The following is a 57,076-nucleotide window of genomic DNA, read 5'->3' as shown; positions in this document are numbered from 1 at the left end:
CACGCGGATGAGCTTCGACATCACGCCAGGCCCGAACGGAACGACGCTGCGCTTCACGCACCACGGCTTCACTCCGGACCAGACCTGCTACCGCGAGTGCTCGCGCGGTTGGACGAGTTGCGTCACCACGAGCCTGCACGCGTTGCTGACGACTGGCGTCGGCGAGCCGATCCCGGAATCCGCCGCCCCGGCCAAGTAGTCCCCTCAGGGGAGCTGGAAATCGGAAGTGTCGCGCTTGGCGTGCATCTCCCACAGCGTCTCCGCGATGTCGGCCGGATCGATCTCCGGGAACTCCGAATTGGGTCCGATAGCACCCGACAGCAATGCGGCGTGGACGCCGCTGCCCCGGATCATGGCTCCGATTTGAAGCGTCGCCGCGTGCACCCCGTCGGGCGAGATTTCGGCCGCCAGGCTCTGGATGTAGTTGCGGGTCGCGGCCATCGCCGGACCGATGCCGCTGAGGACGGGCGCTGGCTGGGTGGCCGAGACGCTCTGGCTGATCAAAATGCTGCCCTCGCCGCGGTCGCGCAGCTCCCCCAACACGGCCTGAACCAAGGCGATCGGGGTGAGGAAATACAGGTCGAGGAGCTGCTGCGCGGTCGCGGGCGTCAGCTCGGCAGCGGGCGTGAATCCGTTCAGATCCAAGGGCGCGTACGACACCACGTCGATCCGCGCGAAGCGGTTCCGAATCGCGTCGACCAACGCCGGGATCTCCGCTGGGCGCGCTAGATCCGCCGGAAACACCGCGGCTTCGATGCCCTCCGCACCCAGTTGACCGGCCAGTGCGGCGAGCCGTTCGCGATTGCGCGCGACGAGCGCGACGCGGAATCCCTCACCGCCGAAGCACCGGGCGATCGCGGGGCCAAGGCCGGTGCCGGCACCGAGGAGAACGAGAGTCTTGGACACGGAACCTCCATAAGTTGATGACAGCCTCAACTTTGACGCCAAGTTGAGGCTGTTGTCAACTTCCTCGCCCGGACCTACGATGACCCGGTGAAAACGGAGGGGAAGCCCACGCTGCGCCGAGACGCCCGCCGCAACCAGGAACGGCTCCTCACCGCGGCGGCGGAAGCCTTCCGGGAGAAGGGTTTGACGGTGCCGCTGGAGGAGATCGCGCAGCGAGCGGGTGTCAGCGCCGGAACTCTCTACAACCGCTTCGGCGGGCGGGAAGCGCTGATCGACGCGGTGATGCCCGAACTGGTCGCCGCGCGGATGGACGAGGCGATGCGCCAGGCGGAGGCGGTCGACGATCCGTGGGAATCGTTCGTCACCTACGTGACGGTGCTGTGCGAACAGCAAGCCGACGACCCCGCGTTCCGGGACGCGATCAGCCGGCAACTCCAGGACGCGCCTGAACTGACCGCGCGGTGCACGGCCGAACTCGCCAAATCGGTCCGGCTGCTCGAACGCGCGCAACGGTCCGGGACGCTGCGCGCGGATGTCACCTCCGACGATCTGATGCTGCTGATCTTCACGAACGCGCTGATCGTGCGCGAGACCGTCGAGGCAACCCCGGACGCATGGCGGCGCACACTGTCGTTCAGCCTCGCCGGACTGCGCGAAGACCCTTCAAGGAAAGCCTAGCGGCCGACCAGAAGTTCATCGCCAAGAATTTCCGGAAAGCCCAGTGCAGCTACAGCTTCACCCGGCCAGGTCCCGGTGAATGGGACCGCGCCCTCGCCGAAGCCCGCACTGCCATGGCCGAGCCGCGGAAAAGCGCCGAGGAGATACTGCCGATCCTCTGGAGCGCGTCCTCGCCACGCACCGGGCTGCTCGACGCACTCCCGCACCGCCCACTCGTGCCCGGCAAATTGTCGGTCGCGCTCGCGGTGGTGTCGCGGACTCCCGAGGCAAAATCGGGATGGAGCACATCACCCGGCACCAGCGGGAGGAGCTGGACGCACCGCTCGACGTCGGATTCGGCTGCCTGGTCCGCGGGCTGAAGTTCGAGGTCCGCAGTTCGGGCGGGGACGTGCTGGTCTCGCTTGCCAAGGCGGGTTCCGGCATGGCGGACACCGTACGGGAGCAAGTGCTTACTTCACCGTACGAGACGACGGAACTGGTCCCGTCCGTCCTCCGGCTCGGGCCCGGCGGGCTGGAGTTGCTCGCTGAACCGAGCGGCTCCCCTAACGGGTGAATTCAGGGAAGCCGAGCAGGCTGCCCCCGAAACGACTCAGGCCCCATCCGAACTGCTTCGGATAGGGCCTGACCTGGGAGCCGCCTGGGGGAATCGAACCCCCGACCTATTCATTACGAGTGAATCGCTCTGGCCGACTGAGCTAAGGCGGCATGCCGCTGTGCGACGGTCACCAGTGTAGCGGAGGCGTGGTGCGTCACCTTGCGGGGGCCGCGTCGTTAGGCTCCTATGACTTCGGTCTCACCCCCCCCCGACCCGGCGATCCACTGGAGGACCCGGCACATGCAGCGAAGACTGCCCCGTGCGCTGGCGGTACCCGCAACTGCCGCGTTGCTGCTGCTTCTGGCTGCGCCGGCCGGTGCGCAGGAGATTCCGACGACGCCGATCCCGCAGCCGAACAACCCCTCGCAGCCGCCCGCGTCCGCGCCCATCGGGCCGCAGCCGCTCGGGCACGCGGTGGGCGACGCGGGTACTGCGCTCGGCGTCCTGCGGTTGCTGCCGAACTCGGTCACCACGAGCACGATCCTTCCGGGCTTCGGCCAGACCCTGCCTAAGCAGTCCGCGCTCGAAGCGGGGATGGGACTGTCCAGCGCGTCGGCGAACTCGGAGGCCTACCTGGCCTACGAGAAGTCGATCGCGCAGTCGTCTCCGTTCGGGCTGGCCGTCGGGGGCCAGGCTCCGCAGACGCCGGGCAGCCTCGTGCAGACCGCGCTGCCGGACAACCCGAAGGAGATCAGCGGAGGCCTGAACGCGCCGTCGAACCCGCTGCTCAACGTCGGGCTGCTCAACGGCACCGCGCACGCCCGCTGGAGCGAATCGCTCGGCCCGTGCGTGGACACGATCGCCGACTCCAGCACGTCCGTCGCCAGCCTGTCGCTGCTGAACGTCATCCCGACGCTGCCGCAGGTCCCGCTGCTCGGCAACGGCGGGCTGAAACTGCCGGACAACACCCAGCTCGCGCAGGGTTTCGACCCGAAGAGCGGCCTGCAGAGCCTCGGCGGCCTGCTTCCCGGCAGCGGCCAGACGCCCACCGCGGGCACCGGTTCGCTGCTGAGCCTGCCGAACACGCTGTCGTCGCGGTCGCAGGTCAAGCTCGTCGACATCCCCGGTTCGAAGAACAAGGCGGTGCAGTCGAAGTCCACGCTGCAGGCGGCGGACATCAACATCCTCAAGGGCACCCCGCTCGAACTGAACCTCAAGGTGGCCAGCCAGCCGACGCTCACCGTCACCTCCACCGGCGACGCGAAGACGTCCAAGGTGGACTACCAGGCTCCGGTGATCACCATCGCGGCCGGCGGCAAGACGCTGTACACGCTCGACGCGGCGCACCCGACCAAGGACATCCCGATCGGCCTGCCGCTCTCGCCGCTGAGCGACCAGTTCGGCGCGCTGGACAACGTGCCGGTGGTCGGCGGCCTCGTCGCCACCGCGACGAAGGGCCTCCAGCAGCTCGGCGACACCACTAACAAGGTGCTCGACCTCGGTGTGCTGCGGCTGAGCATCGCGAACCTCGACCAGAAGCAGTCCGAGGCGACCACGCCGTTCAAGGGCTACCAGATCGGCGCGGCCGCGCGGCTGCTCGACCTCCAGGTGCTGCCGACGCAGAAGCTGAAGTCGCTGCTGCCGAAGCAGGCTGGCGACAACCTGCCGTCGTCGCTGGCGCAGCTGTCGCTTGGCGAGCAGGTCGCCCGCTCCTACGCCCCGACCGGCGGCGTCGTATGCGGTTCGACGACGACTCCGCCTGCCCCGCCCCAGGGTGGTGCCGCACCGGCTGGTCCGGTGAAGCACCTGGCCTACACGAACGGCGCGTACGACACGGTGCCGCTGTTCTGGACGGGTACGGCGATGCTGCTGCTCGGCGTCGTGCTGGTCGCGGCGTTCCCGCACCGGCGGCGTCCCGCGCTGGTGCTGAACCGGCCGACCGGCGGTCCGGACACCCCGTTCAAGCCGTCGCCGCATCCGCGCGACTGACGTTAGGCAGGGAAACGGCTCTCTCGCTGGCTGGCGAGGGGGCCGTTTTCTGGTGAGTGTTGATCACGGTTCTCACTGTGATCAACACTCACGAGTCAGCCTTGGCGCAGCGTGGTAACCATCGCTTCCACCGCGATCCGCGGCTTCACGTTCAACCCGATCGCGTCACGACACTCCAGCACCGCCTCCAAGCGGCGCAGCGTCGACTCCGGCGACCAGGAAGCCGCAGCCGAGTTGATCTGCTCGGAGTGGTCTGGATGCGTCAGCGTCGCACCGGAACGGGTGGTCGTCACCAGGACGTCGCGGTAGAAGCCCGCCAAGTCGACCAAGGCGAGGTCGAGCGTGTCGCGCTGGGTCCGCGTCGCGCGAGACTTCTGGCGCTTCTCCAGCTGCTTCACCGCGGCCTCAGCGGCACGTTTCGCTCCGGCGACGCCCTTGCCGGTGCCGTCGCCGCCCATCGCGGTGCGCAGCTCGGAGCGTTCCTGCTCGTCGCGGCCCTTGCTTTCCTCGCCCGCGTCCGCTTCCGCCGCGCTGATCAACTGGTCAGCGCTGGTGAAAACGTCGTCCGGACGGCGCAGTCCGAGCGGAATCCGCAACACGGTAGCGCGACGCTGCCGAGCGGCTTCATCAGTGGCGAGGCGACGCGCGCGGCCGACGTGACCGTTGCACACCGCCGCGGCCCAGTTGGCGCGCTCGGGCTCGACGCCGTCCCGGGAGATCAGCACCTGCGCGATCGCCTCGGCGGGCGGAGTGCGCAGCGGAACCAGCCGGCACCGCGAACGGATGGTGACCGAGACGTCCTCCGGGTGATCCGACGGCGCGCACAGCAGGAAGACGGTGCGGGCGGGTGGCTCTTCCACAGCCTTGAGCAGCGCGTTCGAAGCGCCCTCGGTGAGCCGGTCGGCATCCTCGATGATCACGACCTGCCACTCGCCGGTCGTCGGCCGTCGCGCCGCGGCCTGCACGAGCGCGCGCATCTCGGCGACCGAAATGGACAGTCCTTCCGGGACGACCAGCCGCACGTCCGCGTGGGTGCCGGCCATCGTCGTCCGGCAGCCGGGGCAAGCGCCGCAACCGGTTCCGGTGCTGCACTGCAGGGCCGCGGCGAACGCGCGCGCGGCGACCGAACGGCCGGAGCCCGGCGGTCCAGTCAGGAGCCAGGCGTGGGTCATCGCCGCTGGCGCGACAGCTTCGCCAGCAACGATCTTGGCTGCCGCGGCCGCCGCGGTGGACAGCGTTTCCACGGCAGGCTCCTGGCCGACAAGCTCTGTCCAGACGCCGATCGGGGTCGTCACCGATCCTCCACTTTGGACATTGCGGACAGCGCGTCCGCGCCGTTCTCCGGCGGTTCCGCTTCGGCGGCCGCCGCCTCTGCGACGTCCGCGCCAGCCGCGTCCTCGGGCTCGTCCTCCGGCGGTTCCGCGGGGGCGAGCCCGGCGAAGACCGACTGGACGGCGCTGCGGACGCGGCCCGCCACCTCGTCGTCGGAGGCCTCGGCGTCGACCACCACGTACCGGTCCGGGTCGGCGGCGGCCATCTCGGCGAGCAGCTTCTGCACCCACAGCTGGTCCTTCAGCGACGGCTGCGGGTCATCCGGGTGCGCGGAGTCGAGAAGCACGGTGAGGTCCGGGCGGAGCCGTCCGGTGGCCCAGTCGACCAGGCCTTCCAGCTCGGCGCGGTCCAGCTCGCCCGCCGCGGACAGCGACGCGAGCGGGGAGTCGACAAAGCGTTCCATGACGACGACGGACCCGCCGTCGAGCGCGGGCTGGATCTGGCGTTCCACCAGCTCGGCGCGCACGGCCGCGGCGACGAGCGCCTGCGCCCGCACCCCGGTGAGGGCAGCGTCCGAAACAAGCGTGCGGAAGCGTTGTTCGCCGAGCGCCGGGTCGGCGCTGAGCACGACCGGCCGGGTGCCGGTGCCGAGCCAGCGCGCGAGGCGAGCGGCCTGCTCGGCGGTGTTGACCGCGGTGGTGCCCTCGACGGCGATCAGGAAGCCGTTGACGCGGCGCGGGTTGCGGCGCAGCGCGTTGCGCAGGTCGCTGAAGATCTTCTCGGTGCGCCGCTCGTCCATCTGCCGGTAGGCGATGATGCCGAGCAGCACGGCGAGCAGGCCGCCGCCGAGGATGACCGGGCGCGTGCCGTCGACGATGATCGGCGTGCCGAACAGGGTGACGTTGCGCTGCCGGACCAGGCCGATCAACACCGGCGTGACCACCGTCGCGCCGAACAGCACGATCTTGAGCATCGCCTGGTAGATCGCGTTGATCCGGCCGCGGATCGCGTCCTCGACCCGGGAGCCGATGATCGTGACGCCGGTGAGGAAGGCGGTGCCGGCGCAGATGCCGACGAAGGCGACCGCGCCGACCGAGATCGCCAGGTGCGGCGACAACGCGACGACGCCGAGCGCGAGCCCGGCGAGGACGATCGAGATGCCGAACAGCCGGTCGTGCGGGAGCCGGTGCGCGAGCTTCGGGGCCAGCGCCATCCCGAGAGCGAGGCCGATGAACACGGCCAGCATCAGCAGGTTGAACGCCGCGTCTCCACCGAGCAGCGACGACGAGTACGGCTTGGCCGCGCCGATGACCGCGCCACCGGCCGCGAACGCGCCGAAGGCACCGATCAGCAGGCCGCGGACGATCGGCGTGCTGCGGACGAACTTCAGCCCGTCGCGCATCATCGCGCCGAAGCCGAACTTCTCCTCGTCAGCCCGCTTGACTTTCTGCTGCGGCAGCGAGTGAACGTCGCGCAGGGACAGTTCGGGGATGCGGGTGGCGACGAGAATGCCGCTGATCAGGTACAGCAGGCCGGTGATGACGACGACGACCTTGGCGATGTAGAGGTCGACCCCGGGGCCCTGGAAGAGCTGGAACGTGGAGTTCGCGCCCTGGATCAGCGCGTTCGCCCCGGCGGCGGTGATGACGGCGAGGCCGTAGGTCATCACCATGCCCAGCTGGTTGGCGGTCTCGACCTGCTCGGGGCGGCGCAGCAGGTTCGGCACCGCCGCGTCCTTGGACGGGATCCACATGATCGAACAGCAGCCGACCAGGAAGTTCGCCACGAACAGCCACCACGGTGCCCCGATGATGGCGATCGAGAGCAGGAACCCGCAGCGCAGCAGGTCGCAGATGACCATGATCTTGCGCCGGTCGAACCGGTCCGCGAGCAGGCCGCCGACCGGCGCGAACAACAGGCCGGGCAGCAGCGCGGTGACGACGACGCCGACGAACGCGTAGTTCTGCGCGGAGTAGTTGTCGAGGAGTTTGGTGCTCAGGCTGGTCAGGTTCAGCAGGTTCAGCCAGTCGGCGACACTGCACAGATACGTGACGCCCCACAGCCGACGGAACGGCTTGATCGCCAGCACTCGGCGGGCCCGGTGAATCGTGGACGTCCCGCCCGATCCGCCCGGGCCGGTGCCGGGCACCGACCGTACGCCCTCGCTGATACGCCCACCCCACTTGTCACGGCGGAGTCAGGCGACCCCTGCGGATCCCCCGACCGTGTAGCCGCCAGGGTAGTCCCGCCGCGGACGGGAGGAGGGCACGCCCCGTGATATACGAGGTCAGCGGGCGTCAGCCGAACAGCCCCTTCACACTGCTCACCAGGCTAGCGATGAGCTCGATCGCGACAATTCCGAACACGATGAGCAACACCACAGCGAGCACCACGCCCGCCGTGCTGCTGGAGGGACGCCCGAAGCTGGGCATGCTGATCGAGGGCAGCCCACGCCGGCTCTGCCGTTCGGCGAGCTCCTCCTCGATGTCGTCGTCAGCGATCTCGGTGACCCGCTTCGGCCGCGGCCGGGGCACCTTCTTCAGCAGCTGCGGAGCCTTGGTCGGCCACGTCCGCTGCCGCGGCAGCAACCCGAGCGGAACCAGATCCGGCCGGTCGGACGGCGGAACCGGATTCGGCGTCTTGACGACTTCCTTCTTCTTGGCTTCCTCTTTCAGCGCGGCCTCGACCATCCGCTTGACCTCTTCGGGATCATGCTGAACCGGCTTGGCGGTCGGCAACGGCCGGGGCGCGCGGCCGGACGCCATCTCGAACCCGGACAACGGATCGGAGAACCGCTCGCCCCCGACCTCGCCGACCTCGCCGGCCAACGTCCCGTCCCGGTCCGGCCCGGAGGCGGGAAAAAACGGAGTCCCGTCGCTCGTGCTCATGGCGACCACCTCACTACGGAATGTCCGGCGAGTCCAGTGTCGGCGAGAGTACCGGTCCCCGCATCCACCCAATGGCCGCAGAACCACTACTGCCCGCGCCCGGGGGAAGGCGCGCCACCCGGACCAGTGACCGCCGACAGACGGCCGGGCGGAGGGGTTTTGGCACGGGGAACCCTGGGCCGGGCCGAGGGGGCGGGGTTGGACTTCAGGGGCAGGACTGGCTGGCTGCAGGAGCTGGGGTGACCGGGCTTGGCTGATGAGCGCACAGGACCGACAGGTCGGCAGGGCTGACTTCGGCCGACGGGCGGGCGGGACCGACAGACCGGCCCGGGCTGTCCCGGCTGGCCCGAGCTGGCCCGGCTGACAGATCGATCGAGCTGGCGGGTCAGCCGGTTGGCGGACCGGTTGCGGCGTGGACGAACCGACCGGGTCCGCCCGGAGAGGCACTGAGCGCGACTGAGCCAGGCTCGCCCCAGCCGGAACGCAGCCGGAGCACAACCCGGCACAACCAGCCCCAGCCAGCACACAGCCCAGCACAGCCCGGGACAGCCAGCCGCAGCCGGAACACAGCCCGGCACAACCCGGACCAGCCAGCACACAGCCCGGCACAACCCGGACCAGCCCGGACCAGCCCGGACCAACCCGGCACAACCCGGCACAACCCGGACCAGCGCGGCTCAGCCCGGACCAGCGCGGCTCAGCCGGACTGTCCCACGCTCGGCCGGGCCGCCCCGCGCTCAGCCAGGAACGTCCCAGACTCCAGCTGGACTGTCCCGCGCTCGGTCCGACACCCCGGACTCGACCGACCAGATCCGGTCCGGCCGCCAGCACCTCCGGTCAAGCATGACCGCGCACCGCCTCCACGATCCACGCCTCCGCGGTCCCCCGGGTAGCCGGAGACCACGTCACCACCCATCCGCCGCCTCCGCCTCGTGGCGCGGCCCGGAACTGGTACCTCCCCTGATCGTTGTCCACCAGCCCGAACGCTCCGTGCGGGTACTCCGCCAGCACCGCGTCCCGTACTGCCAGGTCCACCAGCACCGTTCCCTGCCGGGGCCGGGCCACCGCTTGCCGGATGACGTCCAGGTCTCCCCACGCCGCCCGCGGGATCAGGCCGCTGTCGTCGGTCTCTATGCGCACTGCGGGGCCAGGGCCGGGCGGGCGGTCCGGCAGGCCGTCGAACACCCATCCGGGCAGCGCGCTCAGCATCCCGGACCGCAGCCGCGCCCGGCGGCCCAGTTTGCTCATCACCGTGGTGAAGTCCTCGTCTCCGAAGAACCGCACCTCCCACGGCTCCTCGCTCGCCGGGAACACCCCGGTGACCACTCCTCGGATGAACCCGCCGCGCAGCACTCGGTACAGCTCGACCGCTTCGGCGGTCACCTCTCCCTCAGCGGCGAGCCCGAGCGCGGTCATCCCGGCGACGAATCGCGTGTACTGCTCCACCTCCTCGGCCAGCCCGGCGCCGAGCATCGGCCCGAACGACTGCCGGACCTCCTCTGCCAAGCTCAGTCCCGAAGCCGCTCCGGCGGGCTCCTCCTCGGCCAGCACGGGCGGCACCTGGAAATGCGGGTCGTAGAACTCCATCACCGAAGGCCGCTGCGGCATCTCGGCCCGCAGCGGTCCGATGACCTCGTCGATGACGTCGAAGACGACGGGTGCTGAACTGCTCACCCCGTCATTGAACACCCTGGTACCGACAATTTCTCGAACTTTTGTTCGAGTCGACCCATCCGTGCGCCGAGCGGTCGGTCAGCGCCGCGACACCGGGTCGCCGACACGCATCGTGGGCGCGAGGAAGCCGACCGTCACCACAAGAGCGCCGACCACGGCGAGCGTCCAGTGCAGGCCGATTCCGCCGCTCAGGCCGCTGACCAGCACCGGACCGGCGAGAAACCCGAGGTATCCGCACGCCGCGACGGCCGCGATCGCGCGCCCCGGTGCCTCCGGTTGCTTGCGTCCGGCCGCGCTCCACGCGAGCGGCACGATCCCGGACACGCCGAGTCCGACCACCGCGAACCCGATCACCGCGACCATCGGTGCCGGCACCGCGACCACCAGCAGGAATCCGGCGACCGTCACCGCGGTCGCGACCCGCAGGAACAGCACCGCGCCGACGCGCTCGACGACCCGGTCGGCCACCGTGCGCACCCCGATCATCGTGATCGAGAACGCGAAGTAGCCCAGCGACGCGACGGCCGCGCTCGCCGTAGTGACCTCCCGGAGGTAGACCGCGCTCCAGTCGTTCACCGTGCCTTCCGCGACGAAACCGCAGAACGCGATCACGCCCAGCGGGATCAATGCCTTGCTGGGCAAGGCGAACGCCGCCTCGCCCTGTCCGCGATCGGCACCCGGCAAGAACTGCGAAGCGGCGAAAATCCCGAGCACCAGCAGCACCACGCCAGCACCGGCGAAGTGCGCTTCGATCGGCACCCGCCAGACCTCCATCAGCGCCGCGGCACCCGATCCCGCCAATCCGCCGATGTTCCAGAAGGCGTGGAACCCAGCGAAAATCGGCCGCCCGTACGCCTCTTCGACGCGCGCGGCGTGCGCGTTCATCGAGACGTCCAGCAGGCTGTTGCCCACTCCGAGCACCACGAGCGCGGCAACGAACAACGGCAGGTCCGGCGCGAAGGCGACGAGCGGCAATCCACCGCACAACACCGCGGCTCCGCAAAGAACCCCGCGCCTGCTGCCGATCTTCGTGATCAACGGCCCCGCGGCCAGCAAGGCGACCACCGAACCGGCGGCCAGCCCGAACACCCCGATCCCGAGTTCTCCGGTGCTGAGGCCGAGTTTCGCTTGCACCGCAGGCACTCGAGCCGCCCATGAAGCGAATGCCGCACCACAAACCGCGAAAACCACGGAAACCGCGGCACGAGCGCGCTGCGTCTCCCCCATCCATCCCCCTGATCCGAGAAAGGGCCACCCGGAGTTTTCCAGGTGGCCCTTCGGATCCTCGTTACTTCGACTTCGTCGCGGTACTGCTTCGCTTAGCCGGTGCCTTCTTCGCCGTGGTCGACTTCGCCGCCGCGGACTTCGTCGTGGTCGACTTGGTCGCGGTGGACTTCGCCGGTGCCTTGCGCGTCGTCCGCTTTTTCGGCGCCGGACCCTTCGCGCGCTTCTCCGCCAGCAGCTCAGCGGCGCGCTCCGCGGTGAGTTCCTCGATGCTGTCGGACTTTCGCAGCGTCGCGTTGTACTCGCCGTCGGTCACGTACGGGCCGAAGCGGCCATCCTTGACCACCATCGGCTTGCCCGACACCGGGTCGTCGCCGAGTTCCTTCAGCGGCGGACGCGCGGTGGCCGACCGGCCGCGCTGCTTCGGCTCCGAATAGATCTTCAGCGCCTCTTCCAGCGTGATCGAGAACAGCTGATCCTCGGTCTGAATCGACCGCGAGTCCGTGCCCTTCTTCAGGTACGGCCCGTAGCGCCCGTTCTGCGCGGTGATCTCGTCGCCCGACTCCGGGTCCTTACCCACGACGCGCGGCAGCGAAAGCAGCTTCAGCGCGTCGTCGAGCGTGATCGTCTCGATCGACATCGACTTGAACAGCGAGCCTGTACGCGGCTTCGGCAGCTTCGCCTTCGCGGCCTTCTTCTGCGCCGCGGTGGCGTCCTCGGGCAGCTCCGGCTCAGGCAGCAGCTCGGTGACGTACGGGCCGAAGCGGCCTTCCTTCGCCACGATCTCGTGTCCGCTGACCGGGTCGGTGCCCAGCACGCGGCCCTCCTGCGGCGTCGCGAAGAGCTTCTCCGCAATCTCCGGCGACAGCTCGTCCGGCGGCAGGTCCTCGGGCAGATTCGCGCGCTGCGACTCGCCGTTGACCTCACGCTCCAGATACGGCCCGTAGCGGCCGACGCGCACCACGACCTGGTGCCCTTCGGCGTCGCTGAACATCGGGATCGAGTTGATCTCGCGCGCGTCGATGCCCTCGACACTGCCGTCGACGAGCTTCTTCAGCCCGCCGAGACGGCCGACCGAACCCTCGACGCCGAAGTCGCCGCCGAAGTAGAACTTCGACAGCCATTCGACGCGATGCTCGTCGCCGCTGGCGATGCGGTCCAGCTCGTCTTCGAGCCCGGCGGTGAAGTTGTAGTCCACCAGCCGTTCGAAGTGCCGCTCCAGCAAGCCGATCACCGCGAACGCGACCCACGACGGAACCAGGGCGGAGCCCTTCTTCCAGACGTAGCCGCGGTCCTGGATGGTCTTGATGATCGACGCGTACGTCGACGGGCGGCCAATGCCCAGCTCTTCCAGCTTGCTGACCAGGCTCGGCTCGGAGTAGCGCGCGGGCGGCGACGTGGAGTGGCCGTCTGCGGACAGCTCGGGCGCGGTCAGACCCTGGTCCTTGACCAGCACCGGAAGCCGGCTCTGCTTGTCATCGGCCTCGCCACCGGCCTCGGAGTCGACTGCCTCGACGTACGCCTTCAAGAAGCCGGCGAAGGTGATCGTGCGACCCGAAGCGGCGAAGGTGCACTCCTCGCCGGTCGTGGCGGTGCCGATGATGCGCACCGACATCGTGGTGCCCTTCGCGTCCGCCATCTGCGACGCGATGGTGCGCTGCCAGATCATCTCGTAGAGCCGGAACTCGTCGGTGTCCAGCTCTTTCGCGACCTGGCCCGGCGTACGGAAGACCTCACCCGAGGGACGGATCGCCTCGTGCGCTTCCTGCGCGTTCTTCACCTTGCGCGTGTACTGGCGCGGCGACGGCGAGACGTACTCCTTGCCGTACAGCTGCGTTGCCTGGTTTCGCGCGGCCGTGATCGCCGACTCCGACAGCGTCGTGGAGTCGGTACGCATATAGGTGATGTAACCGTTCTCGTACAGCTTCTGCGCGACCCGCATCGTGCGCTCGGAGGTGAAGCGCAGCTTGCGGCCCGCCTCCTGCTGCAGCGTCGAGGTCATGAACGGCGCGTACGGCTTGCGCGTGTACGGCTTCTCTTCGACGCTCGCGACCTTGAAGTCGCGGTCCTGCAGCCCCTGGGCCAGCGCCCGGGCGTCGGACTCGCCAAGCACGCGGATGTCCGCCGTGTTGCCCTTGAGCTGACCGTTCGAGTCGAAGTCACGACCGGTCGCGAGGCGCGCACCGTCGACCGCGACCAGCCGCGACGGGAACGTACGCGGCGAAGCGTCCTCGCCGGCGTCCATGGTCGCCGAGATGTCCCAGTACGACGCCGAGGTGAAGCGCATCCGCTCACGCTCGCGCTCCACGACGATCCGCGTCGCCACGGACTGCACGCGGCCCGCCGAAAGCTTCGGCATGACCTTCTTCCACAGCACCGGCGAGACCTCGTAGCCGTAAAGCCGGTCGAGGATGCGGCGGGTTTCCTGCGCGTCGACGAGGTCGGCGTCCAGCTCGCGGGTGGCCGCGGCGGCGGCCTGGATGGCCTGCTCGGTGACCTCGTGGAAGACCATCCGGCGCACCGGGACCTTGGGCTTCAAGGTCTCCAGCAGATGCCAGGCGATGGCCTCGCCCTCGCGGTCGGGGTCCGTCGCGAGGTAGAGCTCGTCGACGTCCTTCAGCAGCCCCTTCAGCTCGGTGACCTTGGACTTCTTGTCCGGGGTGACGATGTAGAGCGGCTTGAAGTCGTTGTCGATGTCGACGCCGAGCCGGGCCCACGATTCGCCCTTGTACTGCGCGGGGACGTCGGCGGCGCCGCGGGGCAGGTCCCGGATGTGCCCGACGGAGGACTCGACGACGTAGTTGCCGCCGAGATAGGGGGCGATCTTGCGGGCCTTGGTTGGCGACTCGACGATCACCAGCCGCCGTCGATCGGCACCGTTGCCCCCGGTACCGCTCTTCTTGGTCCGTGTTCCTGCCACGCTGCCCTGCTCTCCACTCATCTCCGCGCCGCCGCAGCGGCGCTCTCACCCCTGCACCAGAGGGGTACTGCGCCCGCGTCTCGACCTGTCAGTGTGCACGTCCCCGGTGTCCGCGCAGCGCCGAGGTGCCCTGACGAGCCGCCGGGGCCTTGCCCGTCGGATCGCCGCTGACCTCGACGATGTTTCTCCTCCACACCTAGCACGTGATGTCGGACACGTGCCGTGCAGGGTAACCGGTCATAGCACCGATACCCTCCGTTAGACGGTGGCGGGTCCCAGGACGTCGACGGTTCACTTATTCCTCCCCCCAGCCGAAAGGAACCCACCATGATCCGCCGACTGGTTGGCGCCGCGATCGCCGTCACGGCGACATTCGCGCTGGTCACCGCCCCCGAAGCAAGCGCGGCGACCACCACGTTCACCGGTGCCGTGGCGCTGTCCAACTGCTCTGGTTCGGTCGTGAAACCGGCCGCCACGCCGATGGACGCGCCCGCGATGGTGCTGTCGAACGGGCACTGTCTCGAAGATGGCATGCCCGATCCGGGGCAGGTGATCGTCGGGCAGTCCTCGAACCGTTCGTTCGACCTGCTGTCGCCGGACGGGCAGAGCTCGGTGGGCACCGTGACCGCGACCAAGGTCGTCTACGCGACGATGACCGACACCGACATCTCGCTGTACCAGCTGAGCGACACCTACGCCGACATCGAGCAGAAGTACAACGTGCCGCCGCTCGAACTGGTCAACACCCATCCGCAGGCAGGCACGCCGATCGACGTGGTGTCCGGGTACTGGAAGCAGATCTACTCCTGCTCGATCGACGGTTTCGTGCACGAACTGCACGAGAACAACTGGGTCTGGAAGGACTCGATCCGCTACGTGCCGGGCTGCGCGACCATCGGCGGCACGTCCGGTTCGCCGGTCGTCGACCGCAACACCGGCAAGGTCATCGGCGTGAACAACACGTCCAACGACGACGGCCAGCGCTGCACGCTGAACAACCCGTGCGAGGTCGACGAAGCAGGCAACGTGACCGTGCGGCCGAACTACAAGTACGGCGAAGAGACCTACGGAATCCCGGCCTGCCTGACCCCGGCCAACGAGATCGACCTCAACCAGCAGGGCTGCACCCTGCCGAAACCGTAGGACACTTCATCGGTCCCCCATCGCTTGGCGGTGGGGGACTTTTTCTGCGCGGCTACCCCACAGCCTCCAGTAAATACTGCGCGGGACTCTCCGCCGGAGCGCCTCGGCGCGGCTCTCCCGGCGTCCGTTCGCGGCGCTCCCCGGCCGGCGGCAACTCCGGCCACGCCGCCTCCGCCCCGGCCGGAGGTTCGCCGATCAGCTCCAGCAGACCGGCCAGCTTCCGCCGTCCGCTGACACGCACCGCGGGCTGCTCCGCCTTCGGCCCGAGCAGCCGGGCCTGGACGCCCAGCGATGCGAGCACAGCCAGCAGTTCCTCATGCATTCCTGGGGCCAGCGGATCGACGCCCAGCAGGTAGCCGCCCGGTTCGGGACGGCCCGCCGCGAGCGCCCACATCCGCAGCATCGCGCCGCTCAGCCGGAAGCCGCCCGGCACCGCCTTGCCCGAATCGTCCTCCGCCGGACCGGTGTGTCCCGGCCGCAGCCACTGTTCGGCGAGCCCGAGCAGATCGACCCGGAACGACGTGCGCACCTGCGGACTGCCGCATTCGGCCGCCGCGACCTGTGCGTCCGCGCCCCGGCTGCGGCATTCGCGCGCCAGCGCCCGAGCCCGCCACGACTCCTCGACCAGCACCGACAGCCGCGCCGCCGTACGGCCGAACCCGGTGATCTGCCCCTGGCAGCACAGCAGCCCGGCCAGGTCGGGCAGGCCCGGGCCGGTCGCCTCCGCCGAGAACAGCGAGATCGTCCGATCCACGCCGCGATGATAGAACACAAGTTCGATTGAAGGCGAGCGTCACGCCGAGGTTTTTCCCGCGCACTCAGCGTTGTCGGTATAATAATACCGGTACCGACCCTGGGAGCCCAGTTGTTCGAAGTCGCCGAACGCGTCCGGGTGCGTGCCGAGCTGATCGCCGCGGCCCGCCAGGACGTGGACATCACAGGTGCCGCTCTGGTCGGATCGGCCGCTCGCGGTGCCGAGGACCGCTGGTCAGACATCGATCTCGTGCTTCAGCTCGCGGAGGACGCGGACGAGTCCGCAATCGTCGCACGCTGGACTCGGTCGCTCGACGAGAAGTTCGGCGTCGCCGACACCCTCGACGTGACCTCGCGCGAGGGAGTTCGCTATCGGGTCTTCCTCCTCGGCTCCTCGCTCCAGGTCGACTTGTCGTTCTGGCCCCACGATCTGTTCCGGGCCACCGAGGACGGCTTTCAGCTCGTGTTCGGCCAGGCCAACGAGCCGGCCAGCGCCGCGGAACCGGACAGCGCGCAGGTGATCGGCATGGCCTGGCTATACGCGGTGCACGCCCGCTCGGCCATCGCCCGCGGCCGGACCTGGCAGGCCCTCCTGATGCTCGACGACCTTCGCGACCAGATCATCGCCCTGGAATGCCTGCGGCACGGCTTGAATCCTGGGCACGGGCGCGAAGTCGACCGACTGCCCGAACCAGTGCTGGCGACGCTGCGAGACGGCCGGGCGGCGTCGGTCAGCTTGACCGAACTCGAACGGTCTCGGCAGGCGCTGCTTCAGCACTACCTCGCCGCCGTCGCCCACCATGATGCGGAGCGCGCGGTCGCCCTTCGGCGGGCACTCGATCAGCGTGGCGCGGGCGGGACCACCAGTTCCTGACAGCCCGCCGCGCGCTTGCCCGCCGCGGACAGGGCTGGCGTCGCTTCCAGGCCCTTGAGGACGTCGAGCCGGGAAATCTGGTCGATAGCCGATTTGGCGTCGTCCAGCGCCGCTTTCACCGCTTCGGGACCCTCGGCCGCGTCGAGTTTGCCGCGCACCTGGTCAGTCTGGTGCCGCACCGAAGCGAACTGGTCGAGCAAAGCCGTGCGCGCCGGTTCGCCACCGGGCAGCGGCGCTGGGCCGACCTGGTGCAGCCCGGACACGGTCCGGTCGATGCCGGTGGCGACCGACGCCAGCAGATCGCTCGACGTGCGAGCGGCCTGCGCTGACGAACTCGGATCGATCGAGGGCAGATTCGCCAGCGCACGAACCAGATGCGTGACCGCGCCGCAGTACCCGTCGGCCCATTTCGCGGCCGGATCGGATGGGCCCGCCGCCTCCGCGTGCCCGCCGGACACGACCTGCTCGCTCGGCGGCGGCGGTTGCCCGCAGCCCGTGAGCCCAAGGCCGATTCCTGTTGCCAGCGCGGCTAAACCGGTCCACCGCGGCCGCACCCGCACCACTCCTGTCCATCGAAATCCGTGTCCTCCGCACGGTACCGACCCGCCAGTAGACCGCAACTCGCCCCGGGTCGTGGACGCGAACGGGCCCGGCACGCACAAGGCGTACCGGGCCCGAATGGAGCAACGCGTCAGGCTTTCGCCTCCGCCGGAGTCTCCGCCATGACGCTGCCGCGCCGCTTGGACACGACGATCGCCGCCACGATCACCGCGACCGCGACGACCGCGATCACGATCCGCCACGTGGTGTCCGCGCCGCCGCCGAGCGTCAGCGTGACCACCGCGGGCGCGATCAGCACCGAGACCAGGTTCATGACCTTGATCAGCGGGTTGATCGCGGGACCGGCGGTGTCCTTGAACGGGTCGCCGACGGTGTCGCCGATGATCGTCGCCTCGTGCGCGTCGGAACCCTTGCCGCCGTGGTTGCCGTCCTCGACGAGCTTCTTCGCGTTGTCCCAGGCACCACCGGAGTTGGCGAGGAAGATCGCCATCAGCGTGCCGGTCGCGATCGCACCCGCCAGGTACCCGGCGAGCGCACCGGTGCCGAGACCGAACCCGACCGCGATCGGCGCGAAAACGGCCAGCAGACCCGGCGTCGCCAGCTCCCGCAGCGAATCGCGGGTGACGATGTCGACGACCCGGCCGTACTCGGGCCGCGTAGTGCCCTCCATGATCCCGGGGATGTCGCGGAACTGGCGGCGCACCTCGTACACCACCGCGCCGGCGGCACGCGAAACCGCGTTGACCGCGAGACCGGAGAAGAGGAACACAACCGCCGCGCCGACGATCACGCCGACCAGCGTGTTCGGGCTGACCACCTGGTTGACGAACGAGTTCACCGCAGTGACCGCGCCCTCGCCGCGTTCGGCGACGGTCTTCGCGATCGCGTCCGAATAGGAGCCGAACAGCGCAGTCGCCGCCAGCACCGCGGTAGCGATCGCGATGCCCTTGGTGATGGCCTTGGTGGTGTTGCCGACCGCGTCCAGTTCGGTGAGGATCTGCGCGGCCTTCTCGTCGACGTCGCCGGACATCTCGGCGATGCCCTGCGCGTTGTCCGAGACCGGGCCGAAGGTGTCCATCGCGACGATGACGCCGACGGTGGTCAGCAGGCCGGTGCCGGCCAGCGCCACCGCGAACAGCGCGACGCCGCCGCCGAGCAGGTAAGCGCCGAACACGGCCGCAGCGATCACCAGCGCGGTGTACACGGCGGACTCGAAGCCGACCGAGATGCCGGACAGGATTACCGTCGCCGCACCGGTTTCCGACGTCTTGCCGACGTCCTGCACCGGCTTGTGCTCGGTGCCGGTGTAGTAGCCGGTGATGCGCAGGATCAGTGCGGCGAGCACGATGCCGATGATCACCGCGACCGTCGCGATCACCGCCGGGTTACCGGTGTTGTGCGCGTAGCCCTCGCCGAATTCAGCGAAGCTGTTCGGCAGGTACACGAACGCGGCGATCGCCGACAGCACCGCGGAAATAACCGCGGAGATGTAGAACGAGCGGTTGATCGTGACCAGGCCGCCCTCGCCCGCGCGTGCCTTCGTGATGTAGACGCCGATCACCGCGGTGATCACGCCGATGGCGGGCACGATCAGCGGGAAGATCAGGCCGGACGCACCGAACGCGGAGCTGCCGAGAATCAGCGCGGCGACGAGCATCACCGCGTAGGACTCGAAGAGGTCCGCGGCCATGCCGGCGCAGTCGCCCACGTTGTCGCCGACGTTGTCGGCGATCGTCGCGGCGTTGCGCGGGTCGTCCTCAGGGATACCCTGCTCAACCTTGCCGACCAGGTCAGCACCGACGTCGGCGGCCTTGGTGAAGATGCCGCCGCCGACACGCATGAACATGGCGATCAGAGCCGCGCCGAAACCGAAGCCCTCCAACACCTTCGGCGCCTGACCGGTGTAGACGAGCACCACGATCGCCGCGCCCAGAAGGCCGAGCCCGACGGTGATCATGCCGACCACGCCGCCGGTGCGGAACGCCACGCGCATCGCCTTCTCACGGCCGCCCTCCTCGCGCGACGCGGCGGCCACGCGCAGGTTCGCCTGCGTGGCCAGCCACATGCCGAGGTAGCCGATGGCGAACGAGAACGCCGCCCCGATAAGGAAGAAGATCGACCGGCCGATCCTCTCGTTCCAGTCGTCCGCGGGGAGCGCGAACAGGAGCAGGAACACGATCACGCCGAAGATGCCGAGGGTGTTGCGCTGCCGCTTCAGGTATGCGGCCGCACCTTCTTGCACTGCCTTCGCGATGTCCTGCATCTTGGCGGTGCCCTGGCCCGCGGCCAGCACCTCCTTGAGCAGCACGTAACCGATGGCCAGTGCGACAAGGGCGACCACGGCGACCACACCGACGATGGTGTAGCCACCCCCGGAGAGCGTGATACCGCCCTCCGCGAGGAACTGCCGGGACATTCGTCCTCCTGGGAACGCCGTTTGGCCAGCGCGGGCCCGTCGTACCCGGCGCGCCTGCACTGGCGTGGATCTGTGCCGAAGGACACGCTAGCCGTGCAAGCAATGCACGTCTCGCATGACGCTCGCCACAGTGGGTGTGGATCGAGGGAGTGTATTGGTAGTGATCTGCGCGTCCGCAATGCGTCCCGGCGACAGTACGTTCGGTGACCTTGTGTGATTGGTCACTGGATCGATCTCGGCCAGGTTTTGTCGGTGCCCTGTGCGAAGCTTCGGCACGTGGTGGGAGAGCGAGGACGGAGGCTGCTGGACCGGGTCACGGCAGGGATCCCGGCGCACGAGAATCCGGTGACGCACGTGTCCCGGCTGCCGGAACGCGCGGCCCGGCACGAGCCGTGGCCGGAGTGGGCGGAGCCGTCGGTGGTGGCCGCGTTCGGTGCGGCCGGAGTCGAAAAACCGTGGCGGCACCAGGTCGATGCGGCTTCGCTGGCGCACGCGGGCACGCACGTCGTGGTGTCCACCGGCACCGCGTCGGGGAAGTCGCTGGCGTATCAGCTGCCGGTGCTCACCGCATTGGCCACGGACCCGCGGGCGACCGCGCTGTACCTCTCTCCGACGAAGGCACTCGGCGCTGATCAGCTGCGCGCGGTGTCCTCTTTGGACGTCACAGGCGTGCGCGCGGCGGCGTTCGACGGAGACACTCCGATGACAGAGCGCGACTGGGTCCGCGCGCACGCGAACTGGGTGTTCAGCAATCCCGACATGCTGCACCGCGGCATCCTTTCGACGCACTCCCGATGGACGCAGTTCTTCCGCCGGTTGCGATACGTCGTGGTCGATGAATGCCACAGCTATCGCGGCGTCTTCGGCTCGCACGTCGCGCTGTTGCTGCGCCGCCTGCGCCGGGTGGCGGAGCATTACGGAGCCTCCCCGGTGTTCGTGCTGGCTTCGGCGACTACTGCTTCGCCAGCTTCCTTCGCCACCCGGCTCACCGGCGTGCAGTGCTCCGCGGTCACCGACGACGCGTCGCCCCGCGGAGCACGGACGGTCGCTCTGTGGGAGCCGCCGTTGCTCGACGAACTGACTGGCGAGAACGGCGCGCCCGTCCGCCGCCCGGCTGGCGTCGAGACCGCGCGGATTCTCACCGAACTGGTCGTCGAAGGCGCTAGATCGCTGGCTTTCGTCCGCTCCCGCCGCAGTGCGGAGCTGACCGCGCTGGGAGCACGCCGCCTTCTGTCCGAAGTGGACCCCCGGTTGGCGGATACCGTTGCCGCGTACCGGTCCGGCTATCTCCCTGAAGAGCGTCGTGCTCTGGAGCAAGCCCTGCTTTCGGGTCGGCTGCTGGGCGTCGCGACCACGAACGCCTTGGAGCTGGGCGTCGACATCGCTGGCCTGGACGCCGTGGTGCTGGCTGGCTACCCCGGCACTCTCGCGTCGTTCTGGCAGCAATCCGGCCGCGCCGGGCGTTCGGGCGATGAGGCGCTCGTGGTGTTCGTCGCTCGGGACGATCCGCTCGACACCTACCTGGTGCACCACCCGGCCGCTTTGCTGGAGCGCCCGGTGGAAACCGCGGTCCTGGACCCGACGAACCCGTACGTGCTGGGCCCGCAGCTCGCGTGCGCGGTCGCGGAGCTGCCGCTCACCGAACCGGAGTTGGAAACCTTCGGCGGCGAGGCGGCCCGCGCGGTACTGGCGGATCTGGCCGAGGAGAAGCTGCTACGCCGACGTTCCAGCGGCTGGTACTGGACTTCGCGCGACCGCCCGCACGGAGAGGTCGGCATCCGCGGCTCAGGCGGCGACCAGATCGCGGTGGTGGAAGCGGACTCCGGCCGAATGCTGGGCACCGTCGACCCCGGATCGGCTTGCTACTCCGTCCATCCCGGCGCGGTGTATCTGCATCAGGGGTCGTCGTATGTCGTCGATGAGCTGGATCTGGAGACAGGTCTGGCGCTGGTGCACGCGGAGGACCCGGACTGGACGACTTCGCCGCGCGAGATCGTGGACATCTCGGTGCTGTCGACAGAAGAACAATGCCGCCACGGCGGGGTGACAGTGTGCCTTGGCGAGGTCGCGGTGACATCGCAGGTGGTGGGGTATCTACGGAGGCGGCCGTCGGGGGAAGTGCTGGACCATACGCCGCTTGACCTGCCGGAACAGAGCCTGCACACGAGAGCGGTTTGGTACACGGTTTCGGGTGGGCTGCTGGAATCTCCGGCTGGCGGTGGCGTCGGCGAAACCGCTGCCGGGTCGGCGAACAACGAGGCTGTCGACGGGGCGAGCCGTGCTGAAACCACGTCGCCAGCCACGGCGGAGAAGGACGGGACCGCTGCGGGATCGGTAGCGAGCCACGGGGTTGGCGGGCAGACGGGGTCCGAGGGCGCGTCCCCAGCTGCCGGGAATCCCGGCCGAATGGGCGCGGTGTCGGCGAGCGGCCAGACGGCGGGGGCCGGGAGTGCATCGCCAGCCGCCGGGGGAATCGACGGGACCGCTGCGGGGGCGGCGGACCGTCGTGCGGCCGGAGAACCGGTGGGGACCGGGGGTGCCTCGTCGGCTGTCGGGGTAACCGGCGAAGTTTCGGGCGATCCGGCGGCTGGGCGGGGCCCCGGTGCCGGGGTCGAGATCGGTGTTGCGGTGGGACCGGTGGGGACCGGGGGTGCTGGCAGAGCACCGGGGGGCGCCGGTTTGCTTCCGGCGCGCGTCCCCGGTGCCCTGCATGCCGCCGAGCACGCGGCGATCGGCCTGCTACCGCTGTTCGCTACGTGCGACCGCTGGGACATCGGCGGGGTGTCTACCGCGTGGCACGAGGACACCGGGGAGGCGACGGTGTTCGTGCACGATGGGCATCCCGGGGGTGCGGGGTTTGCCGACCGCGGTTATGCCGCGATTGTCCCGTGGCTGGCCGCTACGCGGGAGGCGATCGTCTCCTGCGAGTGCCCGACGGGCTGCCCGTCCTGCGTCCAGTCGCCGAAGTGCGGGAACGGCAACGATCCGCTGGACAAGGCAGGGGCGGTGGCCGTACTGGGAGCCGTGCTCGGGGCGTTGCGTCAGCACGGGGAACAGTGCGGCCACGATGGAACGTGAAGACTTTTTTCGGTTGTCGCGTGCTGCCTGCCGGGATGGAACCGGAAATCAGGCGGCGGTGCTCTCGACCAGCATCGAGGCGTGCTCGTCGGCGAGGGCGCGAACCAGCACGTCCTGCACCTCGGCGGCGGGCGGCAGCTGCCAGCCGCACACCTCGGGCTTCACGCGCCAGTGCACGACACCGTGCTGGAACGGCGACGGCGGCAGCGGGATGTAGCTGTCCTTGCCGTGCCATTGCAGGGAAATCTGCTCGGCGAGTTCGGCGGGAAGGTGCTCGGAGGGCAAGGTGAGGAACAGCCACCGGCCGTTCGGCATGGCGACGATCGGGGCCGGGTGCCCGATGGCGCGCAGCAGTCGCGCGGCGCGCTTGCCCAGTTCCTGGTCCACCTCGACCGCGTCGAGCACGGTGCCGGTCGCCACCAGCAGGCTGTGCGTGCGGTCGCTGAACCAGCTGGCGACCTCGTGGGCGTGCGAACCGACCAGCTCACGCCAGTCGTCGCGCACCGGCACCGGCCGGCGCCAGGTCAGGTCGTCCCCCTCCGCGGTGATCGGCTCCGGGGTCGCCCCCGGAAGCACCGGCCAGCCGCGCCAGGCGAGGCCGATCGCCTCCGCACGCAGTTCGATGCGGAAGGCGTTCCGCCAGCTGTCCGGCCAATTCGCGTCCAACATTGCTTTCCTGCCTTCGAGGTCCGGTTTTCGCGCCGTCCGGGTCGGGGCCGTGGTGGCGCACGTCTCACTAAACGGCAAGTTGCACATTGCGGGGAAGACTCCGCGCGACAACCGGCCGTTACCGATCGATGAACGCCCAGTAGCCCACTGTCCGGCCGATAACAAGGAGCCGATCACCGGCCGCTGACCCCGCCGTCCCGCCCGCGAGAACGGGTCTACCACGGGATTCGACACTTTCCCGCCTTTTCGCACACGCACTGAGGCATGCCCTTGGACCACCCGTTGACCTGGGGAATTGACCGTTCGGCGTGCGTCAGCGACCGCTGCTCGTGTTCTTCGCCACTCGTCGCCGATGCCGGAAAGGTCCGGACGCACCGTGGGTTCCGGGGACTGGTCACCGGTCCGGCTCGTCGCCGATGAACGGTTCCGGCTGGTGGCCCGGAACGCCGCTGAGGGCGGCCCATGGTGCCTGGACGAGCGAGGGTGTGTGGAGGCGGTCGGCGGGTTGCAACTCCCTTCGGTTGGATCGGGCGACGCCGGTCTCCGCGACAAACCGCGCGCTGGACTGCGGCGGGTGAACCGGCGGCCTAGGCCCGGGCAGATCTGTCTAGCTCAGGCGGTCCCGTGCCCGAGGGGCAGCTCAAGCGGTCCCGTGCCCGACGGGCAGCTCGGGCGGTCGGTCCCGTGCACGAGGCGCAGCTCAGGCGGTCCCGTGCCCGACGGGCAGCTCGGGCGGTCGGTCCCGTGCACGAGGCGCAGCTCAGGCGGTCCCGTGCCCGACGGGCAGCTCGGGCGGTCGGTCCCGTGCACGAGGCGCAGCTCAGGCGGTCCCGTGCCCGACGGGCAGCTCGGGCGGTCGCAGGGGAACACCGATGGCGGGCGCAAGGAGTCAGCAGTCCGTCGCGGAGCCGCAGCGACCCGCCCGGACACCGCTCCACCTGAGACACGGCTACCGGACGCGCGGGGAGTCAGCGGCCGACTGCGGAGCACGGCTACTGGATCGGGCCCTGCCTCTCAACACCACCAATGGGCCAGCACCGATGTCCACGCAAGCGGCCGGTCGCGGAGCACGGCTACCGGACTGGTCCGCGCGTCGCCGCCGTTGAACGCGGCTGCCGAGGCCAGCGTCGGTCGAGGCGTTCCGGTCAGGGAGGCAGGTCGACTGGACCGGCGCGGGATTTTGCGGTGGGGGCCGGCATGCCGGGGATCGGGGTGGTCGTGGCGCGGACCTCGACAAAGGCGTCGCGGTTGTGCCAGCGGCAACTGGTCAGCACTGCGCGTTCGTGGTCGGCGACCTCCTTGGCTCGGGCGCAGGCGATGGTCGGTCCGGCGGCGGCGTGGGCTGCTGCGGCCAACGCGCCCAGGTCGGCGGCAGCTTCGGTGCGGTGGCGGGCGGTGATGGCCGCGGCTAACCACCACACCAGGACTGTCACGGAGATCAGGGTTGCGGCAGCCAGGGCCGTCCAGATCGTGGCTACGCCGGCGTCGGCTGGTTGTTTCTGGGTCATGAGGCTGGGCCTGGTTCGAAGATGGCGTAGGCGGTTGCGCTCAAGTGAAGAGCGGACAGGGCGTCGGTGGTTACTTCTGCGGTGAGGCCGTCGCCGGTGCGGTGGATGGTGAGGTGTGCGCCGTGCGGGGCAATGGTTTGGACCACTGCGTCGGCGGCTCCTGGCTGCCCGGCCGCGGTCAGGCGGGCGGCTTCGCGGGCGGCGTCCAGGCAGCGGAGGTGCCCGGCGATCGCGCTGGTGCCCGCGAGCAGGATCGCCAGCACGGCGGTCAGCGCGCCCAAGGACAGGGCGGCTTCTACCGTGACGAATCCGCCGTCCCGGCGACGGCTGGCCATCAGGTGGCCACCGTCAGGGCCTTGTGCACCAGGCCGGCCAAAGTCGCGGAGACCGAGTCTCCGCTGAGCAGCACGTAGAGCGCCACGGCGAACGCTGCCGCGGCTACCGTGCCGATGGCGTATTCGGCGGTGGTGGTGCCCTCGTCTCCGGGCAAGAACCACATGGTCGGATTCCCTTTCTGTCGTGGATGGGTTCACAGCAGACCGCCGATTCGCCCGGCCAGGCCGAGCACTACCGGCAGTACGCCGAGGGCGAAGAACGCGGGCAGGAAGCACAACCCGACCGGCAGGGCCAGGGCGACTCCGGCGCGTTCGGCGCGTTCTTCGGCCTCGACGCCCAGTCCGTCGCGAATGCGGTGGGCCAGGTCGTCCGCGGTCGAGGCGAGGGCCGCCCCGGACCGCGTGGTTCGGGTGGCTGCGACCGCCAGCTCGGCGAAGTCCCGGCGGGCTCGGAGCGGGGTCCAAGCGGGAGTCGGTTCCGCGCCCAGTGCTAGCAGGTTCGCTGTTGCGCGCAGGGCGGTTTCGGTGTCCGGTGGCGCGCCGGGCGCTACGGCTTCCAAGGCGGTCGGGACTGGCATTCCGGCGCGCAGGCAGGCGGCAAGCAGGTCCAGGACTGACGCGGAACGGAGTCGTTCCGAGACGTCGCTTGGGTTTTTGGGATGGCGGGATCGGCGCAGGAGCCACCAGGAGCCTGCGCAGGCGGCCAGTCCGATGGGGATTCCGGTGAGGACGGTTGCGGATACGCCTACGACGATTGCGGCGGCGGGGTGCCAGACCTCTGGTCGCAGAGTGCGGGGTGGGCGCTTGGGCCGGGCTAGGTGCCGGGGCGGGACGGTGTTTGGCCAGAGCAGCAGCGCGGTGGCGGTGAGGGCGAGGCTCAGGGCGGTCATGGGGCGGACCTGCGGCTGGTGAGGGCTCTGGACCAGGCGGTGCCTGCCCATAGCAGGGCTGCGCCGGTGACCAGGAATGCTTGTCCGATCAGGGTTTCGGTGAGGACGGCGAGCGGGTTGGCCCCGATGAGCTGGCCCATTGCCAGGCAACCGACCGGCAGCACGGTCAGGACTATCGCGCTCATGCGTGGCCCGGCCATTTTTGCGCGCAGGCGGCGGGCGAAGGCGACTTCGGCGTCGACGTCTCGGCGGGCGGCTTCGAGGGCGTCGGCGATGGGCAGGCCGTGGCAGCGGGCCAGGTTCCAGGATTGGACGACGGCGGGGAGTGCTGGCGATTCCAGGGTTCCGTCGAGGCGGGCGGCGGTGGCGAGGTTGTGGAGCTCTCCGGCCAGTTCGGGGACCGCGTCCGCGGCTGCTTCGGCGGCGGTTACCGGGTGGGCACCGGCGCGGAGTTCGGAGACCATCGTGCGGAGGACAGTCGCGGTGCGTTCGGCGCGGGTCAGGGTTTCGGTGGTTTCCTTTCTGCTGCGCCATTCCTGACCGACGGCGAGGGTGAGCAGGGCGGTGGCTGCCGCGGCGCCGATTCCGGCCAGCGGCAGGGCGACGATGGCGGGGGCCGGCCAGCGGGCCTGGCGGGGCGGGACGGGGAGGTGGAAGCGGCGGCGGGGCGTTGGAATGAGGCGGTTGGGGGTGGCTGGCCAGCACAGGATTCCGGTGCCTGCGCAGAGGAACGACCATGCGGAGATCAACGGGGTCACCTCGATGCTGGGTCGGTTGAGTGCGGTTCTTACGGGACGCTTCGCTGCGGGGCGGAACTGCGGAACGGACTGCCGAAAGGGAAGTGCGCGTGGTCCGCGCGACAAGGTTCTGTTGTGGAGCGGAAGGAAGGTGCGCGTGATCCGGGGTCGGCGCGAGGTCTAATGGGTGCAAACGCCGACTGGTGAGTGGCTGCGCAGGACAAACGCGCGAGCGATGGAAGCGAGCGGGGGGCTAGGCAGGGGCGGGTTCCGGCGTTGTCAGTGCGGTGAAAAGGGAGCGACGGTTCGTCCAGTGGCCGTCGCGCCAGACGGGGTGGGGTTTTACTTCCCCGTGGTAACGCTGGAGTACGGCGACTTCCGTCAAGCGGCGGCCGGTGGCTGTTCGGCGCATGTGGAGGATTACGCGGACTGCTGCGGCTAGTTGGCTGTGCAACGCATCTCTCGGCAGACCGCCCAGGGCTGCCAAGGCTTCCAGGCGTGCTGGGGCTTCGGCAGGGGAGTTCGCGTGCAGGGTGCAGGCACCGCCGTCGTGACCGGTGTTCATGGCGTTCAGCAGGGAGCACACTTCTGCTCCGCGAACCTCGCCGACGATCAGGCGGTCTGGGCGCATTCGCAGTGCCTGTCGGACCAGCTCTGGGAGTTCCACGGCACCTACGCCTTCTACGTTCGCGGGTCTGGCGACGAGGCTTACGAATTGTGGGTGGGTCGGGTGTAGTTCGCCAGCGTCCTCTACGCAGACGATTCGTTCGGTTGGAGCTACCGCGCTCAGCAAGGCGCTCAGGAGCGTTGTCTTTCCGGCACCGGTGCCGCCGGTGATCAGGAAGGCCAGGCGGTGTTTGAGGATTGCTTCGAGGATGTTCAGAGCGGTTGGGTCGATGGAGCCATGGGCTTGGAGTGCGGCTAGGTCGTGCGTCACCGGGCGCAGCACGCGCAGGGACAGGCAGGTGCCGTTGGCGGCGATGGGCGGCAGGACGGCGTGGACGCGGATTCGGCCCTGGCGGGCGGGGAGCCAGCCGTCTACGTAGGGCTGGGCGTCGTCCAGGCGGCGGCTTGCCGCTAGGGCCAGGCGCTGCGCTAGGCGGCGGACGGCGTCCTCGCTGGGGAAACGGATGGTCGTGTGGGTGAGGCCGGCGGGGCCGTCGGTCCACACCTGGTCGGGAGCAGTGACCAGGACGTCGGTAACTGTGTCGTCCTCCAGTAATGGGGCTAGCGGGCCTGCGCCGACGAACTCGTCTCGGGCTTGGCGAACGGCGGCTAGTACTGCGTCATGGCTCAGGGCGCCGCCGGCTTCGACCCGGACTGCTTCGGCCAGGGCGATCGGGTCGGTGCCGCGGCTTTCGCCTGCCAGGCGGTGACGGACTCGTTCTACTAGGTCGGTGGTCATCTACGCGGCCTGTGCGGTCGTGAGGGGACGCAGGTTCGCCAGTACGGCACGGGCAGCGGTGGCCAACGCGCCCTTCGGGGGCAGGTCGAACTCGCCGGATTCCAAGGTGGCGGCTACTCGGCGTTCTGGGGCCACGTCAGCGATCAAGGGCGGGCCGAGCATGCCTGCGGTTTGCGAAGCCGGGACGCCGTCGATGCGGTGTCCACTTGCGACGACTGCGAAACGCCCGGTGTGCGGACGAAGGTGGGTCAGGACTTGTTTCGCCGCCATACAGGCACGGAACTCAACGGGAACGACCAGCACGACCAGATCGGCGGCTGCGGCGACGGCAAGCGTGCCCTCGTCGAAATGGCGGGGTAAATCGCAGACGACGGTGCGGCCGGCGCGGCTGCCTGCGGCGACCACCGCGGACAAGGCGCGAGGAGTCGGGCCGTCGCCGGAACGACCGCAGGACAGCACAGGGAGCTTGCCGCGACTGGGGAGCGAGGCGATCAGGGACGGGACGGACACTCGGCCGGACAGCCGAACTTCGGGCCATCGCAGGCCTTTCGTGTGTTCCAGGCCCAGCGGGAGATCCAATCCGCCGCCTAGCGGGTCGCAGTCGACTAATAGCGCGGAGTCGGTGCGGGCGGCTTCGACGGCGACTGCTGCGGCCAGCACAGAGGTGCCGGAACCGCCTCGGCCGCCCACGAAAGCGATTACTGGGCCTGGTGATTCGGCTGGTGCGTCGGTGACGTCGGCGAACGCGCCGGTCAGGCCCGCTTCGTCGTCGGGCAAGCTGAAGACTCGGCGGGCGCCGAGGGCGGCTGCGCGTCGCCAGGTATCCAGTCCGGGTGCGCCTTTGCAGACAAGCACGACGCTGTCGCGTGCTGGCATGGGCGAGCTGTCGATCGAAATGTCCTCGTCCAGCACCACGAGCGGAGCTCGTGTCCATCGTCCGCGTGCGGCGGCTAGGTCTGGCGCGTGGTCGAACTCGCAGCCGACTACCGCGGCGACGCGGCGGATCTCTTCGAACACGGTGCCTTCGCCGGAGACGACGAGCGGTTGTGCGGTGGCCATGTGCCCTCCCCTGGGTTTCGCGGGCCGGACTCCCACGGTCGCTCGCCGCCAGGCGGCACGGCAATGCCCGTCTTTCCGTCATGTGGATAACCCGGGGGTTGTGGACAACTCGGGGTGCGAAATCGATCCAGCACCGCGGAGTGTCGGCCGGCACCGGATAATGCACGGCTCCGCACATTCGGCTGAGAAAACGATTGCTGCGAAGAAACTCCGGAAAACCAAGTGGAAAGAAGTAAATTTGCCGCAGCGGGAGAAGTAAGGGGTGCCGCCGCCGGAGAAAACACTGGAAAGGTAAGCATGCGGTTAATTGATCTTGCCCGTAAGGTGCCCGGCGAACGACCAAGACCGCCCAGGTCAGAGCGATAAATACGGGCAGTACAGCGTTTCCGGGGCAGACCTGAAAATTGTTCGCCGACGCGAAAACGGGGAGAATAGAAGGCGGCCCTCGCCAGGGGGGAGGGACGAGGGCCGCCAGGGGTTCAGCCCCGGGGGGTCGGACTGAACCAGCCCGGTTCAAGACCGGGCCTGTTCACTGTAACTCCGTTAGCTATGAGTTGGCTGTGTGAGTGACACATACGATTCGATAACGGCACCCGAGGCCGTAAGCGAGCCGATGTCATCGATTTTCCGGCCGTCGCCACGACCGGTGTGCTGCCAACAACGCGGCGCGGTGCGCCTATCCTGACCACGTGGCCGAACCCCGCAGCGAAGAAGCACCCCGGCGCGTAGCCGCCTTCTTCGACCTCGACAAGACGATCATCGCGTCGTCCAGCGCGCTCGCGTTCAGCAAGCCGTTGCTGCGCGAAGGACTGATCAACCGCCGTGCGGCGCTGCGAAGCGCTTACGCGCAACTGGTTTTCTCGCTCGCCGGCGCGGACGCGGACAAGACCGAGCGGATGCGCGCCGAGGTTTCCGCGTTGTGCGCGGGCTGGGATGTCGCGCAGGTTTCCGCGATCGTGCGCGAAACCTTGCACGACGTAGTCGATCCGCTCGTTTACGCGGAAGCGACCGACCTCATCGCGGCGCACCTCGCCGACGGGCACGACGTGATCGTGCTGTCCGCGACCGGCGAGGAGGTCGCGGCTCCGGTCGCGGAGATGCTCGGCGCGACCCGCTGCGTCGCCACTCGCATGGAGATCGTCGACGGCCGTTACTCCGGCGAGGTCGATTTCTATTGCTACGGCGAGAACAAAGCCGTCGCCGCGAAGCAGCAGGCCGCCACGCACGGCTACGACCTCGCGGACTGCTTCGCCTACACCGACTCCAGCACCGACCTCCCCCTGCTGGAGGTGGTGGGTCACCCGCACGCGGTGAACCCGGACAAGCTGCTGCGCCGCACCGCGGACGAGCACGGCTGGCCGGTCCTCGCGTTCGAGCGGCCGATGTCGCTGCGCACGCGGATCCCGGCGAAGTCCGCGGGGATGGTCGCGCTCGGCGTGGGGGCCGTGGCGGCGGGCGCGACCTGGTACAGCCTGAGCCGGCGTCGCCGGTCCCGGGGCACCGGCGACTGAGCACCCGCGTGGCGGTACCAAAACGCCGGTTTCCGCAGCTAGGTCCGTTGCTGAGGGTGGTGTTGTCACCGGATCGAGCCTCTGTACCGGTGCACCCGTACGCGCACTTGAAGTGACCGCGCTCACGGCGTAGAAAGTAGGTGCGGACGTTGATTCGGCCAGGACAGAGGTAGAAGAGAAGCCTCTGTCACCCCGGGCAACCTCCGTGCGCGGACTCCGGGTACCCACGCGCAGCACGCCGCGGGAGGCTCGTCGTCTAGGGACTGCGTACCGGGACGCCGGACGCCGAGTCCATGAAGGTACGACCAGAGTTGCACGCTTGGTCGCCCGAGATGTTCGCGCTGACTGGCGGCACCCGTCCGGCCTCGGCTGACGGGCGCCGCCAGTGTTATGTCGGCACCTCGCGCAGCGGACCGAGCCGGGCTCGATGAAATCCGCGCGCAGACCGTCCTCCCAGGTGAACCCTCTCGTTCCTGCGCTCGGCCGATGGACAACCCTGTATCGCGGTGAGTAGCTTCCCGATACCGGTGCTGCCCGGTGGACGCTTCACGACCCGCGTCCGCACCCGCGGCGGCACGCGACACTGGGAGGCAATTCGTGACGAACCGACTCGCGCGCACGCGGAGGATGCAGGTGTTCGCCGTTCCCCTTGCGGGGGTGCTCGCCGTCGGGGGGCTGAGTTCCTCGGCGTTCGCGGCGCCGAAACAGCCGCAGCAGACACCCCAGCAGACGGCCGCGCGGCTCGACGCGGCGGCCGCACAGGCGCTGCGCGGCATGAGCATGGAAGAGAAAGTGGGGCAGCTGTTCGTCACGTGGGTGAACGGCAAGTCCGCGGACGAGGTCAACCCGAAGAACCAGACCGACTTCGGCGTCGACACTGCCGCCCAAGTCGTGCAGAAGTACCACCTCGGCGGCGTCATCTACTTCAACAACACCAGCCGCGACAACTTCGACGACCCCACGCAGGTCGCGAAGCTGTCCAACGGCCTGCAGCGCGCGGCGATCTTCAGCGGCGCGCACATTCCGCTGCAGATCGGCACCGACCAGGAGGGCGGCACGGTGACGCGGATGGGCGCGCCCGCCACCGAGTTCCCCAACTCGATGGCCATCGCCGCCGGACGCGACACCGGCAGTGCGACCAAGGCCGCCACGATCCTGGGCCACGAGCTGCGCGCGGTCGGCATCAACCAGGACTACGCGCCGGACGCGGACGTCAACTCCAACCCGGCCAACCCCGTCATCGGCGTCCGGTCGTTCTCCGGACGACCCGACCTGGCCAGCAGTTTCGTGACCGCGGAGGTCAAGGGCTACCAGAACTCCGGGCCGGCGAGCCAGACCGTCTCGTCCACCGCGAAGCACTTCCCCGGCCATGGCGACGCGGCCACCGACAGTCACACCGGGCTGCCGAAGATCGACCGCTCCGAGGCGGACTGGCGCAAGATCGACGTGCCGCCGTTCAAGGCCGCGATCGCCGCGGGCATCGACTCGATCATGAGCGCGCACATCCAGTTCCCGAGCCTCGACCCGTCCGGTGAGCCCGCGACGCTGTCTAAGCCGATCATCACCGGCAAGCTGCGCGGCGAACTCGGCTACAGCGGCGTCGTGATCACCGATTCGCTTGAGATGCAGGGCGTGCGGGAGCTGCACAGCGACGCCGAAATCCCGGTCCTCGCCTTGAAGGCGGGCGTGGACCAGCTGCTCATGCCGGTGCACCTGGACGTCGCGATCAACGCCGTGATCGCCGCGGTGAAGTCCGGCGACCTGCCGATGCAGCGGATCGACCAGAGCGTGCTGCGGGTGCTGAAGCTCAAGCTGAAGCGCGGAATCCTGTACTCGCCGTTCAACAACCCTTCGCAGGTCATGAAGAAGGTCGGCACGCCGGACCACCTGGCTACCGCGCAGGGCATCGCCGACCGGTCGGTCACCGCGATCGCCAACGACGCCGGAGTGCTGCCGCTCAAGCAGAAGCCGTCGAACGTGCTGGTCACCGGCTGGGGAGACACCACGACGCAAACGCTTGCCGACCGCTTCACCGCACATGGCACGAAGGCGACCGCGCTGGCCACCGGGCAAACCCCGACCGACGCGCAGATCTCCGAAGCCGCAACCGCCGCGAAGCAAAACGACGTCGTCGTGGTACTGACCAACAACCTCGGCGGTTTCCCCTTGCAGGGCAAGCTTCTTCAGGCGTTGATGGACACCGGCAAGCCGGTGGTCGCGGTCGCCGCGCAGATTCCGTACGACGCCGGGTACGCGAACCCGGTGCCGACCTGGCTCGCCACTTACGGCTACATCACGCCGTCGCTCGAAGCGCTCGCCAAGGTCGTGCTCGGCGAGACGAAGCCCAGCGGGAAGCTGCCGGTCGACGTCCCGGCCGGGGCGGACGTGCACACCGTCAAATACCCCTTCGGACACGGGCTGACCTGGTGACTCTCAATCGCAGGAATTTCCTGGCCGTTCCGGCGCTCGCCGTCCCGGTGCTGGCGAGCGGCTCGGCTGCGGCACAGGCGGCACCCGAAGCAGCGCAACCCGAGCTGGAGCGCCGGGTGCTCACTGGTGCCGAACAGCTCGCCGCGCAGGGCTGGCGTCCGCTCGCCGGACGCAAGCTCGGCGTGCTGTCCAATCCGACCGGCGTGCTCGCCAACGGCGACCACATTGTCGACTCGATGGTCGCGGCGGGCGTACGCCCCGTCGCGGCCTTCGGGCCCGAGCATGGCTTTCGCGGCAGCGCACAAGCCGGTGGCTCCGAAGGCGATTACACCGATCCGCGCACCGGCATCCCCGTGTACGACGCGTACGGCGCTAACGCGACGAAGCTCGCTTCGCTGTTCCAGAAGGCCGGACTGGACACTGTCGTCTTCGACATCGCTGACGTCGGCGCGCGCTTCTACACCTATATCTGGTCGCTGTACACGGCGATGGTCGCCGCAGCGAAGGTCAACGCGGCCTTCGTCGTTCTAGACCGGCCAAACCCCATCGGCGGACGACTGTCCGGCCCGGTGCTCGACCCGAAGTTCTCGTCCGGAGTCGGGCTGAAGCCGATCGCACAGCAGCACGGCATGACTGTCGGCGAGCTGGCGCGGTTCTTCGCCGCCGAGTTCCTGCCCGGCGAAGGCGTGAAGCTGGCGAAGCTCGAAGTCGTCCAGGTACGCGGCTGGCGCCGCGACAGCTTCTTCGCCGACACCGGGCTGCGTTGGGTCCTTCCGAGCCCGAACATGCCAACGCCGGACACAGCGCTCGTATACCCGGGCACAGGCATGTTCGAAGGCACAGTGTTCTCCGAAGGACGCGGCACGACACGGCCGTTCGAGATCATCGGCGCGCCCGGCCTCGACTGGCGTTGGCGCGAAGAACTCGAAAAGCTCCATCTGCCGGGTGCGGCGTTCCGCGAGATCTACTTCGTACCCACCTTCGGCAAGTTCGTGAACGAGCCCTGCGGCGGCGTACAGGTCACCGTCGCCGATCCGCAGGCCTTCGACGCCATTAACACCACCGTCTCGATGTTCGTAACGGCCAAACGCGTCGCGCCCGACAAGTTCGGCTGGCGGCCGGACCGCATGATCGACAAGCTGTCCGGATCCGCGCGGCTGCGCACCATGGTCGACGCCGGCGCCGGGGTCGACGAGATCACCGGCGCGTGGCGCGCCGAACTCGCCGACTTCGCCCGCAGACGCCGCCCCCACCTGATCTATCGCTGAGGAGAGCGGTCATGCGTGCTAGGAAAGTGCTCGTCGCGACGTTGGCCGTCCTGGTCGCGGCCACGACGACCGCGGGAGCAGCCACGATCGACAACCGACACGGCTTCGCCGGGCGCTTCGACCGTCCGCAGCACGGGTTCGCCCCGGCGAGCACGACGCTGCGCGACGGCAGCCCGCGCGAGGTCAACCTCGATCCGCAGCCGATCCGCGACGCCGAGCAGTTCCTGAAGAGCTGGACCCAGCCGGACGACAGCGGGCATCCGCACTTCTCCGGCGCGGTCGGCCTGCTCGCGCACGACGGCGTAGTCGTGGACCGGTACGCCGTCGGCGGCGCGCTCCGGTACGCGGACGCCAAAGGCACCGAACTGCCGCCGGACCAGCAGGTTCCGATGCGCAACGACACCATTTTCGACATGGCGTCGATCTCGAAGCTCTTCACCTCGATCGCCGCGCTGCAGCTGACCGAACAAGGCAAGCTGGACGTCAACGCACCGGTCGTGCGCTATTTGCCGGAGTTCGGCGTCAACGGCAAGCAGGGCGTCACCGTGCTGCAGCTGCTCACGCATACCTCCGGCTTCGACGCCGACCCGTCACCGTCGCTCTGGCAGGGCTATCCGGACATCCCCTCGCGGCGCAAGGCAGTGCTCGACAGCCCGCTCAAGAACGCGCCGGGCAGCACGTACCTGTACTCCGACCTCAACATGCTCACCCTCGGCTTCCTGATCGAGAAGCTGTCCGGCAAGCCGCTGGACCAGGTGGTGCACGACCGCATCACCGCTCCGCTCGGCATGGTCGACACCGGGTACCGCCCGCCCGCGTCGAAGCTCGCCCGCATCGCCGCGACCGAGTACGAGACGAACCCGCCGCGCGGGCTCGTGCGCGGACAGGTGCACGACGAGAACGCCTGGTCGCTCGGCGGCGTCGCCGGGCACGCGGGCGTCTTCTCCACGGCCAGCGACATGGCCGTGCTCTCCCAGACCATCCTCAACGGCGGCAGCTACCGCGGGCACCGGATCCTGCGGCCGGACACCGTCACGAAGATGCTGACGAACTACAACCAGCGCTTCCCCGGCGACGAGCACGGGCTCGGTTTCGAACTGGACCAGCCCTGGTACATGGGCGCGCTGGCGTCGCCGGTCAGCGCGGGCCACACCGGCTTCACCGGCACCACGCTGGTCATCGACCCTGAGTCGCGCTCGTTCGCGTTGCTGCTCACCAACCGCGTGCACCCGACGCGCGACTGGGGTTCCATCAACACCGCTCGCCAGGTCTGGGCGACCTCGCTCGCGAAGGCGATGGCCGTGCGGCCGGTTCAGGGTCCCGACGCCTGGTACGCGAGCCTGGGAAACAACGGCACCGCTACGCTCAGTACCCAACCGCTTCCAGCAGGTGCACCACTTCGCGTGTCCTTCGCCGCTTTCGTCGATACCGAGGGCCCGAGCGACCCGTTACAGCTCGAATCGAGCACCGACGGGGTTAATTGGCAACCTGTTCCGCTCCAGGCCCGTGGCCCAGGTGCGCCCGGAGCCGAGACGGCCGCGCTCGGCGGACACGGGCACCGTTCCTGGTGGCGGGTGTCCGCCGAGGTGCCCGCGTCCGCGGCTACCTCGCTCCGGTGGCGTTACAGCACCGATCCGAATTACACGGGGCGGGGAGTTTCCCTCGACAGTGTGAAAGTCACCCAACGCGGCCAGGTCGTTCTCGATGGTGAGCGAAACCCCTCGGAACTGGCCTCTTCGGGATGGAAATTGAGCGCTCGGTAGGCACCCCGCCGCGCATTGCCACCTTCGTGTCCCCACTCAGTGGAACAAGACTCCTTCGCTAGACACACTTAGTTGCCAAGTCGTTAGCTTGAGGTCGTTAACACCGTGGACTCGGTTGGCGACTTTCTTGACAACGATTAATCGCAAACCGAAGTCCGCAGACACGGACGGGTTGTGGTTCTGCCGAAGGATGTGGGTAGCCTTGTCGCAAATGCCAACGGTTAGTAACTTTCCGACGGCGGATGATGCGGGATCCGTAATCAGCAGCGCACCCTCCGAGCACCTCGCAGGTCAGGCGACGGCGCGCGACGCGGATGCGAGCCCCTTGGTCCGCATTCGCTCGCTGCTGCCCGGACTCGCCCGGGCCGAGCAGCGGGTCGCGAAGGTTGTCCTGGAAGACCCGGCCGCCGTCGCGCGCCGCAGCATCACCGAGGTCGCGCTCGCCGCGAACACCTCCGAGACCACCGTTACGCGCTTCTGCAAGGCCGTCGGCGTCGGCGGCTACCCGCAGCTGCGCATCGCACTCGCCGCGGACACCGCTCGCACCGAGGCGCGCACCTCGCGCAACCTCGGCGGCGAGATCGGCCCTGGCGACGACCTGGCGTCCGTCATCGGCAAGGTCAGCTTCGCCGACGCGCGCGCCGTCGAAGAGACCGCGGACCAGCTCGACGTCGCCCAGCTGCAGAGCGTCATCGACCTCGTCGCCGAAGCCGGCCGGGTCGACGTGTACGGCGTGGGCGCGAGCGCTTTCGTGGCCGCTGACCTGCAGCAGAAGCTGCACCGGATCGGCCGCGTCAGCTTCTCCTGGTCGGACACGCACATCATGCTGACCTCGGCCGCGGTCCTGAAGCCGGGCGACGTCGCGATCGGCGTCTCGCACACCGGCGCGACCACGGACACCGTCGAGGCGCTGCGGGTCGCCCGCGAGCACGGAGCGGCGACCGTCGCGGTCACCAACTTCCCGCGCTCGCCGATCACCGAGGTCGCCGACCACGTGCTCACCACGGCAGCCCGCGAAACCACCTTCCGGTCCGGGGCGACAGCGAGCCGGATCGCCCAGCTGACCGTGATCGACTGCCTCTTCATCGGCGTCGCGCAGCGGCACATGGAGGCGTCGGTCAGCGCGTTGGACGCCACGAGGGACGCGGTCGGCTCGCACCGGCTCGGGGTCAGACCCGACGGTCGTCGTCGCCCGCGGGAAACCGGCAAATGAACCAAGAAGCGAGGATCTGATGTCCGTCCCCTGCCAGACGGTGCACGTCGATTCGCCCACCGAACAACGAAACCCGCGCACGGTGGACATCGACCTGATGTCCACCATGGGGATCCTCGGCGCGATCAACGCCGAGGACCGCCGGGTGCCGGACGCGGTGGCCGCGGTGCTGCCGCAGCTGGCCCGCGCGGTCGACTACGCCGTCGAGGCGCTGCGCGGCGGGGGGCGCGTGCATTACGTCGGCGCGGGCACCTCGGGCCGCCTCGCGACGCTGGACGCGGCTGAGCTGGTGCCGACGTTCAACGTGCCCGGCGACTGGTTCATCGCCCATCACGCGGGCGGCGAGAAGGCACTGCGGCAGGCCGTCGAGAACGCCGAGGACGACGCGGACGCCGGCGCGGCGGAAATCGCCCTGTCGGTGCGGCCGGGCGACTTCGTGCTCGGTCTCGCGGCCTCCGGACGCACGCCGTACGTGCTCGGCGCGCTCGCCGAGGCCAGCCGGATCGGCGCGCACACCGGGCTCGTCTCGGCGAACCCGCGCGCTGCGCAACCGCCTGGCGTGGACGTCCTGATCGCCGTCGCCACCGGTCCCGAGGCCATCGCGGGCTCGACCCGGATGAAGGCGGGCACGGCGCAGAAGCTGATCCTCACCGCGTTCTCCAGCGCGACGATGATCAAGCTCGGCAAGACGTACTCGAACCTGATGGTGAGCATGCGCGCGACGAACGCGAAGCTGCGCGGCCGCACCATCCGGATCCTGCAAGAAGCCACCGGCATGACGATGGCCGACTGCTCGGACGCGCTCACCGAAGCGGGCGGCGACCTCAAGGTGGCGCTCGTGCACCTGCTGTCCGGCAGCGACGTCACCCGCTCCGCCGAGGCGCTGTCCTCGGCAGGCGGGCACGTGCGCAAGGCGCTCGACTCGCTGCATCTGCGCGCCGGCTGAGCTTTACCCGATTGTCCGTGAAGGGCTTCTTGGGGGAATCTGATTCCCTCAAGAAGCCGCACGGCTTTCCGGCGAGCGAGAGGACGGCGATGACGCAGCGGTTCACTCGCGGCGGCCGTTGGTCGATCGGCGGCATGGCGGCAGTGGTCCTGCTGCTCAACCTCGTCGGCTGGGGTTTGCTCGTGCTGGTCGTCGCGCCAGAGCATTACGCGCTCGGCGCGGGCGGCACCTTCGGCATCGGCCTCGGAGTCACCGCGTTCACACTCGGCATGCGGCACGCCTTCGACGCCGACCACATCGCCGCCATCGACAACACCACGCGCAAGCTGATGGCCGACGGGCAGCGTCCGCTCTCGGTCGGGTTCTGGTTCTCCCTCGGGCATTCGACGATCGTCTTCGCGCTGTGCCTGCTGCTGTCGACGGGCGTCCGCGCGATCGCCGGGCAGCTGGAGGACGACGGTTCCGCGCTGCACGAGACGACCGGCCTGATCGGCACCTCGGTGTCCGGGATTTTCCTGTACCTGATCGCGATCATGAACCTGGTCGTGCTCGTCGGGATCGCGCGCGTGTTCGCCCGGATGCGCCGCGGCGAACTGGACGAGGCGGAACTGGAACGCCATCTCGACAACCGCGGCCTGATGAACCGGCTGTTGCGCGGGGCCACCAAAGCGGTGCGGAAGCCGTGGCACATCTATCCAGTGGGAGTCCTTTTCGGACTCGGTTTCGATACCGCGACGGAAATCGGACTGCTCGTACTCGCCGCGGGTGCCGCCGCGTTTGCCTTGCCCTGGTACGCGATTCTCGTGCTGCCGATCCTTTTCGCCGCCGGAATGAGCCTGTTCGACGCCGCCGACGGCGTGCTCATGAACTACGCATACGGCTGGGCGTTTGCCCGGCCGATCCGAAAGATTTATTACAACCTCACGGTCACCGCGCTTTCCGTGGCGGTCGCGCTCGGCATTGGGACCATCGAACTGGTGACGCTGCTCGCCGAGAAGCTCGGCATCACGTCCGGACCGCTCGCCGCGATCGCTTCGGTGGACCTCGACTACGTGGGCTTCGCGATCGTCGGGCTGTTCGTCGTCACCTGGTTGGCCGCGTTCGCGATCTGGAAATTCGGGAGAATAGAGGAGAAGTGGGCCGCGCGGCTGGGAACCGCCGACTGACCGCTCAGGGGGCACCGTGGAGGGACAACCGCTGATACTGGCGAGGGCACTGGCGCTCGTGCTCCGCCGCCGGACCGACGTGCCTCCAGACGGCGTCGCGATCCACTACAGCCGCACCATCCGCCCGATGTTCTGGGTGATGCTGGCGGTCAACCCGGTCGACATCGTGCTGGTCGAGGTCGTGGTGAAGTCGGTGCCGGTGCGGATCGCGTTGCTGGTGCTGGAAGTCATCGGCGCACTCGCGTTCCTGGCGCTCGTCGCGACGCTCTACAAGTACCCGCACTCAGTCAGCCGGGAAGGGCTGCGGGTGCGGTATCTGTCCTTCTTCGACCATCGGATCCCGTTGGCCAGCATCGATTCTGTCCGGCAGGCGAGCCGGTCGTTGAAGACACGCGGCGGCGTCAGCGTGCCCGAAGACGGGGTGCTGGCCGTGGGAATCAGCCAGGCGACCAACCTCTCGGTCACCCTGCGCGAACCGCAGCGGGTCGATCTCGGCCGCAAGGCAGGCGTCGAAATCACTCAGCTCGACCTCTGGGCCGACGATCCGCGGGCCGCCGTCGCCGCGATCCGGGACCAGCTGCCCGCGAGCGCGTGAAGCTGCCGGAGGCGGCGGTGGATCCCCTCGCCACCGCCCCCGGCAACACCCCCAGTGCACCTCAGAACGAGCCGACCGGCTGGCGGATCGCGGCGTTGAGCCGGTTCCACACGTTGATGCCGGCGATGGACAGCAGCAGCGACGAAAGCTCCTTCTCGTCGTAGATGTCCGCGGCGGCGTCCCAGACCTCGTCCGGGACCGGGTCGGTCCGGTCGGCCAGCCGGGTCACGTGTTCGGCCAGGTCCAGCGCGGCGCGCTCGGCGTCGGTGAAGTACGTCGATTCGCGCCACGCGCCGACGCCCCAGATCCGCTCGTCCTTCTCGCCCGCTTCCTTCATCTCCCGTGCGTGCATGTCGACGCACATGCTGCAGCCGTTGATCTGGCTCACGCGCAGGTGGATGAGGTGGTGCGTGGTCGCGGGCACGGTGCTGTCGTTCGTGGCCTTGCTCAGCGCCAGCAGCGCCTTCATCGCGTCCGGCCGCACCTGGATCGGGTGGGTCATCCGAGCCTGCATGGTGATCTCCTCCTGTCACGTCCGCCGCGTTCGGCGGGTCTTGCCGGTAGGACCCGGCCCGAGGAGAAGATGTGACAGTGCGGGACGAAAAACAGGACGAGAATTTTTGGGCGGCTCAGTTCGAGGAGCATCGGCCCAGGTTGCGGGCGGTGGCGTACCGGATGCTCGGTTCGTTCGCCGAGGCCGACGACGCCATCCAGGAGACCTGGCTGCGGGTGACGCGTTCGTCGGGCGAGGACGTCCGCAACACCGGCAGCTGGCTGACGACGATCGTGTCGCGGCAGTGCCTCAACATGCTGCGCTCGCGCGCGACCCGCCGCGAGGACCCGCTGGACGTCCGGGTGCCGGACCCGGTCGTGGAGACCGGGGACGGCGTCGATCCGGCGGAGCAGGAGGTCCTCGCGGACTCGGTGGGGCTCGCGCTGCTGGTGGTGCTGGAGGCGCTCGACCCGGCTGAGCGGCTCGCCTTCGTCCTGCACGACATGTTCGCCGTGCCGTTCGACGAGATCGCGACGATGCTCGACAAGAACACCGCCGCGGTACGGCAGCTGGCGAGCCGGGCGCGCCGCCGCGTGCGGGGCGTGACGCCCGCCGGTCCGGCGGATCGAGCCCAGCAGCGCAAGATCGCGGACGCCTGGCTCACCGCCGCACGCGGCGGCAACTTCGAGGGGCTCGTCGCCCTTCTGCACCCCGACGCTCTGCTGCGCGTCGACACCGGCGGGCTCGGCTCGAAGGTCGTGCGCGGCGCGGCCGAGGTCGCGGGCAGCGCGTCGCAGTTCCGCCCAGCCGGCCTGAGGTCGCAGTACGCGACTGTCAACGGCGGCCCCGGCATCATCGCCCGGCGCGACGGGAAGGCGGTTTCGGTGCTGTCGTTCACCGTGGCCGACGGGTTGATCACGGAGATCAACATCCTCGCCGACGCCGAGCGGATCGCGGCGCTGAACTTCTGAGATCAGCCGAGCCGGTCCAGGGCAGCTACCGCTTCGGCGGGCAGCTGCACCTGGCCGGCCGCGAGGTTTTCGGCGAGATGCGCGGGAGTCGCCGTGCCCGCGATCAGGAGCGTGCCCGCGTAGCGCTGCAACAGCCAGGCGAGCGCGACCTGCGCCGGAGTTGCGCCGAGTTCGGCCGCGACGCCGGTCACGACCGGATTATCGCGGACGTCCTGGCCCAGCTCGAACGCGGAGCCGAGCGGGAAGTACGGCACCCACGCGATTTCGTGTTCCCGGCACAGCTCCAGCACCGGTTCGGTGGCTCGGGCGAGCACGTTGTACGAATTCTGCACGCAGACGATCCCGACTTCGAGCGCGTGCCGGAGCTGGCCGGCGGACACGTTGCTGAGCCCCAGCGAGCCGATCTTTCCCGCGTCCCGCAAGGAAATCAGCTCGGCGAGCTGATCGTCGATGTCGACGAGCTGGTCGCCTTCCGCGATCAGGCCAGGCCCGGCGTCCGCGCGGCGCAGGTTGACCACGTCGAGCTGTTCGACGCCGAGCGCGGCGAGGTTGGCCTCGACCTGCGCTCGAAGCTGCTCCGGCTGTTGCGCGAGCCGGAGCCCTCGCGGCGATTCCTCGGCACCGACCTTGGTCACCACGACCAGGTCGTCCGGATAGGGCGAGAACGCTTCGCGGATCAGGTCGTTGCAGCGGCCGTCGCTGTAGAACTGGGCGGTGTCCAGGTGGTTCACGCCCGCGCTCGCCGCTTCGCGCAGCAGTTTCACCTGGTCAGCGCGGTCGGTTCCGGGGCGACCGAGTTGCATTACGCCGTAGCCGATCCGCGCGACCTCGTGGCCGGCGAGCTTCGCGGTGCCGCCTGGAGCAGTGGTTGCCGTCATGAGGAAAGACTCCTGCCGTGGCATAGTGGAAGTTGATGCGGAGGTGCCTCCGTATCACCACCGTAGCAGAACCGGAGGACCCTCCGCTTTGTCGAGCGCCAAGAAACCGCGCGCGGACGCCGAACGCAACCGGCTCCGCCTGCTCGCTGCTGCCCGTAAAGCGTTCGGCCAGGACGACGAGCCCGTGACTCTGGAGCGCGTCGCACGCGAAGCGGGTGTCGGCATCGGCACGCTCTACCGTCACTTCCCTACCCGCGAAGCGCTGGTCGAGGCGCTGTACCGCGACGAGTTGGCGCAGGTCGTCGCGAGCGCGCCGAAGCTGCTTGAGAGCGAGAAGCCGCTTCGCGCACTGCGCCGGTGGATGGACCGCTTCGCCGAGTACGCGAGCACGAAGCACGACATGGCCGACACGCTGCGCGCAATCATCGAGGCGGGCACGGTCGACATGACGCAGGTCCGCGCGGAGCTGACTGAAGCCGTCCAGCTGATCATGGACGCGGGCGCGGCGGACGGCACACTGCGGGCGGACGTTCGCGCGCAGGACGTTGTGGTGACGGTGGTCGGCGCGTGCAGCATGCGGACGCTGCCGGACGGGCCGGAGCAGTTGGATCGGATGCTCGACCTGATCCTCGCCGGAGTCCGTCAGCCGCCGAGTTGATGCACGCGCAGCGCGAGCTGGATCTCCAGCGAGCGTTCCGGTTCGCGCCAATCCTCGCCCAGCAGTACCGCGAGGCGTTCCATCCGCTGCGCGACCGTGTTGACGTGGACGTGCAGGGTTTCCTTTGCCCGCGCCAAATTCCCGCCTGCCGCGTAGTATGCGCGCAGCGTGCCGATGAGGTCGGTGCCGCGGCGAGCGTCGTAGTCTAGTACCGGGCCGAGGGTCGCGCGGACGTAACCGGACAGGTCGGAATGGCGGCCGAGCAGAACGCCGAGGAACCCGAGATCGGCCATCGCCGCGCCGTCGCCTTCGCGGCCCAGAGCCAGCAGAGTATTAACGCATCGAACAGCTTCAGTGTAGGCCTGCGCCAACGCTTCCGGACCGCTCGCCGGGCCAGCCGCGCCGACCGTCACCGGACAGTCCACAACGGACTTCAGCTCGACCGCGATCCTCGCCGCCGCAGGCTGGTCCGGGGCGAGCGCGACGACTTGCTCAGCATGTACTCCGACCAAATCGCCGTACCGGGCACAGGCCGCGGCGAGTCCGCGGCGAGAGATGCCGGACGCGTGTGCGACCAGAACCGCGTGCGGTGCCGCTAAATCGACGCCCAACCGGCGTGCGCGAGCCACCAACGAGCCCGGGTTGCGGGTCGGCGAGGTGAGCAGGTCGGTCAGCAATTCGCCGCGCACTTGATCCTCGGCTTGTGCTACGGAACGGCGCAACAGCAACAGCAATGCCGTGACAACCGCAGCCCGTTCAAAGAGCCGACGGTCGTCCCCGGCCAGCTCGGGCCGTCCGGAGAGCGTCAGGCTGCCGAGCAGTTCGCGGCCTGCCCGTACCGCACAGACCCAGACGTCCTTTGTAGACACCGCGCGGCCAGTGGCGTGGGAAGAAGCCACCGCGGCAGTCTCAAAAGCGACCGAGGTACCGGCCAGCAGCCCGCCTTCCTCGTCGTACACGGCGATCGAGCCGCGCAACACTCCGGCCACTTCCGCTGCCACCGCGGGCAGATCCGCGCCGCCGAGCACGAGGTCCATCAGCCGGTCGTGTGCGTCGTCGGCCCGGCGCATCGTCGCGTTGGCCGCGTTCAGTTCCGCGGCCGCCGAGCGGGTTTCTTCCAGCAGATGCGCGGTGTCCAAGGCGATCGCGGCGTGCGCGGCCAGCGACGACAGCAACGCGACCTCCGCCGTCGAGAACGCCCGCGACGAACGGTCGGACGCGTACAGCACGCCCAGCACCTTGCCGCCGATCGCCAGCGGCACGCCGAGGATCGCCTTCAACCCTTCCTCACCGACGCCCGCGTCGATCGGTTCCGTGTGCCGGAACCGCTCGTCCTCGAAGTAATCCGCGGTCGCGTATGGACGCGCGGTCTGCGCTACCAGCCCGCCGAGCCCTTCGCCCATCCCCAGCACAATCTGCTGGAACAGCGCGGAAACCGACCCATCGGTGACCCGGATGTAGGTCTCGCCGTTCGCTTCGTCGTTGAGGCTGAGATACGAAACGTCCACGCCAAGCAGTGTCCGAGCGCGCCGGACGATCGACCGCAGCACCGCGTCCGGATCGCGCAGCCGGGCGAGGTCGCTCGCGGTGTCGAACAACGCGGTCAGCTCGGCTTCCCGCCGCCGGTGCTCGCTGAGCGTCTCGCGGATCCGCAACGCCAGTTCGGTCGCCGAACCGATCGCGGCGGACTGTTCCGCGGACAAGCCCCGGGCAGCGACGTGCGCCAGCTGCTCGCTGCTCGCTCCGGCGGCGAGCAGTTCGAGCAGCCGGCGATACGCCTCGGCAGTGGGGTCCACACCCGTCATGCTGTCATTGAAGCCTGCCGTTCGGCCGCCGTCTCGTGCAGCGACGCGCCGCGCGTCTCACGGGCGGCGAGCAGCGCGACCAGCGACAACAGGCACATCGCGACCACGTAGACCGAAACCGGCACCGTCGAGTGGTACGCCTCGAACAGCGCCACCGCGATCAACGGGGCGACCGCACCGGCCGCGATGGACGACAGCTGGCCGCCGACCGAAAGCCCGGTGTAGCGCACCCGCGTCGGGAATTGCTCGGCGAAGAACGCCGCCTGCGGCCCGTACATCGCACCGTGCACGACCAGCCCGATCACCGCCGCGCCGAGCACCGAACCCGTCGTGCGCAGGTCGAGCAGCCAGAAGAAGCCGAACGACCACGCGGCCATCCCGACGACGCCGAACAGGTACACCGGCTTCCGGCCGATCTTGTCAGACAGCAAGCCCCACAAGGGAATCGTCACGAAATGCACCGCCGACGCGACGAGCACCGCGGTCAGGCCGGTCGCCTTCGGCAGGCCGAGCCCGGTCGTGACGTACACGAGAATGAACGCGGTGATCACGTAGTAGGACACGTTTTCCGCGATGCGCGCGCCGAACGTCACCGCGAGCGCGCGGAAGTGCCCGCGGAACACGTCGACAATCGGTGCCTGCTCACGCTCGTCCGCAGCGGCCTTCGCCGCGATGAACACCGGCGATTCCGAAACCGCCAGCCGGATCCACAGACCGAGCACCACCAGCACGCCCGACAGCAGGAACGGGACCCGCCAGCCCCAAGCCTGGAAAGTCGCGTCCGACTGCGCCGACGCCAGGATCGCGAGTACCGCCGTGGCCAGCAGGTTCCCGGCCGGAACGCCGGTCTGCGGCCACGACGCCCAGAACCCGCGCCGCCGGTCGTCGCCGTGCTCGGACACCAGCAGCACCGCGCCGCCCCACTCGCCGCCGAGGGCGAAGCCCTGGATCAGCCGCAGCAGCGTCAGCAGGACCGGCGCGAGCACGCCGACCGCGCTGTACGTGGGCAGCAGGCCCATCGCGAACGTCGAGCCGCCCATCATCAACAGGCTCACGACCAGCAGTTTCTTACGTCCGATCCGGTCGCCGAAGTGCCCGAACACGAACCCGCCGATCGGCCGCGCGAGGAAGCCGACCGCGTAGGTGAGCAACGCCAGCAGAGTGCCGGTGAGCGGATCCGCGGTCGGGAAGAACAGCTTGTTGAAGACCAGCGCGGCGGCCGAGGTGTAGAGGAAGAAGTCGTACCACTCGATGGTGGTTCCGATCAGCCCGGCTCCGACGACGCGCAGCAGCTTTTTGTCCATAATGGACTCCACTCCGTTGTGGGGAAAGGGGATTTCAGCCGGCGGTCCAGCCGCCGTCAACGGGAAGCGACGCACCGGTGACGTGCCCGGCGGACTCGCCGCACAGCCACACCACGAGATCGGCGACGTCGGAGGGTTCGATCAATCGCTTGATCGCGGCCCGGCGCAGCAACACCTGTTCCAGCACTTCTTCCGGCGCTACCCCGTGTTCAGCCGCTTGCGCTTCGAGCTGACCGGTGACGAGCGGCGTACGGACATAACCTGGGTTCACGCAATTGCTGGTCACGCCGTGCTCGGCGGCTTCGAGAGCGGCCACTTTGGACAGTCCCTCAAGCGCGTGTTTCGCCGTGACGTAAGCAGCTTTGTACGGACTCGCCCGCACGCCGTGCACGCTGGACATGTTCACGATCCGGCCCCAACCGCGCGCGTACATCGCGGGCAGGCACTGCCGGATCAACAGATACGGCGCAGTCACCATCAACGACTGAATGAAGGTGAACCGCTCCGGCGGGAACTCCGGCAACGGCGCGACGTGCTGCACGCCCGCGTTGTTGACGAGCACATCGACGTCCGCGGGCAGGGTCGCCAGCGCCGCCGGGTCGGTCAGGTCCACCGCGTGCGCCTGCCCGCCGACCTCAGCAGCCGCCGCCTCCGCCCCGGCCACGTCCACGACGTGCACCTTGGCCCCGGCCGCGCCGAACGCCCGCACGCAGGCCAGCCCGATGCCGCTGCCGCCGCCGGTCACCAGCGCGGTGCGTCCGGCGAGGGAACTGTCACTGGTCATGGCCGAAGACAGTAAGTCGCTCCGACCTGGGCGACCATGGCTCAGTCCCCCACAGAATGACGACCATCTATGTGGCCTGACCCCACCTGCACTGGTCCGGGAAAGGGCCCTGCTGGGACGCACCCGTCCAGCTCGAAAGTGCCGCCGCGACGCGGGCTAGCCCTTCCTTCCCCGCACGGCCCTCAGCCAGCAGCAGAGGAAATGCTCCGCGCCTCGTTAGCCCCGGTTTCGAAGGCCTCGCAGCAGAAGAGCAGCCACTCGCGCACGCCGTCGGCCGTCCCGCCGGCGAAGCCTTGCGCCAGCTCGACATATCGCGGAACCCGCCGGAAATAGGCGACTTCCGGCACCGTCAACGCCTTCGGGTCAAGCCCAGTGGCGACCATCGACAGCCGCGCCGCCGCCCGGGCGACCACCCCGTCCGCCGAACCGAACGGTGACAACGCCAGCAGCTCGCCGTGCACCACCGCGGTCAGCACCGGCCCGGGTACCGAGCTCGCACCGGTGACGAGCTGAGCCAGCAACTCCAGCCGCTCGCCGCCGCGCTGCGGACGGCCAAGCTGATCCGGATCGGACACCACGTCCGACGCGGCCAGCAAATGCAGCCGGGCCAACGTCTGCAACGGAGCCCGCCGCCACGTCGGCAGCAACGACTCCAGTTTCTCCGCCACCCGCAACGATCCGGCGAGCAGCGGGTCGGTCACCGAACCGGCTTCCGGCAACTCGGGATTGGCCCCGTCGATCCCCGCCGAAGCCCTCGCCGCACGGACGGACGCCTCGGCCGCGGTCTCCGCCCCGCCGCGCAGGTTCGCGGGCAACCGGTGCACGGCGAAGACGGCGTCCTGCGCTGCTTTGGCCGCCGCGGCAACGCCGTCCAGCTCCAGCAGCGGCTTCAGCGGATCGCTCATGTCGCCGCCTCCATCAGGAGTGGCACGCCGGTCGACGGGGAGGCGACGGCATGAATATCGATGATTCGCTCGCAAGCAGCGCTCATGCGTCGAGCACCTGCCCAGCCCGCTCCACGACCGGAGGCAGCACCGACCACGGGAAGTTGATCCACCGGTCAGTCCGCTTCCACACGTACTCGCACTTCACCGTCGAAGCGGGCTTCTCGTAAACCACCGCGCACCGCACGTCCGCGACGTGGTCGGCGCAGAAGTCCCGGACCAGCTTGAGCGTCGCCCCGGTGTCCGCGACGTCGTCGGCGACCAGCACCTTCTTGCGTGTGAGATCCACCACGTTGGGCACCGGCGGCAGCATGACCGGAAGATCCAGCCGCTGGTCGACGCCGGTGTAGAACTCGACGTTCATCACGTGGAGGTTCTTCACGTCGAGCGCGTACCCGAGCGCGCCCGCGACGAACAGCCCGCCGCGCGCGACGGAGAGGATGAGGTCGGGGACGAACCCGTCCGCGGCCACCTCCCGCGCCAGTTCCCGGCTCGCCGAACCGAACAACTCCCAGGTGAGGTTTTCTCGCTCCTCGGCCATGCGCGCTCTCTTTCTCGGGGGTCCGCCGAGCATAAGCGGCCGGAAAGTGGACTGCTGAAATGACCGGGAAATGGTACTTAGGCACTGCCACTTGTCGTCGTAGCGTGAGCCCGTGACCTGGAGCGAGCACCCGATTCTGTCCGGCCGCCACGTACGGCTCGAACCCCTCACCACCGAGCACGCCCCCGGCCTGCTCGAAGCCGGAGCCGACCCGGCCATCTGGGCCTGGCTGAGCGTCCGCCAGCCCGCCGGCCTCGGCGAAACCGAGACGATGGTGAAGGACGCGCTCGCCGACCCGGACCGCCGCCCGTGGGCGCAGATCGACGTCGCGTCCGGCCGCGTCGCCGGGACCACTTCTTATTACCAGGTGGTAGCGAGGCACCGGATCCTCTCGATCGGGCACACCTGGATCGGCGCGGAATTCCAGCGCACCGCGCTCAACACCGAGTCCAAATTCCTCCTGCTGCGCAACGCCTTCGAGGACTGGGGAGCCCAGCGCGTCGCGTGGGAAACCGACAACCGCAACCTCCGTTCGCAACGCGCCATCGAACGGCTCGGCGCGCTGCGCGAGGGGGTGCTGCGGGCGCACCGGATCCGTCCGGACGGCACGACCCGCGACACGGTGCTCTACTCGATGACCGACGCCGAGTGGCCGGGCGCCCGTGCCCGGCTGCTCGCCCGCCTCGGCTGAGCCTCGCCGCAGGTCGCTTGGAGCTGTGCGCGCAACGTGGCTGCAACCTTGTCGTAGGCGGGCTAACGTCGCTAGCGTTCCCTGAGCCGCGGGTTCGCACTACAGGAGGCTTTGCACCATGACCGAGCAGTCCCCAGCGTTGGACAACCTGCTCACCGAGAGCCGCACGTTTCCTCCCAGCGACGAGTTCGCTGGTCAGGCGAACGCGAAGGCCGATTTGTATGCGACGGCGGACGCTGACCGGGAGCAGTTCTGGGCCGGGCAGGCGGAGCGGCTGTCGTGGGACACGAAGTGGTCCCAGGTATTGGACTGGACCAATGCGCCGTTCGCGAAGTGGTTCGTGGGCGGGAAACTGAACGTCGCGTACAACTGCGTGGACCGGCACGTCGAGTCCGGCCACGGGGACCAGGTCGCGATCCACTGGGTCGGCGAACCGGGCGACACGCGCGACATCACCTACTCGCAGCTGAAGGACGAGGTCTCGAGGGCCGCGAACGCGCTGTCGTCGCTGGGCGTCGTGGCCGGGGACGTCGTGGCGATCCAGCTGCAGATGGTGCCCGAGGCGATTTTCGCGATGCTGGCGTGCGCGCGGATCGGCGCTTTGCACAGTGTGGTGTTCGGCGGTTTCTCGCCGACTGCGCTGCGCGCGCGGGTGGACGACGCGGCGGCGAAGATCGTGATCACCTCGGACGGCCAGTACCGCCGCGGCAAGGCCGCGCCGATGAAGGCGAACGTCGACGAAGCCTTGCAGGGCGCGGAAACCGTGCAGAAGGTCATCGTCGTCCGGCGCACCGGCAGCGACCTTGAGGGCGAGACGCCGTGGACCGAGGGCCGCGACCTGTGGTGGCACGAACTGGTCGACGGACAGTCCGCTGAACACAAGCCGGAGGCATTCGATTCCGAGCACCCGCTGTTCATCCTCTACACCTCGGGCACCACGGGTAAGCCGAAGGGCATTCTGCACACTTCGGGCGGCTACCTGACCCAGACCGCGTACACCCACAACGTCGTGTTCGACCACAAGCCGGGCGAAGACGTCTATTGGTGCACCGCCGACATCGGCTGGATCACCGGGCACTCCTACATCGTGTACGGGCCGCTGGCGAACCGCGTGACCCAGGTCGTGTACGAAGGCACGCCGAACACGCCGCACGAGGGCCGGCACTGGGAAATCGTCCAGAAGTACAAGGTCTCGATCTACTACACCGCGCCGACCCTGATCCGCACCTTCATGAAGTGGGGCGAGGACATCCCGGCGAAGTACGACTTGTCCTCGTTGCGGGTTCTCGGCAGCGTGGGCGAGCCGATCAACCCCGAGGCCTGGATCTGGTACCGCGAGAAGATCGGCGCGAACCAGACGCCGATCGTGGACACCTGGTGGCAGACCGAAACCGGCGCGATCATGATCTCTCCGCTGCCCGGCGTCACCGCCGCCAAGCCGGGTTCCGCGCAGCGCGCGCTGCCGGGCATCTCGGCGAAGGTCGTGGACGACACCGGTGCCGAGGTCCCGCACGGCGGCGGCGGATACCTCGTGCTGGACAAGCCGTGGCCGTCGATGCTCCGCGGCGTGTGGGGCGACGAAGAGCGCTTCCGCGACACCTACTGGTCCCGTTTCTCCGAGCAGGGCTACTACTTCGCGGGCGACGGCGCGAAGTACGACGAGGACGGCGACATCTGGCTGCTCGGCCGCGTGGACGACGTGATGAACGTGTCCGGACACCGGATCTCCACCACCGAAGTCGAATCCGCGCTCGTGTCGCACCCGACAGTCGCCGAGGCCGCCGTCGTCGGCGCGACCGACCCGACCACCGGACAGGGCATCGTCGCGTTCGTGATCCTGCGCGGCAACGCCGTCGACGGTGGCGATGACGCGGTGCAGGAGCTGCGCAACCACGTCGCGAAGGAAATCGGGCCGATCGCGAAGCCACGGCAGATCATGGTCGTGGCCGAGCTGCCGAAGACCCGCTCCGGCAAGATCATGCGCCGGCTGCTGCGCGACGTCGCGGAGAACCGGCAGATCGGCGACGTCACCACGCTCGCCGACTCGTCGGTCATGGACCTCATCTCCTCCGGACTGAACTCCGGCAAGGAGGAGTAAGTTCTTCACCGTCAGGAAGGGACCCTCCCGGCTGGGAGGGTCCCTTCCTGCATTGATCCCCTGAAAGTGCGGACATCGAACGCATGTTCTAAGATGCCCGCGTACCCAACCCAGATCCGGGCAAGGAGACGACACGAATGTCCGTGGAAGCCTTGACGCACGACGAGGACACTGCGGCCGAGACGGCGGCGTCGTCATCGCCGCAGGCCGCTGGCACCCCGGAGACCCCGGAAGTCGCCGAGTCCACTGCCGCTCCCGCGGAGTCCGCTTCGGAATCCGCCCCGGCGGACGCTTCGAAGCCGGCGGCTGAGGAAACCCCAGCCGTCGAATCGCCGAAGCCGAAGCGCGGCCGCCCGAAGGCCGCGGCGTCGACGGCGAAGAAGACCCGCACTGTGGAGCTGACGCTGACCGTCACCGGCACGGCGGACGGCGAGTGGCAGGCCGAGCTGAAGAACGGTGCCAAGTGGGTCGCGAAGGGCCTGGCCGTCCCGGCCGCGGCGGTGTCGCGGGCGGCGAAGGAACTGCACGAAGAGCTGTCCGGCCCGATCGACGAGGTCATCAACGCAGCGCGCGAAGCGCAGGCCGCGAAGGTCGCGCAGCTGGAGGCCGAGCTGGAGGCCGCGAAGGCGGCGCTGGCCGAACTCGACAACTGAGCAAGACCCCGGTTCGCCCGGGTCCGGTGTCCACGGTGGCTCCGGACCCGGGCGTTCGTCGTTTCAGCCCACCGGCGGTCGTCCGGGCAGCGGGGCTTTGAACTCGATCCACCGGCTGTCGGTCAGCGCTTCGACGTGGTGGCGCACCCCGCGCGGATGCACCACGACGTCGCCCGGTCCGAGTTCGGCCCACACCCCGTCGACCGTGCCGCGCAGCCGCCCTTCCAGCACGTGCACGATGCTGTCGTGGTCGTGGCAGTGCTCGGCCGACGCGACGCCAGCCGGATAACGGATTTCGTACGCCAGACCGTGCTCCGCGCGCGCCCGTTCCCGGATCAGCCCGGTACCGCCGCGCAACGGCCGCCCCTCCACCACCGACAACGTCCGCCACTCCTGCTCCATCCCGGCAGCCTATTCGGCTGGTCAGGCAAGGCACAATTCATTGAGGATTGCCTTTCTTAACCGAATTCCCGCGCACCAGGAAAATGTCGCGCAGAAACAATTTCCGTGATTCACTGAAGTCGTGACCGAAACGATGGGCGACGCGGTGCACGCGCACGAACCGCACGAGGACCTCGGCGGGAAGCTGAACTGGCTGCGCGCCGGGGTTCTCGGCGCGAACGACGGGATCGTGTCCGTCGCGGGCATCGTCGTGGGCGTCGCGGGAGCCACCACGGACAGCACCACGATCCTCACCGCCGGAATTGCCGGACTCGTCGCGGGCGCGTTTTCCATGGCGGGCGGGGAATACGTGAGCGTGAGCACCCAGCGCGACACCGAACGCGCGCTGCTGCGGCTCGAGAAGCAAGAACTGAAAACAATGCCTGAAGCCGAGGAACGCGAACTCGCGCAGATCTACCAGGACAAGGGCCTCTCGCCGGAGCTGGCGAAGCAGGTCGCGCGCGAGCTGACCGAAAACGATCCGCTGCAGGCGCACGCGGAAGCCGAACTCGGCATCGACCCGGACAACCTGACCAGCCCGTGGCAGGCGGCGTGGGCGTCGCTGCTGGCGTTCTCCGTCGGCGCGCTGCTGCCGTTGCTGGCGATCGCCTGGACATCGGTCAGCGTCCGCGTCTGGGCGTGCGCGCTGGCGGTGGTCGTCGGCCTCACGCTCACCGGTTTCGTGAGCGCGAGGCTCGGCGACGCGCAGGTGGGGCGCGCGATCGTCCGAAACGTCGGCGTCGGCGCCCTCACCATGCTCGTCACTTACTTCGTCGGAGTGCTTTTCGGCACCACCGTGGGTTAGTGCACTCCGCGCATCAGTCGGCGGATCATCGGGATCAGCGCGAACAGCAGCAAGCCGACCGCGACCGCGACGCCGCCGATGATGCTGAAGTACGGCACCTCGTCGTGCGGGTCGTAGGACTGCGCGAGCTTGCCCGACATCGCCGTGCCCAGCGACACCGACAGGAAGTTCAGCGCCACCATCTGCGTCCGGAACGCCTCCGGCGCGAGCTTCGTCGACAGCGAAAGCCCGACCGGCGACAGCATCAGCTCGGCGATGGTGAACACCAGCAGGATGCCGGCCAGCGCGATCAGCGGGCTGCCGTTCTCCCCGGTGTGCGCCATCGGCAGGAACAGCAGGAACGCCACGCCCATGAGCACCGTGCCGAGCACGAACTTCATCGGCGTCGACGGCTGCTTCGGGCCGAGCTTCGTCCAGATCGCCGCGACGATCGGCGCGAACACGATGATGAACACCGGGTTGATCGAATTGACCCAGGACACCGGCATCGTCCAGCCGAACAGGTCGCGGTCGAGCCGCTGGTCGCTGTAGACCGACACGACCGTCGCCTGCTGCTGGTACAGCGAGAAGAACGCGGCGCTCGCGATGTACATCGGGATGAACGACAGCACCCGGCTGCGCTCGTCCGAGGTGATCTTCTTGCTGGTCAGGATCGCGACGAAGTACACCACCGAGATCGCGACGACCACGTAGACCACGACGTCGGCGAGATTGTCCGGGGTGACCACGCCGGACATGATCAGCGCGACGACCGCGGCGATGATCACCACGGCCACGCCGATCACGAGCACGCGCTGCGAGGACGGCAGCGGGTTCGGCACCTCGGACGCCTTCGCGCCGAGATTCTTCCGCCCGATCGTGTACTGGATCAGCCCGAGCGCCATGCCGATCGCGGCGAGGCCGAAGCCGAGGTGGAAGCCGCCGTTCTGCTGGGCGAGCCCGGTCAGCAGCGGGCCGATGAACCCGCCGATGTTGACGCCCATGTAGAAGATCGTGAATCCGGCGTCGCGCCGCTCGTCGCCCTCGGCGTACAGCGTGCCGACCACCGAGGTCGCGTTGCCCTTGAGCCCGCCGGACCCGAGCGCGACGCACGCGAGACCGACGCCGACGCCGGTCAGGCCGGGCAGCACCGCCAGTGCGATGTGCCCGATCATCACCACGATGGCGCTGTAGAACAGCGTGCGTTCAGAGCCGAGCAGCCGGTCGGCGATCCACGCGCCGACGACCGTGGCGAGGTAGACCGTGCCGCCGTACGCGCCGACGATGCCGAGCGCGGCGCTCTGGTCGATCCCGAGGCCGCCCTTGTCGGCCTGGTAGTAGAGGTAGATGGCGAGGATGCCCTGCATCCCGTAGAAGGAGAAGCGCTCCCACATCTCCACGCCGAAGAGGTTCGCCAACCCCCTCGGGTGCCCGAAAAATCTCGTGTCGGCCTGGGCGTCGATAGGGGTGCTCACTACTGCCTCGTCCCTGTATTCAACATCATTGTCGTTCTCTCCTCGCATGCTAGAAGGCGAACAGGTGAACGAAAAACCGGCGTCAGTATGGACTAGACAACTTGACCGCCGCGACGGGCTGATCTCCGTTTGCGCACGGCCCTGCGCGATGCGAGCGTCATCGGGCAGTCCTGGGTTGCCGTTCGTCACAACGGGCGGTAATCGGCGACTGCGGACGGTAAACTGGCGGTCGGTGTGCCGGGAAGTCTGGTCGGCGGAAGAGCCGTCGACCCCACAAGGAGTTTTTCGTGACCCCAGCCCGCGCCGTCGCCGAATTCGCCCGTTTCCTCCGCACTGAAACCACCGGTGGGCTGATCCTGCTCGCCGCCACCGCGGTCGCGCTGGTCTGGGCCAACTCGCCGCTCGCGCCGGCTTACGAGGCACTGCGCGACTTCCGGCTCGGCCCGGAGTTCCTGCACCTCAACCTCACCCTCGGCGACTGGGCGAAAGACGGCCTGCTCGCGCTGTTCTTCTTCGTCGCCGGGCTTGAGCTCAAACGAGAACTGGTGGTCGGCGAGCTGTCCCGGTGGCGGCAGGCGGTGCTGCCGGTGATCGCCGCGGTCGGCGGGATGGTCGTGCCCGCGGTGCTCGCGCTCTCGGTCGCCTGGGGCACGCCGGGCATCGACCGGGCGTGGGCGATCCCGGTCGCCACGGACATCGCGTTCGCGCTCGGCGTGCTCGCGCTGACCGCCTCGAACCTGCCCAGCAGCGCGCGGGTGTTCCTGCTTTCCCTCGCCGTGGTGGACGACCTTGGCGCGATTCTCGTCATCGCGATCCTCTTCACCAGCAGTTTCAACCTGATCGCGGCGGCGGTCGCGGTGATCGCGCTTGGGCTTTACGCCTTCTTGCAGCACAAGCGCGTCCGCACGCCGTGGCTGTACGTGCCGCTCGCGCTGATCACCTGGGTCGCGGTGCATTCGGCGGGCATCCACGCGACGATCGCCGGCGTCGCGCTCGGGCTGCTCACTCGCGTCCGCGAGGACCAGGGTGAGGAAGAAGCACCCGCGGTCCGGCTCGAACACCGGCTGCAGCCGTGGTCAGCGGCGGTGGCGGTGCCGGTGTTCGCCTTGTTCGCCGCGGGGATCTCGGTGAACGGCGACGCGTTGTCGACGGTTTTCACCACCGCGTTGCCGCTGGCTGTCCTCATCGGACTGGTCGTCGGGAAGTTCGTCGGCATCTTCGGCGCGAGCCTGCTGGCGGTGAAGCTGCGCGTGGCGGAAAAGCCCAGCGGAATGAGCTGGCGAGACGTGGCGGCGCTGTCCGTGCTCGGCGGCGTCGGGTTCACCGTCAGCCTGCTGATCGCCGAACTCGCGCTGCCCGCCGAAGCCGCTGAAGTGGCCAAGGCGGCGGTCTTGATCGCCTCGGCGATCGCCTCGCTGACGGCGGCCGTGCTGCTCTTGCGGCGCAGCCGGGTACACGCGAAGGCGGCTTGATCCCGACACTCCCGCCGGTCCGTCGCGCCTCGCGTGCGGCCACGTGGCACGATGACCCAGTGAGCAGCCCCAAACACGAGCGCACCAGCCCCGACGGCGTGGGGGCCGTGCCGTACCTGCCCCTGTCCAGCGACGAGGAAGCCGCGGCGAGCGAGCAGTCCATCGGCAAGCTCGTCGGCGACGCCACCCAGCACCTGTCGACGCTGGTCCGCGCCGAAATCGAGCTGGCGAAAGCCGAGCTGGCGCAGGAAGCGAAGAAGGCGCTCAAGGGGACGGTCTTCTTCCTGATCGCCCTCACCGTCTTTCTGTACAGCACCTTCTTCCTGTTCCTGCTGATCGCCGAGGGCCTGTCGGACTGGTGGGGCATCCGCTGGCCCGCGTTCGCGACGGTGTTCGGCCTGATGCTGGTCACCGTGGGCGTGACCGCGTTCATCGGCTGGCGCAAGGTGAAGAAGCTGCGCGCGCCGGAACGCACGATCAGCAGCGTCAAGGAGACGGCCGAGGCGTTCAAGCGCAAGCCGGCCGAAGACGACGACCTGCCCTCGACGCAGGGCTGACGCCAGCCCGCGCGCGGTGGTGGAGCTGACGCCGGACCCGTCAAGCGTGCGGGTCGACGGCCCGTGGACGCATCGCGACGTCTCGGCCAACGGCATCCGCCTGCACGTCGCCGAATGCGGC

52 protein-coding genes and 1 tRNA gene (2 of these 53 cut by a window edge) are annotated in these 57,076 nt (G+C 69.0%); 25 read left to right on the top strand and 28 right to left on the bottom strand.

Features of this window, described 5'->3' with window-relative positions:
• Together BM362_RS50455 and BM362_RS07505 are read left to right on the top strand one after the other, a co-directional pair.
• On the top strand, nucleotides 1-11 hold the 3' portion of the coding sequence (locus BM362_RS50455; RefSeq protein ID WP_420867552.1) for a hypothetical protein. 169 nt of this gene lie to the left of the window's left edge; the window shows 11 of its 180 coding nt (coding positions 170-180); its start codon lies off the left edge, out of view; it ends in the stop codon at nucleotides 9-11.
• On the top strand, nucleotides 8-199 hold the full coding sequence (locus BM362_RS07505; RefSeq protein ID WP_425285686.1) for an SRPBCC domain-containing protein: 192 nt from the start codon (nucleotides 8-10) through the stop codon (nucleotides 197-199). Before BM362_RS50455 ends, BM362_RS07505 begins: the two co-directional genes overlap by 4 nt.
• Nucleotides 200-204: 5 nt before the next feature.
• On the opposite strand, the gene BM362_RS07500 is transcribed toward BM362_RS07505, so the two are convergent.
• Nucleotides 205-906: an SDR family NAD(P)-dependent oxidoreductase gene (locus tag BM362_RS07500; RefSeq protein WP_093572549.1), complete on the bottom strand. Its 702-nt coding sequence runs from the start codon at nucleotides 904-906 to the stop codon at nucleotides 205-207.
• An 87-nt stretch (nucleotides 907-993) separates the two neighbouring features.
• Here BM362_RS07500 and BM362_RS07495 point away from each other — a divergent pair, with 87 nt between their 5' ends.
• Together BM362_RS07495 and BM362_RS48740 are read left to right on the top strand one after the other, a co-directional pair.
• A complete protein-coding gene (locus tag BM362_RS07495; RefSeq protein ID WP_093572548.1) occupies nucleotides 994-1,584 on the top strand; it encodes a TetR/AcrR family transcriptional regulator in 591 nt (196 codons plus the stop codon).
• Between the two features lie 277 nt (nucleotides 1,585-1,861).
• The gene (locus tag BM362_RS48740; protein WP_244287059.1) at nucleotides 1,862-2,137 is read left to right on the top strand and encodes a hypothetical protein; all 276 of its coding nucleotides are present in this window, start codon (nucleotides 1,862-1,864) and stop codon (nucleotides 2,135-2,137) included.
• Nucleotides 2,138-2,215: 78 nt separating this feature from the next.
• Here BM362_RS48740 and BM362_RS07485 read toward each other — a convergent pair.
• Nucleotides 2,216-2,289: transfer RNA gene (locus BM362_RS07485), tRNA-Thr, on the bottom strand.
• 130 nt (nucleotides 2,290-2,419) lie between these two features.
• On the opposite strand from BM362_RS07485, the gene BM362_RS07480 reads away from it, so the two are divergent.
• Complete coding sequence (locus BM362_RS07480; protein WP_067576952.1) at nucleotides 2,420-4,108, top strand: hypothetical protein; 1,689 nt, start codon at nucleotides 2,420-2,422, stop codon at nucleotides 4,106-4,108.
• Between the two features lie 95 nt (nucleotides 4,109-4,203).
• Here BM362_RS07480 and BM362_RS07475 read toward each other — a convergent pair whose 3' ends face one another.
• The 6 genes from BM362_RS07475 to topA all read right to left on the bottom strand — a co-directional run bounded on the left by BM362_RS07475 (nucleotide 4,204) and on the right by topA (nucleotide 14,107).
• The gene (locus tag BM362_RS07475) at nucleotides 4,204-5,403 is read right to left on the bottom strand and encodes a DNA polymerase III subunit delta' (protein ID WP_093572547.1); all 1,200 of its coding nucleotides are present in this window, start codon (nucleotides 5,401-5,403) and stop codon (nucleotides 4,204-4,206) included.
• Nucleotides 5,400-7,529, bottom strand: coding sequence for a bifunctional MFS transporter/dTMP kinase (locus BM362_RS07470; RefSeq protein ID WP_067576956.1), 2,130 nt, complete (start codon nucleotides 7,527-7,529; stop codon nucleotides 5,400-5,402). The genes BM362_RS07475 and BM362_RS07470 overlap by 4 nt, the downstream gene beginning before the upstream one ends.
• A gap of 148 nt (nucleotides 7,530-7,677) precedes the next feature.
• Nucleotides 7,678-8,268, bottom strand: coding sequence for a hypothetical protein (locus BM362_RS07465; protein ID WP_202506954.1), 591 nt, complete (start codon nucleotides 8,266-8,268; stop codon nucleotides 7,678-7,680).
• An 837-nt stretch (nucleotides 8,269-9,105) separates the two neighbouring features.
• Nucleotides 9,106-9,957 carry an ESX secretion-associated protein EspG gene (locus BM362_RS07460; protein WP_067576960.1) on the bottom strand — a complete coding sequence of 284 codons (852 nt, stop codon included), beginning with the start codon at nucleotides 9,955-9,957 and terminating at the stop codon, nucleotides 9,106-9,108.
• Nucleotides 9,958-10,020: 63 nt separating this feature from the next.
• Nucleotides 10,021-11,169 carry an MFS transporter gene (locus tag BM362_RS07455; RefSeq protein ID WP_093572545.1) on the bottom strand — a complete coding sequence of 383 codons (1,149 nt, stop codon included), beginning with the start codon at nucleotides 11,167-11,169 and terminating at the stop codon, nucleotides 10,021-10,023.
• A 61-nt stretch (nucleotides 11,170-11,230) separates the two neighbouring features.
• Complete coding sequence (topA, locus tag BM362_RS07450) at nucleotides 11,231-14,107, bottom strand: type I DNA topoisomerase (protein WP_208865111.1); 2,877 nt, start codon at nucleotides 14,105-14,107, stop codon at nucleotides 11,231-11,233.
• A 306-nt stretch (nucleotides 14,108-14,413) separates the two neighbouring features.
• On the opposite strand from topA, the gene BM362_RS07445 reads away from it, so the two are divergent.
• Entirely contained in the window at nucleotides 14,414-15,229 is an 816-nt protein-coding gene (locus tag BM362_RS07445; protein ID WP_067576964.1) for a S1 family peptidase, read from the top strand.
• Between the two features lie 52 nt (nucleotides 15,230-15,281).
• Here BM362_RS07445 and BM362_RS07440 read toward each other — a convergent pair whose 3' ends face one another.
• On the bottom strand, nucleotides 15,282-15,983 hold the full coding sequence (locus tag BM362_RS07440) for a hypothetical protein (RefSeq protein WP_067578039.1): 702 nt from the start codon (nucleotides 15,981-15,983) through the stop codon (nucleotides 15,282-15,284).
• Between the two features lie 111 nt (nucleotides 15,984-16,094).
• Here BM362_RS07440 and BM362_RS07435 point away from each other — a divergent pair, with 111 nt between their 5' ends.
• Nucleotides 16,095-16,856: a nucleotidyltransferase domain-containing protein gene (locus BM362_RS07435; RefSeq protein WP_232791510.1), complete on the top strand. Its 762-nt coding sequence runs from the start codon at nucleotides 16,095-16,097 to the stop codon at nucleotides 16,854-16,856.
• Here the strand turns inward: BM362_RS07435 and BM362_RS07430 are convergent.
• Nucleotides 16,823-17,410 carry a hypothetical protein gene (locus tag BM362_RS07430; protein ID WP_067578041.1) on the bottom strand — a complete coding sequence of 196 codons (588 nt, stop codon included), beginning with the start codon at nucleotides 17,408-17,410 and terminating at the stop codon, nucleotides 16,823-16,825. The two genes, BM362_RS07435 and BM362_RS07430, sit on opposite strands and share 34 nt — an antisense overlap.
• Before the next feature lie 137 nt (nucleotides 17,411-17,547).
• Entirely contained in the window at nucleotides 17,548-19,833 is a 2,286-nt protein-coding gene (locus BM362_RS07425) for a sodium-translocating pyrophosphatase (protein ID WP_067576968.1), read from the bottom strand.
• Nucleotides 19,834-20,109: 276 nt separating this feature from the next.
• On the opposite strand from BM362_RS07425, the gene BM362_RS07420 reads away from it, so the two are divergent.
• On the top strand, nucleotides 20,110-22,911 hold the full coding sequence (locus tag BM362_RS07420) for a DEAD/DEAH box helicase (RefSeq protein ID WP_167545219.1): 2,802 nt from the start codon (nucleotides 20,110-20,112) through the stop codon (nucleotides 22,909-22,911).
• Between the two features lie 48 nt (nucleotides 22,912-22,959).
• Here the strand turns inward: BM362_RS07420 and BM362_RS07415 are convergent, their stop codons facing one another.
• From BM362_RS07415 to ssd, 8 genes are all read right to left on the bottom strand, one after another.
• The gene (locus tag BM362_RS07415; RefSeq protein WP_067576973.1) at nucleotides 22,960-23,580 is read right to left on the bottom strand and encodes a bifunctional DNA primase/polymerase; all 621 of its coding nucleotides are present in this window, start codon (nucleotides 23,578-23,580) and stop codon (nucleotides 22,960-22,962) included.
• 1,145 nt (nucleotides 23,581-24,725) lie between these two features.
• Nucleotides 24,726-25,088, bottom strand: a complete 363-nt coding sequence (locus BM362_RS07410) for an Rv3654c family TadE-like protein (RefSeq protein ID WP_093572542.1) — start codon at nucleotides 25,086-25,088, stop codon at nucleotides 24,726-24,728.
• Nucleotides 25,085-25,423: a TadE family type IV pilus minor pilin gene (locus tag BM362_RS07405; RefSeq protein ID WP_093572541.1), complete on the bottom strand. Its 339-nt coding sequence runs from the start codon at nucleotides 25,421-25,423 to the stop codon at nucleotides 25,085-25,087. Before BM362_RS07405 ends, BM362_RS07410 begins: the two co-directional genes overlap by 4 nt.
• Nucleotides 25,423-25,587: a DUF4244 domain-containing protein gene (locus BM362_RS07400; RefSeq protein WP_078561018.1), complete on the bottom strand. Its 165-nt coding sequence runs from the start codon at nucleotides 25,585-25,587 to the stop codon at nucleotides 25,423-25,425. Before BM362_RS07400 ends, BM362_RS07405 begins: the two co-directional genes overlap by 1 nt.
• 30 nt (nucleotides 25,588-25,617) lie before the next feature.
• Nucleotides 25,618-26,313 (bottom strand): type II secretion system F family protein, encoded by a 696-nt coding sequence (locus BM362_RS07395; RefSeq protein ID WP_093572540.1) that lies wholly within the window; start codon nucleotides 26,311-26,313, stop codon nucleotides 25,618-25,620.
• Nucleotides 26,310-27,071 (bottom strand): type II secretion system F family protein, encoded by a 762-nt coding sequence (locus BM362_RS07390; RefSeq protein WP_342029786.1) that lies wholly within the window; start codon nucleotides 27,069-27,071, stop codon nucleotides 26,310-26,312. The genes BM362_RS07395 and BM362_RS07390 overlap by 4 nt, the downstream gene beginning before the upstream one ends.
• Nucleotides 27,072-27,303: 232 nt before the next feature.
• Nucleotides 27,304-28,455, bottom strand: coding sequence for a TadA family conjugal transfer-associated ATPase (locus BM362_RS07385; RefSeq protein ID WP_093572539.1), 1,152 nt, complete (start codon nucleotides 28,453-28,455; stop codon nucleotides 27,304-27,306).
• Entirely contained in the window at nucleotides 28,456-29,514 is a 1,059-nt protein-coding gene (gene ssd / locus BM362_RS07380) for a septum site-determining protein Ssd (RefSeq protein ID WP_093572538.1), read from the bottom strand.
• Nucleotides 29,515-30,203: 689 nt separating this feature from the next.
• Here ssd and BM362_RS07375 point away from each other — a divergent pair.
• The 8 genes from BM362_RS07375 to BM362_RS07340 all read left to right on the top strand — a co-directional run bounded on the left by BM362_RS07375 (nucleotide 30,204) and on the right by BM362_RS07340 (nucleotide 40,406).
• Nucleotides 30,204-31,025 (top strand): HAD family hydrolase, encoded by an 822-nt coding sequence (locus BM362_RS07375; protein ID WP_067576983.1) that lies wholly within the window; start codon nucleotides 30,204-30,206, stop codon nucleotides 31,023-31,025.
• Nucleotides 31,026-31,652: 627 nt separating this feature from the next.
• Nucleotides 31,653-33,455, top strand: coding sequence for a glycoside hydrolase family 3 protein (locus tag BM362_RS07370; protein ID WP_167545250.1), 1,803 nt, complete (start codon nucleotides 31,653-31,655; stop codon nucleotides 33,453-33,455).
• Nucleotides 33,452-34,723, top strand: a complete 1,272-nt coding sequence (locus BM362_RS07365; protein WP_093572537.1) for an exo-beta-N-acetylmuramidase NamZ family protein — start codon at nucleotides 33,452-33,454, stop codon at nucleotides 34,721-34,723. The genes BM362_RS07370 and BM362_RS07365 overlap by 4 nt, the downstream gene beginning before the upstream one ends.
• 11 nt (nucleotides 34,724-34,734) lie before the next feature.
• Nucleotides 34,735-36,486: a serine hydrolase domain-containing protein gene (locus BM362_RS07360; protein ID WP_067576989.1), complete on the top strand. Its 1,752-nt coding sequence runs from the start codon at nucleotides 34,735-34,737 to the stop codon at nucleotides 36,484-36,486.
• A gap of 211 nt (nucleotides 36,487-36,697) precedes the next feature.
• Nucleotides 36,698-37,699, top strand: coding sequence for a MurR/RpiR family transcriptional regulator (locus BM362_RS07355; protein ID WP_167545218.1), 1,002 nt, complete (start codon nucleotides 36,698-36,700; stop codon nucleotides 37,697-37,699).
• Between the two features lie 16 nt (nucleotides 37,700-37,715).
• Nucleotides 37,716-38,645: an N-acetylmuramic acid 6-phosphate etherase gene (locus BM362_RS07350; RefSeq protein WP_093572536.1), complete on the top strand. Its 930-nt coding sequence runs from the start codon at nucleotides 37,716-37,718 to the stop codon at nucleotides 38,643-38,645.
• An 89-nt stretch (nucleotides 38,646-38,734) separates the two neighbouring features.
• Nucleotides 38,735-39,811 (top strand): Nickel transporter NicT, encoded by a 1,077-nt coding sequence (gene nicT / locus BM362_RS07345; protein WP_067576995.1) that lies wholly within the window; start codon nucleotides 38,735-38,737, stop codon nucleotides 39,809-39,811.
• A gap of 16 nt (nucleotides 39,812-39,827) precedes the next feature.
• Nucleotides 39,828-40,406 (top strand): hypothetical protein, encoded by a 579-nt coding sequence (locus tag BM362_RS07340; protein WP_143132391.1) that lies wholly within the window; start codon nucleotides 39,828-39,830, stop codon nucleotides 40,404-40,406.
• A gap of 61 nt (nucleotides 40,407-40,467) precedes the next feature.
• Here the strand turns inward: BM362_RS07340 and BM362_RS07335 are convergent, their stop codons facing one another.
• Nucleotides 40,468-40,920: a carboxymuconolactone decarboxylase family protein gene (locus BM362_RS07335; protein ID WP_067576999.1), complete on the bottom strand. Its 453-nt coding sequence runs from the start codon at nucleotides 40,918-40,920 to the stop codon at nucleotides 40,468-40,470.
• 71 nt (nucleotides 40,921-40,991) lie between these two features.
• Here BM362_RS07335 and BM362_RS07330 point away from each other — a divergent pair, with 71 nt between their 5' ends.
• Nucleotides 40,992-41,870 (top strand): sigma-70 family RNA polymerase sigma factor, encoded by an 879-nt coding sequence (locus tag BM362_RS07330; RefSeq protein WP_067577001.1) that lies wholly within the window; start codon nucleotides 40,992-40,994, stop codon nucleotides 41,868-41,870.
• A 2-nt stretch (nucleotides 41,871-41,872) separates the two neighbouring features.
• On the opposite strand, the gene BM362_RS07325 is transcribed toward BM362_RS07330, so the two are convergent.
• The gene (locus BM362_RS07325) at nucleotides 41,873-42,748 is read right to left on the bottom strand and encodes an aldo/keto reductase (protein WP_067577003.1); all 876 of its coding nucleotides are present in this window, start codon (nucleotides 42,746-42,748) and stop codon (nucleotides 41,873-41,875) included.
• An 88-nt stretch (nucleotides 42,749-42,836) separates the two neighbouring features.
• On the opposite strand from BM362_RS07325, the gene BM362_RS07320 reads away from it, so the two are divergent.
• Nucleotides 42,837-43,406: a TetR/AcrR family transcriptional regulator gene (locus tag BM362_RS07320; protein ID WP_093572533.1), complete on the top strand. Its 570-nt coding sequence runs from the start codon at nucleotides 42,837-42,839 to the stop codon at nucleotides 43,404-43,406.
• Here BM362_RS07320 and BM362_RS07315 read toward each other — a convergent pair.
• From BM362_RS07315 to BM362_RS07295, 5 genes are all read right to left on the bottom strand, one after another.
• Complete coding sequence (locus tag BM362_RS07315; protein ID WP_093572532.1) at nucleotides 43,391-45,211, bottom strand: helix-turn-helix domain-containing protein; 1,821 nt, start codon at nucleotides 45,209-45,211, stop codon at nucleotides 43,391-43,393. The two genes, BM362_RS07320 and BM362_RS07315, sit on opposite strands and share 16 nt — an antisense overlap.
• On the bottom strand, nucleotides 45,208-46,515 hold the full coding sequence (locus tag BM362_RS07310; RefSeq protein WP_093572531.1) for an MFS transporter: 1,308 nt from the start codon (nucleotides 46,513-46,515) through the stop codon (nucleotides 45,208-45,210). The genes BM362_RS07315 and BM362_RS07310 overlap by 4 nt, the downstream gene beginning before the upstream one ends.
• Before the next feature lie 34 nt (nucleotides 46,516-46,549).
• Nucleotides 46,550-47,299 carry a 3-hydroxybutyrate dehydrogenase gene (locus tag BM362_RS07305; protein ID WP_093572530.1) on the bottom strand — a complete coding sequence of 250 codons (750 nt, stop codon included), beginning with the start codon at nucleotides 47,297-47,299 and terminating at the stop codon, nucleotides 46,550-46,552.
• A gap of 182 nt (nucleotides 47,300-47,481) precedes the next feature.
• On the bottom strand, nucleotides 47,482-48,204 hold the full coding sequence (locus BM362_RS07300; RefSeq protein ID WP_093572529.1) for a Fic family protein: 723 nt from the start codon (nucleotides 48,202-48,204) through the stop codon (nucleotides 47,482-47,484).
• 82 nt (nucleotides 48,205-48,286) lie between these two features.
• Complete coding sequence (locus BM362_RS07295; protein ID WP_067577015.1) at nucleotides 48,287-48,784, bottom strand: phosphoribosyltransferase; 498 nt, start codon at nucleotides 48,782-48,784, stop codon at nucleotides 48,287-48,289.
• A 112-nt stretch (nucleotides 48,785-48,896) separates the two neighbouring features.
• Between BM362_RS07295 and BM362_RS07290 the strand changes: the two genes are divergently transcribed.
• From BM362_RS07290 to BM362_RS07280, 3 genes are all read left to right on the top strand, one after another.
• The gene (locus tag BM362_RS07290) at nucleotides 48,897-49,475 is read left to right on the top strand and encodes a GNAT family N-acetyltransferase (RefSeq protein ID WP_093572528.1); all 579 of its coding nucleotides are present in this window, start codon (nucleotides 48,897-48,899) and stop codon (nucleotides 49,473-49,475) included.
• A gap of 118 nt (nucleotides 49,476-49,593) precedes the next feature.
• Nucleotides 49,594-51,573, top strand: coding sequence for an acetate--CoA ligase (gene acs, locus BM362_RS07285; RefSeq protein ID WP_067577017.1), 1,980 nt, complete (start codon nucleotides 49,594-49,596; stop codon nucleotides 51,571-51,573).
• 137 nt (nucleotides 51,574-51,710) lie between these two features.
• A complete protein-coding gene (locus tag BM362_RS07280) occupies nucleotides 51,711-52,226 on the top strand; it encodes a DUF6319 family protein (protein ID WP_067577019.1) in 516 nt (171 codons plus the stop codon).
• 63 nt (nucleotides 52,227-52,289) lie between these two features.
• On the opposite strand, the gene BM362_RS07275 is transcribed toward BM362_RS07280, so the two are convergent.
• The gene (locus BM362_RS07275; protein ID WP_067577021.1) at nucleotides 52,290-52,628 is read right to left on the bottom strand and encodes a cupin domain-containing protein; all 339 of its coding nucleotides are present in this window, start codon (nucleotides 52,626-52,628) and stop codon (nucleotides 52,290-52,292) included.
• 121 nt (nucleotides 52,629-52,749) lie between these two features.
• On the opposite strand from BM362_RS07275, the gene BM362_RS07270 reads away from it, so the two are divergent.
• A complete protein-coding gene (locus BM362_RS07270; protein ID WP_093572527.1) occupies nucleotides 52,750-53,472 on the top strand; it encodes a VIT1/CCC1 transporter family protein in 723 nt (240 codons plus the stop codon).
• On the opposite strand, the gene BM362_RS07265 is transcribed toward BM362_RS07270, so the two are convergent.
• Nucleotides 53,469-54,926, bottom strand: coding sequence for a peptide MFS transporter (locus BM362_RS07265; RefSeq protein WP_093572526.1), 1,458 nt, complete (start codon nucleotides 54,924-54,926; stop codon nucleotides 53,469-53,471). The two genes, BM362_RS07270 and BM362_RS07265, sit on opposite strands and share 4 nt — an antisense overlap.
• 287 nt (nucleotides 54,927-55,213) lie before the next feature.
• Here BM362_RS07265 and nhaA point away from each other — a divergent pair, with 287 nt between their 5' ends.
• The 3 genes in view from nhaA to BM362_RS07250 are tightly spaced (at most 59 nt apart) and all read left to right on the top strand, a layout consistent with a single transcriptional unit that may run on beyond the window.
• Nucleotides 55,214-56,398, top strand: a complete 1,185-nt coding sequence (gene nhaA, locus BM362_RS07260; RefSeq protein WP_093572525.1) for a Na+/H+ antiporter NhaA — start codon at nucleotides 55,214-55,216, stop codon at nucleotides 56,396-56,398.
• A gap of 59 nt (nucleotides 56,399-56,457) precedes the next feature.
• A complete protein-coding gene (locus BM362_RS07255) occupies nucleotides 56,458-56,955 on the top strand; it encodes a phage holin family protein (protein WP_067577029.1) in 498 nt (165 codons plus the stop codon).
• Nucleotides 56,956-56,974: 19 nt separating this feature from the next.
• Nucleotides 56,975-57,076, top strand: the beginning of a protein-coding gene (locus tag BM362_RS07250) for an alpha/beta fold hydrolase (RefSeq protein ID WP_093572772.1). 816 nt of this gene lie beyond the right edge of the window; 102 of the gene's 918 nt are visible here — the first part of the coding sequence; it begins with the start codon at nucleotides 56,975-56,977; its stop codon lies off the right edge, out of view.

The sequence above is a fragment of the Amycolatopsis rubida genome, from assembly GCF_900115345.1.
GTDB lineage: Bacteria > Actinomycetota > Actinomycetes > Mycobacteriales > Pseudonocardiaceae > Amycolatopsis > Amycolatopsis rubida.
This window is presented reverse-complemented; position numbering and strand designations above follow the sequence as displayed.

Excerpts from the sequence above, each read along its gene's own strand:
- BM362_RS07505 (WP_425285686.1), top strand. The coding sequence starts at position 8 with ATGAGCTTCGACATCACGCCAGGCCCGAACGGAACGACGCTGCGCTTC.
- BM362_RS48740 (WP_244287059.1), top strand. The coding sequence starts at position 1,862 with ATGGAGCACATCACCCGGCACCAGCGGGAGGAGCTGGACGCACCGCTC.
- BM362_RS07480 (WP_067576952.1), top strand. The coding sequence starts at position 2,420 with ATGCAGCGAAGACTGCCCCGTGCGCTGGCGGTACCCGCAACTGCCGCG.
- BM362_RS07465 (WP_202506954.1), bottom strand. The coding sequence starts at position 8,268 with ATGAGCACGAGCGACGGGACTCCGTTTTTTCCCGCCTCCGGGCCGGAC.
- BM362_RS07455 (WP_093572545.1), bottom strand. The coding sequence starts at position 11,169 with ATGGGGGAGACGCAGCGCGCTCGTGCCGCGGTTTCCGTGGTTTTCGCG.
- topA (WP_208865111.1), bottom strand. The coding sequence starts at position 14,107 with ATGAGTGGAGAGCAGGGCAGCGTGGCAGGAACACGGACCAAGAAGAGC.
- BM362_RS07445 (WP_067576964.1), top strand. The coding sequence starts at position 14,414 with ATGATCCGCCGACTGGTTGGCGCCGCGATCGCCGTCACGGCGACATTC.
- BM362_RS07425 (WP_067576968.1), bottom strand. The coding sequence starts at position 19,833 with ATGTCCCGGCAGTTCCTCGCGGAGGGCGGTATCACGCTCTCCGGGGGT.
- BM362_RS07415 (WP_067576973.1), bottom strand. The coding sequence starts at position 23,580 with ATGTTGGACGCGAATTGGCCGGACAGCTGGCGGAACGCCTTCCGCATC.
- BM362_RS07410 (WP_093572542.1), bottom strand. The coding sequence starts at position 25,088 with ATGACCCAGAAACAACCAGCCGACGCCGGCGTAGCCACGATCTGGACG.
- BM362_RS07405 (WP_093572541.1), bottom strand. The coding sequence starts at position 25,423 with ATGGCCAGCCGTCGCCGGGACGGCGGATTCGTCACGGTAGAAGCCGCC.
- BM362_RS07400 (WP_078561018.1), bottom strand. The coding sequence starts at position 25,587 with ATGTGGTTCTTGCCCGGAGACGAGGGCACCACCACCGCCGAATACGCC.
- BM362_RS07395 (WP_093572540.1), bottom strand. The coding sequence starts at position 26,313 with ATGACCGCCCTGAGCCTCGCCCTCACCGCCACCGCGCTGCTGCTCTGG.
- BM362_RS07385 (WP_093572539.1), bottom strand. The coding sequence starts at position 28,455 with ATGACCACCGACCTAGTAGAACGAGTCCGTCACCGCCTGGCAGGCGAA.
- ssd (WP_093572538.1), bottom strand. The coding sequence starts at position 29,514 with ATGGCCACCGCACAACCGCTCGTCGTCTCCGGCGAAGGCACCGTGTTC.
- BM362_RS07370 (WP_167545250.1), top strand. The coding sequence starts at position 31,653 with ATGCAGGTGTTCGCCGTTCCCCTTGCGGGGGTGCTCGCCGTCGGGGGG.
- BM362_RS07360 (WP_067576989.1), top strand. The coding sequence starts at position 34,735 with ATGCGTGCTAGGAAAGTGCTCGTCGCGACGTTGGCCGTCCTGGTCGCG.
- BM362_RS07355 (WP_167545218.1), top strand. The coding sequence starts at position 36,698 with ATGCCAACGGTTAGTAACTTTCCGACGGCGGATGATGCGGGATCCGTA.
- nicT (WP_067576995.1), top strand. The coding sequence starts at position 38,735 with ATGACGCAGCGGTTCACTCGCGGCGGCCGTTGGTCGATCGGCGGCATG.
- BM362_RS07335 (WP_067576999.1), bottom strand. The coding sequence starts at position 40,920 with ATGCAGGCTCGGATGACCCACCCGATCCAGGTGCGGCCGGACGCGATG.
- BM362_RS07325 (WP_067577003.1), bottom strand. The coding sequence starts at position 42,748 with ATGACGGCAACCACTGCTCCAGGCGGCACCGCGAAGCTCGCCGGCCAC.
- BM362_RS07315 (WP_093572532.1), bottom strand. The coding sequence starts at position 45,211 with ATGACGGGTGTGGACCCCACTGCCGAGGCGTATCGCCGGCTGCTCGAA.
- BM362_RS07310 (WP_093572531.1), bottom strand. The coding sequence starts at position 46,515 with ATGGACAAAAAGCTGCTGCGCGTCGTCGGAGCCGGGCTGATCGGAACC.
- BM362_RS07305 (WP_093572530.1), bottom strand. The coding sequence starts at position 47,299 with ATGACCAGTGACAGTTCCCTCGCCGGACGCACCGCGCTGGTGACCGGC.
- BM362_RS07300 (WP_093572529.1), bottom strand. The coding sequence starts at position 48,204 with ATGAGCGATCCGCTGAAGCCGCTGCTGGAGCTGGACGGCGTTGCCGCG.
- BM362_RS07295 (WP_067577015.1), bottom strand. The coding sequence starts at position 48,784 with ATGGCCGAGGAGCGAGAAAACCTCACCTGGGAGTTGTTCGGTTCGGCG.
- acs (WP_067577017.1), top strand. The coding sequence starts at position 49,594 with ATGACCGAGCAGTCCCCAGCGTTGGACAACCTGCTCACCGAGAGCCGC.
- BM362_RS07280 (WP_067577019.1), top strand. The coding sequence starts at position 51,711 with ATGTCCGTGGAAGCCTTGACGCACGACGAGGACACTGCGGCCGAGACG.
- BM362_RS07275 (WP_067577021.1), bottom strand. The coding sequence starts at position 52,628 with ATGGAGCAGGAGTGGCGGACGTTGTCGGTGGTGGAGGGGCGGCCGTTG.